Source organism: Pseudotamlana agarivorans (assembly GCF_001642835.1).
Classification (GTDB): Bacteria; Bacteroidota; Bacteroidia; order Flavobacteriales; family Flavobacteriaceae; genus Pseudotamlana; species Pseudotamlana agarivorans.
In genome coordinates this window covers 57,672-100,224 of record NZ_LXEI01000007.1, presented here as the reverse complement: position 1 = coordinate 100,224, position 42,553 = coordinate 57,672, and the positions used below count along the sequence as shown (strand labels likewise).

35 protein-coding genes and 1 pseudogene (1 of these 36 running past the window's edge) are annotated in these 42,553 nt (G+C 33.7%); 15 read left to right on the top strand and 21 right to left on the bottom strand.

The window, feature by feature from the left end; translation table 11 throughout:
* From A6I66_RS09450 to A6I66_RS09440, 3 genes are all read right to left on the bottom strand, one after another.
* A partial coding sequence (locus tag A6I66_RS09450; protein WP_067148331.1) for a PKD domain-containing protein occupies positions 1-6,528 on the bottom strand: 6,528 nt, incomplete at its 3' end.
* A gap of 921 nt (positions 6,529-7,449) precedes the next feature.
* Entirely contained in the window at positions 7,450-7,929 is a 480-nt protein-coding gene (locus A6I66_RS09445) for an Lrp/AsnC family transcriptional regulator (RefSeq protein WP_067148328.1), read from the bottom strand.
* 70 nt (positions 7,930-7,999) lie between these two features.
* Positions 8,000-9,145, bottom strand: a complete 1,146-nt coding sequence (locus A6I66_RS09440; RefSeq protein WP_067148325.1) for a M14 family zinc carboxypeptidase — start codon at positions 9,143-9,145, stop codon at positions 8,000-8,002.
* 290 nt (positions 9,146-9,435) lie between these two features.
* On the opposite strand from A6I66_RS09440, the gene A6I66_RS09435 reads away from it, so the two are divergent.
* Both A6I66_RS09435 and A6I66_RS09430 read left to right on the top strand, forming a co-directional pair.
* Complete coding sequence (locus A6I66_RS09435) at positions 9,436-9,837, top strand: helix-turn-helix domain-containing protein (protein WP_067148323.1); 402 nt, start codon at positions 9,436-9,438, stop codon at positions 9,835-9,837.
* A 35-nt stretch (positions 9,838-9,872) separates the two neighbouring features.
* Positions 9,873-10,241 carry a DNA topoisomerase IV gene (locus tag A6I66_RS09430; RefSeq protein WP_067148320.1) on the top strand — a complete coding sequence of 123 codons (369 nt, stop codon included), beginning with the start codon at positions 9,873-9,875 and terminating at the stop codon, positions 10,239-10,241.
* A gap of 2 nt (positions 10,242-10,243) precedes the next feature.
* On the opposite strand, the gene A6I66_RS09425 is transcribed toward A6I66_RS09430, so the two are convergent.
* Positions 10,244-10,744, bottom strand: coding sequence for a hydrolase (locus A6I66_RS09425; protein ID WP_067148317.1), 501 nt, complete (start codon positions 10,742-10,744; stop codon positions 10,244-10,246).
* A gap of 9 nt (positions 10,745-10,753) precedes the next feature.
* On the bottom strand, positions 10,754-11,515 hold the full coding sequence (locus A6I66_RS09420; RefSeq protein ID WP_067148314.1) for an MBL fold metallo-hydrolase: 762 nt from the start codon (positions 11,513-11,515) through the stop codon (positions 10,754-10,756).
* Between the two features lie 92 nt (positions 11,516-11,607).
* Between A6I66_RS09420 and A6I66_RS09415 the strand changes: the two genes are divergently transcribed.
* A complete protein-coding gene (locus tag A6I66_RS09415; protein ID WP_067148311.1) occupies positions 11,608-13,071 on the top strand; it encodes a nicotinate-nucleotide adenylyltransferase in 1,464 nt (487 codons plus the stop codon).
* A gap of 68 nt (positions 13,072-13,139) precedes the next feature.
* Here A6I66_RS09415 and bcp read toward each other — a convergent pair whose 3' ends face one another.
* On the bottom strand, positions 13,140-13,592 hold the full coding sequence (gene bcp, locus A6I66_RS09410; RefSeq protein ID WP_067148308.1) for a thioredoxin-dependent thiol peroxidase: 453 nt from the start codon (positions 13,590-13,592) through the stop codon (positions 13,140-13,142).
* Between the two features lie 35 nt (positions 13,593-13,627).
* Here bcp and A6I66_RS09405 point away from each other — a divergent pair, with 35 nt between their 5' ends.
* On the top strand, positions 13,628-14,287 hold the full coding sequence (locus tag A6I66_RS09405) for an endonuclease III domain-containing protein (protein ID WP_067148305.1): 660 nt from the start codon (positions 13,628-13,630) through the stop codon (positions 14,285-14,287).
* A 24-nt stretch (positions 14,288-14,311) separates the two neighbouring features.
* Here the strand turns inward: A6I66_RS09405 and A6I66_RS16760 are convergent, their stop codons facing one another.
* Positions 14,312-14,458, bottom strand: a complete 147-nt coding sequence (locus A6I66_RS16760; protein WP_169815722.1) for a hypothetical protein — start codon at positions 14,456-14,458, stop codon at positions 14,312-14,314.
* A gap of 52 nt (positions 14,459-14,510) precedes the next feature.
* Positions 14,511-15,095 (bottom strand): RNA polymerase sigma factor, encoded by a 585-nt coding sequence (locus A6I66_RS09400; RefSeq protein ID WP_067148301.1) that lies wholly within the window; start codon positions 15,093-15,095, stop codon positions 14,511-14,513.
* A 243-nt stretch (positions 15,096-15,338) separates the two neighbouring features.
* Between A6I66_RS09400 and uvrA the strand changes: the two genes are divergently transcribed.
* A complete protein-coding gene (gene uvrA, locus A6I66_RS09395; RefSeq protein WP_067148298.1) occupies positions 15,339-18,122 on the top strand; it encodes an excinuclease ABC subunit UvrA in 2,784 nt (927 codons plus the stop codon).
* 72 nt (positions 18,123-18,194) lie between these two features.
* Here uvrA and A6I66_RS09390 read toward each other — a convergent pair whose 3' ends face one another.
* The 3 genes and pseudogenes from A6I66_RS09390 to A6I66_RS16925 form a co-directional block, all read right to left on the bottom strand.
* Positions 18,195-18,824: a T9SS type A sorting domain-containing protein gene (locus A6I66_RS09390; RefSeq protein WP_067148295.1), complete on the bottom strand. Its 630-nt coding sequence runs from the start codon at positions 18,822-18,824 to the stop codon at positions 18,195-18,197.
* 396 nt (positions 18,825-19,220) lie between these two features.
* Positions 19,221-19,982, bottom strand: a complete 762-nt coding sequence (locus tag A6I66_RS09385) for a hypothetical protein (protein WP_245683451.1) — start codon at positions 19,980-19,982, stop codon at positions 19,221-19,223.
* A gap of 63 nt (positions 19,983-20,045) precedes the next feature.
* Positions 20,046-20,315 (bottom strand): annotated as a pseudogene (locus A6I66_RS16925) (DUF3667 domain-containing protein); the annotation flags it as partial.
* Positions 20,316-20,583: 268 nt separating this feature from the next.
* Between A6I66_RS16925 and A6I66_RS09380 the strand changes: the two are divergent.
* Positions 20,584-21,723 (top strand): hypothetical protein, encoded by a 1,140-nt coding sequence (locus A6I66_RS09380; protein WP_067148289.1) that lies wholly within the window; start codon positions 20,584-20,586, stop codon positions 21,721-21,723.
* A gap of 77 nt (positions 21,724-21,800) precedes the next feature.
* On the opposite strand, the gene A6I66_RS09375 is transcribed toward A6I66_RS09380, so the two are convergent.
* From A6I66_RS09375 to A6I66_RS09360, 4 genes are read right to left on the bottom strand one after another with little or no spacing between them, the layout of a single operon-like run.
* Entirely contained in the window at positions 21,801-23,258 is a 1,458-nt protein-coding gene (locus A6I66_RS09375) for an oligosaccharide flippase family protein (protein ID WP_067148286.1), read from the bottom strand.
* Between the two features lies 1 nt (position 23,259).
* On the bottom strand, positions 23,260-24,540 hold the full coding sequence (locus A6I66_RS09370) for a glycosyltransferase (RefSeq protein WP_067148283.1): 1,281 nt from the start codon (positions 24,538-24,540) through the stop codon (positions 23,260-23,262).
* A gap of 50 nt (positions 24,541-24,590) precedes the next feature.
* A complete protein-coding gene (locus A6I66_RS09365; RefSeq protein ID WP_067148280.1) occupies positions 24,591-27,023 on the bottom strand; it encodes a YfhO family protein in 2,433 nt (810 codons plus the stop codon).
* Between the two features lie 31 nt (positions 27,024-27,054).
* A complete protein-coding gene (locus A6I66_RS09360; protein WP_067148277.1) occupies positions 27,055-27,318 on the bottom strand; it encodes a DUF4834 family protein in 264 nt (87 codons plus the stop codon).
* Between the two features lie 144 nt (positions 27,319-27,462).
* Here A6I66_RS09360 and A6I66_RS09355 point away from each other — a divergent pair, with 144 nt between their 5' ends.
* Positions 27,463-28,467, top strand: a complete 1,005-nt coding sequence (locus tag A6I66_RS09355; protein WP_067148274.1) for a transporter — start codon at positions 27,463-27,465, stop codon at positions 28,465-28,467.
* Positions 28,468-28,502: 35 nt separating this feature from the next.
* Complete coding sequence (locus tag A6I66_RS09350) at positions 28,503-29,624, top strand: GTP cyclohydrolase (protein WP_067148271.1); 1,122 nt, start codon at positions 28,503-28,505, stop codon at positions 29,622-29,624.
* Between the two features lie 60 nt (positions 29,625-29,684).
* Here the strand turns inward: A6I66_RS09350 and A6I66_RS09345 are convergent, their stop codons facing one another.
* The 3 genes from A6I66_RS09345 to A6I66_RS09335 all read right to left on the bottom strand — a co-directional run bounded on the left by A6I66_RS09345 (position 29,685) and on the right by A6I66_RS09335 (position 34,447).
* The gene (locus A6I66_RS09345; protein ID WP_067148268.1) at positions 29,685-30,944 is read right to left on the bottom strand and encodes an aminotransferase class I/II-fold pyridoxal phosphate-dependent enzyme; all 1,260 of its coding nucleotides are present in this window, start codon (positions 30,942-30,944) and stop codon (positions 29,685-29,687) included.
* Between the two features lie 250 nt (positions 30,945-31,194).
* The gene (locus tag A6I66_RS09340; RefSeq protein WP_067148265.1) at positions 31,195-32,232 is read right to left on the bottom strand and encodes a PLP-dependent cysteine synthase family protein; all 1,038 of its coding nucleotides are present in this window, start codon (positions 32,230-32,232) and stop codon (positions 31,195-31,197) included.
* Positions 32,233-32,305: 73 nt separating this feature from the next.
* Positions 32,306-34,447 (bottom strand): S9 family peptidase, encoded by a 2,142-nt coding sequence (locus tag A6I66_RS09335; protein WP_084399606.1) that lies wholly within the window; start codon positions 34,445-34,447, stop codon positions 32,306-32,308.
* A 234-nt stretch (positions 34,448-34,681) separates the two neighbouring features.
* On the opposite strand from A6I66_RS09335, the gene A6I66_RS09330 reads away from it, so the two are divergent.
* Together A6I66_RS09330 and A6I66_RS09325 are read left to right on the top strand one after the other, a co-directional pair.
* Positions 34,682-35,005: a YbaB/EbfC family nucleoid-associated protein gene (locus tag A6I66_RS09330; RefSeq protein ID WP_067148258.1), complete on the top strand. Its 324-nt coding sequence runs from the start codon at positions 34,682-34,684 to the stop codon at positions 35,003-35,005.
* Positions 35,006-35,095: 90 nt separating this feature from the next.
* Positions 35,096-35,425, top strand: a complete 330-nt coding sequence (locus A6I66_RS09325; protein WP_067148253.1) for a YegP family protein — start codon at positions 35,096-35,098, stop codon at positions 35,423-35,425.
* A gap of 35 nt (positions 35,426-35,460) precedes the next feature.
* On the opposite strand, the gene A6I66_RS09320 is transcribed toward A6I66_RS09325, so the two are convergent.
* Positions 35,461-36,486, bottom strand: a complete 1,026-nt coding sequence (locus A6I66_RS09320) for a threonine aldolase family protein (protein WP_067148251.1) — start codon at positions 36,484-36,486, stop codon at positions 35,461-35,463.
* 90 nt (positions 36,487-36,576) lie between these two features.
* Between A6I66_RS09320 and prfB the strand changes: the two genes are divergently transcribed.
* The 4 genes from prfB (at position 36,577) to A6I66_RS09300 (ending at position 41,260) form a co-directional block, all read left to right on the top strand.
* Positions 36,577-37,687 (top strand): peptide chain release factor 2 gene (gene prfB, locus A6I66_RS09315; protein ID WP_157614171.1). Its coding sequence is split into 2 segments (ribosomal slippage): positions 36,577-36,639 and positions 36,641-37,687, totalling 1,110 coding nucleotides; the frame shifts between segments, so codons are not numbered across the junction.
* On the top strand, positions 37,684-38,304 hold the full coding sequence (locus tag A6I66_RS09310) for an HAD family hydrolase (RefSeq protein ID WP_067148249.1): 621 nt from the start codon (positions 37,684-37,686) through the stop codon (positions 38,302-38,304). The genes prfB and A6I66_RS09310 overlap by 4 nt, the downstream gene beginning before the upstream one ends.
* Positions 38,301-38,645 carry an arsenate reductase (glutaredoxin) gene (arsC, locus tag A6I66_RS09305; protein WP_067148246.1) on the top strand — a complete coding sequence of 115 codons (345 nt, stop codon included), beginning with the start codon at positions 38,301-38,303 and terminating at the stop codon, positions 38,643-38,645. The genes A6I66_RS09310 and arsC overlap by 4 nt, the downstream gene beginning before the upstream one ends.
* An 80-nt stretch (positions 38,646-38,725) precedes the next feature.
* On the top strand, positions 38,726-41,260 hold the full coding sequence (locus A6I66_RS09300) for an outer membrane beta-barrel protein (RefSeq protein WP_067148243.1): 2,535 nt from the start codon (positions 38,726-38,728) through the stop codon (positions 41,258-41,260).
* Positions 41,261-41,344: 84 nt separating this feature from the next.
* Here A6I66_RS09300 and A6I66_RS16755 read toward each other — a convergent pair whose 3' ends face one another.
* Together A6I66_RS16755 and A6I66_RS09295 are read right to left on the bottom strand one after the other, a co-directional pair.
* Positions 41,345-41,518 (bottom strand): hypothetical protein, encoded by a 174-nt coding sequence (locus A6I66_RS16755; RefSeq protein ID WP_169815721.1) that lies wholly within the window; start codon positions 41,516-41,518, stop codon positions 41,345-41,347.
* Positions 41,519-41,628: 110 nt separating this feature from the next.
* Entirely contained in the window at positions 41,629-42,264 is a 636-nt protein-coding gene (locus A6I66_RS09295) for a peroxiredoxin (protein WP_067148240.1), read from the bottom strand.
* A 199-nt stretch (positions 42,265-42,463) separates the two neighbouring features.
* Between A6I66_RS09295 and fumC the strand changes: the two genes are divergently transcribed.
* Positions 42,464-42,553, top strand: partial view of a class II fumarate hydratase gene (gene fumC / locus A6I66_RS09290; RefSeq protein WP_067148237.1) — the beginning only. 1,308 nt of this gene lie beyond the right edge of the window; the window shows 90 of its 1,398 coding nt (coding positions 1-90); it begins with the start codon at positions 42,464-42,466; its stop codon lies beyond the right edge, outside the window.

Below are 42,553 nucleotides of genomic sequence, written 5' to 3'. Positions count from 1 at the left end.
TGGAACAATTATAGGACTGTTTTCTCCTGAATGCGTGATTTCTATGGACGCTGATTTCGTGCCGATATTACCATCTGGAGTAAAACTAATGGCTAAAATTTCTGTACTTTGTCCGTTCACAGTTAATGGTAAAGCTTCTGAATGACCAAACAGTATAGCATCTGTTCCTGTAATACTTATTGAACTAATACTTATATCCTCTCCAATATCCCCATTGTTAAAGAGCTCCAAGTTTAATTGACTGGCTGAACCATTTATGGTGCGTGAACCAAAATCCAGGGCTTCCTCGTTAGCTATTAAGGCAGCCGGTAAATCTGGAGTCACTTCAATACTAAGTTCTTGCGAATTTTGTAAGCCTTCAGCATCTTCTATGGTTAGCCTTACTGTATAAATGCCTTCTGAAACGAAAGTATGAACCGGATCGGCCGTTGTTGCGGTGTTTCCATCTCCAAAATCCCAATGATATGTGACTATACCTGAATCATCGGTAGAGTCACTTCCTGTGAAACTCACTTCTAATGGAGCTTCTCCTGATAAGACCGTCGCAGATGCAAGCGCTATTGGCGCTTGGTTGCCTTGGTTGCCTCCACACAAAGTTTCTTCTAAAGCTAAATTTCTATTACCACTAGCACTTAAAACAATACGATCTATAAAATGACCTTCTGATCTTCCTGAAATTTCCATAGTATAAATACCAGGGGAATCAAAATCTACATAAATTGCATGAGGATCATTATCATTAGTATAGGATTGCCAATTCCATGCTAAATTGTTTGAATAAACTTTAAACCAATTATTGCTACCACTACCATTAACAAGAGGCGATTGTCCGCTTCCTTTTGGGTAAATAATGTTACTTCCTTTTTTTGCATAAAACTCACTAGCATCATTAAATCTTAACCAGGTATCATTATTATCTGTATTACTAGATCCTTCACCTATCTTAGACCTCCATTCTAACAAATAAGTTCCAGGTGTATTAATTTTTATAGTAGAACTAATTGTTCCATGTCCTGGGGAAGAAAAATACTCTCCACCTGTCCAATTAATATAACCTGAACCGCTAAAACCAGTTGTATTGTTTTCAACATGCCAGCCAGAAGGCAATGGTAAATTCTCTGCCTCTATAATAACTACTCCATTAGCTTCTACAAAATCGGCTTTACAACTAGAGCCTACATTTAAGTTTAAAGTTTTTGAGCTATTATTATCATAAACAATAGTTAACAAGGCGCTCTTATTGGTTTCAGTACCTAAATGTTGAACAGTAACTTGGTGTTGTGAGTTAGGCTTGAGAATACTATATGATAAATCCCCAGAGACAATATCAAACTCAGAAGCATCCGAACCCGTAATATCAAGTGATTTTATCATAATTCCAATGTTTCCATTTGAAACATCTAACATAAAATTGTTAGCTCCACTTACTGGAATTTCTAAATTAGATTCTGAAATTAATGAACTTGCTACACTAGGGCTTCCTTCTGGTGAATCAACACCATAACATTCCATATTTTTCTGATTACCACCACCTTTTGAAGGAGAACCTCCTGCTGTAAAAATTCCTCTTCCTGAAACAATACCTTGAGTACCATGTCGATGATGATTAAGATCTTCACCTGTTGTCCATGATTGCAAATTCGGGTCATAAATTTCAGTTGTTTTTAACGCGGTAGAACTACTTGGTGTCTCTCCACCAGCAACAACTAATTTATTTTCAAAATTTGCGACAATTGCAGCTGCTCGTCCTGTAGGAATGTTTTGGTCGGATGGTAAAGTACTCCAAGTTTGAGAAGAAAAATCATAAACATCAACTTCAGGAATTACAGGTCCAAAAACACCACCACTTCCACCAGACAAACGTCCTGAAGCTGCATACAATTTTCCATTAATAACTGCAGCATGAAAATGATCTCTTGGTCTTGGAGCATTCTCTAAAACAGTCCATATTCCGGTTGCTGGATCATATTCATCAAACCAATCTACATACCCGCCATCGTGACCTCTGGTGTTTCCTGCAAGGATATAAAACTTGTCGTCATAAACTACGAGACCCGTTGAGCCACGCTTTCTACCTTCTGGTATTTCAGGTCCCTGAATCCACTCTTGATTAGCAGGGTTAAATGCCCATATATAATCTGCTGGTGTTTCTGTTGGAAATACATTTGTTTTGAAGGCACCAATAACCCATATTAACCCTTGATATTCTACTGCTTGAAAGTGATTGAATTCGATTGGAGCAGAATTAGTTAATGAATTCCATGAATTTGTAGTATAATCATAGACATCCAAGGTTTTGGCATTTTCCCTTCCTCCAAACATGTAAAACTTATCTCCAGCTTGAACAAAAGAGCACTCATGACGAGCCGTATATGTTTCATCTTCATTTTTGTCAATCCAAAGTTTAGTAGAATCATCTGTAACGGTCCATGAAAATTGAAGCGTCACATCTTGCGACCCAGGTTTTGAAGCGGTTACAGTAACTAAATGAACACCATCGTTATTTGGTCCACCATTAAGCGCTATCGGATCAATACTACCTATAATATGTCCATTGGTAGGTTCTATATCTATTCCTTCGGGCTGGTTACTTATTTGGTAGGTCACATTTTCATTGGGATCACCACCGCTTGCAAATAAAACTAATGAACTTGTTCCTCCTATTTGAGTATACTGATCAGAAATTGGCTCAAACGTTATTGTTTGCGATTGGTTTCCTGTCACATCAATAGAAAGTTGTGCTGAATCCTGTAAACCATCTGAATCGGTTACTGTAAGCGTGACCGTGTAATTTCCTTCGACCGTATAAGTATGCACTGGATTACTTGAAGTACCTGTGTTTCCATCTCCAAAATCCCAAAAATAAGTCATGCCTAATTTGTCATCGCTGGATTCACTTCCTGTAAACGAAACCTCTAAAGAAGAAGCTCCTGTTAAACTACTCGCACTTGCTACAGCAACAGGTGGTTGATTAGAAATTATAGCACCACTAATAATTTCTATTCCATTGATTAGAGGGTTTTCTACTTCATGTCCAAAAGAGATATTCAACACACCATCATTTACGGTTACAGGATAGGATAACATTCCTGCTACTTGATGCCCGAATGTAGTAATCAAATCTAGATTATCCTCAACTACGACACCTTCTATAAGAATGTCAAAAACCCTATTCCCTACTTTATTTGTTCCTGAATAACTGTTTCCTAAAAACAGATTAACTGTATATTGGCCATTAGAAATAGGTATTGAAAAATCCATTTCAGGCTCTGTATCTGCATCCCATCGTTCACTGTTAAAAAGTCCATTAAAAGTATTCTCATCAATATAGCCGGGGATGGAACTATGTCTATTTGAATAAGGTAAACTACTTGCATATTTAGTTCCTGTATTTACAGAGTAAGATATACCATTATATGCCCCATTTGATGGATTTGATTCCCAGTCTGGTCCACTATCTGTACTAGTAATTGTTGCTGAACTACCTGCGCTAATACGAACTAAAGGACCCAACAGAGGCTCACTTAATGTAGCATTCAAAGGAACAACTAGTGGGCTATTAATTCCGGAATGGGTGATTTCTAAAGTAGCAGATTTAGTTCCCGAATTTTCGTCTGGTGTAAACTTAACCGGAACAAGTATTTCAGAACCAGGCCCTACAGAAAGAGGAAGACTTAACGTACTAGTAAATAAATTTGCATCAACCCCAGAGAAATTAATCCCACTTACTTCAATAGCTCCATTTGCTGGACTTCCTTCATTAGAAATTTCTAAATTTAATTCTACAGCACTACTATTTATAACTAATGACTCAAAATCTAAAGTATCTGGGTTGGGTTGTAAAGTACTAGACTGATCTTCAGTGACATTAATAAAATCCCAAGTAGCAATATATGTTGAATTAGAACTACCTGAAGTTCCTATTATCCCAACAGCCATCCCCTTATTATCGGAAGCACTTAAAAAACTAGCGGCTAGTTGTTGTTCTGAGCCCAATTGTACAATATCTAATCCACTATTTAGAGAATAAAATACTCGAGCAGAATTTGTTTCTGGATTGACATTTATATATAAATCAACTCCAGCTGCCTGTAGGAGTTCTGGTGCATCAAAAGTAGTTGTGTTATTAACTCCGTTAATCTCATTTACAATTTCAAAACCATAAATATTATCACCACTTGTCACCCCTTCCATCAAAGCAACTTTTAAATAATTATCCTGGTCTCCATTTCCAATATACACACCATAAGATTGTCCAGCAATTGGTGCAGCGCCATTAAATGGAGTTGCTACTTTACAATGTACTGTGAATGGGTTTGAGTTTTCATCAACATTAACTCCAAACTGAAATGCATTTTCTTGAGAATTTTGTGATCCCAAAGCATCTCCTGAAGAGACCGCATCAACTGTCGCTTTACCTCCGGCACCACCAAAGGAAAGGTTAACTTCATCATATTGTGAAAGGTAATTAATAGTACCTGTTGGATCTGTCATTAACCCGGTAAACCCTAAACCGAAAAAACCTGTTCCTGGATCATTATTCCAAAAAGGATAAAGAATAGGAAGGTTTGATGCAAGTCCATTCTGAGGATCTATCGAAAAAACATCTTGATTATCAGGAATGCCATCATTGTCATCATCAGTATCCGCTAAATCGGATAAAAAATCTCCATCATTATCGCTAGGGCTACTTCCTGCAGAACAATGATTAGTCCCATTGTTAATTTCATCATCATTTGTAAATCCGTCACCATCATAATCAGCCATCCCGTCGTATTCCGAATCACCTGGCTGAAAACAATCTCCAAAATCTCCAGGTTCAAAAACAGTAACATCGTCTGCCCCATAAGTAACAACCCAAATGGTACCAGGAAATATGCTATTATCACCCATTGCAATAAGATCTAGGGGAATGTTACCAAACCCACTTAAAAAACCATTGTCCTTTGATAATAATGTTGTTCCACTTGCATCTAAACTATATCTGTTGATACTACCGTTAAAAGATGCGGTAAGAATATTACCCTGCATTGCGCCATCAAAATTTGAAGCCGTATATTCACATAAACCATTTGTTGAAGATCCTACTATATCTAATATATTAACCTTAGGACTTGATAGAGCATCTGCTAGATACTCACCTTGACGAACATCTGATGGAAAATCTGCCATGGTAAACTCTGTATTAAAATACCCTCTCACACCACTAATTAATGCAGACCAATCATACGCACCATTTTCAATCCAACTATTACCATCGTATTGAAACTTATAAACCCCAGCTTTATCAGGAAAAGCTCTAATCGGAACAGGATGTCCCCCGTAATACGTATTATTCGGATCATTAATAGTTCCTACATAATGTAATGCATCGCCATGAGTTTTTCCGTTTTCAATATTAAACTTATTGGTAATATAATCTCCAGCGGCCGAATTATAAGTGGCCGTGTTATGTGTACCTTTTAACTGATTATTACTGTCATAAATTAAAGGTGTACCACCCCATCCTCCGTTAGGACCATTATCACCAGTAAAAATCCTCCCGTCTGTTGTAACAACTACATCAAAAGCATTTCTATAACCTGGTGAAAATATTTGTACCGGACCTCCATTTTCAGGAAATGTTTGATTTAAACCGTTATTACCACCAAACGGATCACCTAAATCGATTGTAGCATTGTAAAGTGGATGAGATGCCGAATACGGAAAACTAGGATGTGTATTATCGATATCCAATTTGTCAGGATCGTTCAACGAAGGAAGATCGTAAATAAATGGAGTATTATTAGTTCTTGAATCTAAATAAGGACCTCCATTTGCTGTTTCCATTTGCTCTAATTGCGAAATATTAACTATTAATAAAGCACCAGCTAAATAAAATTCAGTTGAGCCTGCAAAATTATTACTAGGAGCCCCCTGATTCGTATTACCACCTTGCTGAATAAGTAAATATGTAATACCTCCTCTTGTAAACAGATCCAACCCATTTGTTGAATGATTTTCTTCACAACGAGGAAGCCCCCTTACTAAATCTACTTTTTCCCAAGTTGAACCATTCCAACGAAGTCGAGACAAAATTCCTGAATTCGTATCTAAGTTAACATCATTTCCGGCTCCGCCTCCACCACCTATACGAGAGTCTGAAGATGTAACATATAAAATCGGGTTGGTGTTTGTACCGGCTGTTAATAATCCAGTAATCTGGCGTTTTTTTGTAGAATTATTTGTCCCATCATCATTATGATTAGGCGTATTTTCTTTAATTAAGGTGATTTGATTACTATTTAATATAGTATATGTCCCATTACCTGGACCTTCTTCACCCCTACTTACCTCATATTCCCAAATAACACCGTCTTGCTGGGCGACATACAATTTATTGTTTGGGCCAAAATCCAGAGATGTTGGATTGTTAATATTCGCTCCTACTAAACCTGAAGCGCCAAAATTGATTGATTGAGAGAGAGAGACTTGATGACTAATTAACACTAAAAAGCCAACAACAATTGTTTTATAGCAAAATGACATAATGTAAAAATTTTGAATAGATGGTTGTTTTTATGATTAATAAATGTTCTAAAGATTCAAAACCAAATGAAGAAAAGGTTTTCTAAACTAGAAATTCATATGGTTTAACTATTCTGTAAAATTGAAAATAAAATTCAGAAAAAACCTTTAATAACGTTAGCTTACAACTTTATTCGACAAACAACACATCTGACAAAATGGATTCATATGAATTTCAAAATTTTCATATTAAGCCTATTAGTAACTTATATGTGTTGAAAAAATTATAAACAGCCCTTATATGCAAAAATCATCGACGAACGGAAGTCCTGTTCTTAATCAAAAAAAATGCACCATATTAATATCTCAATAAAAAGCTATAATCTCGCCCTATTAAAACGAAGTTAAAAAACTAATAATTGGTATTTTATTATATGCTTCTTAATGAGTAATCCATATTTGATATAACGTTTATTGTATATTTTAGATTAATAATATTTTAAAACTAAAACAACGAGAATTATAACTTGAAGTCGTGTAAAAAGTAATTTCAAGGCATTTATCTATATCCTTAATAAAAAAAGAAACCATAAAGAGGCTATACATTATTTTAAGCTCTTTTTAAATTATAATTGGTGTAATTCATAGATAAAAACCCTAAACAACAGGTGTAAATGGTAGCCAGAAGAATTACCAAATCTATAGCTTGCTTCTAAAGCACTAATGTCGATGTGGTCAAAATTGCATTACAATGCGAACGAGATGTTTAACAGGAACTAAATCATCCGAACTTGGAGGTAAAAGACTTAAATAGTTAAACTTATAAGTCTTAAAAGTATTTTTCTACTCATTCTTATTTCAAGAATTTACTAGAAAATTGACAAAAAAAGGCTGCCTATTCAGACAGCCTTTTTTTCAATAATTTCTTTAAATATTTATTAATTACATTTCATTAAAAATAGAATGCATTAATCGTTTTTTATCGTTGATACTTTCTTCGAGAGAAATCATAGTTTCTGTTCTATAAACACCTTCAATGTCATCTAATAAAAAGATAACTTCTTTAGCGTGCTCGGTACTTCTTGCTCTGATTTTACAGAAAATATTAAATTTTCCAGTTGTAATGTGAGCTACTGTCACATAAGCTATTTCATTAATACGCTCTAAAACAAATTTGGTTTGAGAAGTATTGTTTAAATAAACCCCTACATAAGCTATAAAAGAATAACCTAATTTTTTGTAGTCCAGCATCAATGACGAACCTTTAATAATTCCTGATTCTTCCATCTTTTTAACACGAACATGTACTGTACCTGCTGAAATTAATAGTTTTTTAGCTATGTCTGTAAATGGAATTCTTGTGTTATCTATTAACATGTCAAGAATTTGGTGATCTATTTCGTCTAATTTTATTTTACCCATAATTAACTATTCTTAAATATACAGCAAAATTAATACATTTTCTTTAAAGATAAAGTATAAAAGATGTGATTTATTTCGTTTTTAATAAGACATTTTCATTATTTATTCTAACTAAAACGTTTTCGCTGTCTATTTCTAGCGATTCACCATTCTCATTAAGCACCTCATTACCATGAGCTTCAATTTCTTTATGACCAAAAATTCCTTCAAGATTTTCAATTTTAACTATTTTAGGGATAAATTCTAAATTTTCATTGATTAACCTTTCTTCAAATTGAATTCCAACATCTACAGTCTCACCTTCTATTAAGGCATTCCTTATTATAATATCTAAAAACAGTTTTTCATTTTCAGGAATACTTAAGTAGGAATCATACACCAATCCATCAACGGGGTTTTTAGAGATATAGTCTAAAGACGTTATATAGGACATATAAATAAGCTCTCGTGTCTTCTCTCGTTGATAATCCTCATGAAAATGACCGGCTTCAAACAATATAGTTGGAACATTCTCACTCTGAAAGGTATCACCCACACAATTAATATTAAAAGCATCATCATAAACCCCTACTTGATCAGGAATTTCCTGCTGTAACATCGCATTCATTACAGCAATAACCTCCATAGACACCTTTCTATTAGGGGTTATTGTACAATCCTTGTCCTGCGCAGGAGATAAAAATGATACTGTTGCCGATTTATTCACCTTCCCAGCACTAAAAATAGTACGTTGTCCATGTAAATTATAACAAAAGTGAGGCTTAAAGTCATTGAAAATAGTTCTTAAAACCTGACTCTCTGGTTGAGTCAAATTTTGAGCATCTCTATTTAAATCTACTTCATTTGCATTAATTCGTGTATAAGCCTTGGCACCATCGGGATTTAAAATTGGAATTATATAAAGTGTACAAGCCTCTAAAAGGTGGTTTAAGTCTGATTCGTCTTTTAATAAAGTATTTAATAGATCAAACAATGCTTTTGTAGTTGTCGATTCATTACCGTGCATCTGTGACCATAATAAGATGCGTTTTTTACCATGCCCAGTTTTTATACCATAAATAGGTCTGTCTTGTACAGAGTGACCAATAACTTTTACGCTTGCTGTTTCTGGTAAATTATTTAGTAGGGGCTCTATGTCCTTATTAGTAATATAACGACCATAAAGCGCAGTTTCTTTATTATTTAAAAAGAGTGATTTAATAGCTTGAATATTCATGTTGATTATTTAGGTTACAAATGTAAACAAAAACAATATTACATTTGTAAACACCAAATTAGGTCATTTAGTTTACATCAATAAACCGTTTTTAGTATTTAATTTACAGTGTAATTTAGAAAATTAAACAAACTTATGTTTAATGCATTAAAGTATTGCTTTTCAGTATATTAAACATACTTAGTTAAAGTGTTAATCATATTAAAACATGAGGTTTTCGATAAATATAGTGCAAGATTAAACTGAATTAGTTACATTTGTAACAAGTTTATTTTACTAAACAATTTACAATGGTAAACAACGAGGATTTCATTAAACGACTACAAAAAGTCATGGATTTTTATGGAGAATCAGCTTCCGCTTTCGCTGAAAAAATAGATGTACAGCGCTCTAGTATTTCGCACATCCTTTCCGGAAGAAATAAACCTAGCTTAGATTTTGTTCTAAAAATTTTATCATCCTATCCTGATGTAAATTTGTATTGGCTATTAAATGGCAAAGGAGAATTTCCTTCAACCGAAAAAAAGGCTCCCGAAACAAAACCGTCCCCTAAAGTTCAAAATCCTCAAACAAATTTTAATTTTGACGAAATAGAAGCAAAAACAACAAGCAGTAATTCTGCGGAAGAAAAAACTATAGATCGTATTGTTATATTTTATTCTGACGGAACTTTTAAAAATTACATGAATTAAGGCTTTTCTTTACTAATTTTGCCTAAAATTATTTTATGCGATTCTTACCTCTTTTACTATTGTTTGTTTTATGTAGCTGTTATGAGAAAGCTAGAGATTGCCAATCTTTTCAAACAGGCGAATTTTATAGTGAAGTTACTATTAACGGAGAAGTATTTAAATCTACTTTTTATAGAGATGAAGATATTCAGGTTGAAACCTATGACAGCAAGATAGATTCGTCAAAATTACGTTGGGTTAACGACTGTGAAGTGGTTTTTAAAACCATAAACCCTAAGAATATGGCCGAACGCAAAGACATTCATCTTAAAATATTAACCACTACCGACTCCTCCTACACCTATGAATATTCTTATGTAGGTGAAACTAAAAAGCAAAAAGGAACGGCTTATAAAGTGAAATAGATTTAGTTTAAAGGATACAAGAAATGTTCAACGAGGTTAAATTTCAATTCTTTATCTTCTGTAATTTCATAAGTTAAAAACAATTCTCCCCAAAATTCACCATCTGAAAAATCTGCTATAATCCATTTATGGTTGAGAAGCTTAATGGTGTTTAACATCAGTTTTCTTCCTTCACTAGAAGCATAAGGTATTAACGGATGTTCACCACGAACCTCGTTTAACTTATATAGCTCATCCTTAATAAACGGAATAAGTTCATCAACTTTATAACCCTCATTTTCAAAATAGGTTATGGCGTCTTCGTTTTTATCAAGATTAAAATGTGAAGCTTCCAGAATGTCATTTTGTAAAACAGCTACAGAATCTTTATATTTTTTTAATTCAGTTCTACTCGTAACTAGCTTTTTGTCAATATCCTTAAATATATTTTTAGCGTTAACATACTGAAATAATACCAATAAGCTGGTAAATATGAACAGGTACATGAAAATTTTTTGCTTCATTCTATAATTTTAAATTAAAATTTCTAATTCGTCATAAGCCAAGAATACGTTGTCCGGCAATGATTTTTCAACTTCATCATGAAATCCCAACAAATGACTAATATGGGTTAAATATGCTTTTTCCGGATTCACTCTTTCAATAAAAGCCAAGGCTTCTTCTAAATTGAAATGTGAATGGTGTGGCTGTATCCGCAAGGCATTAACCACTAAAACCTTCACACCTTTAAGCTTTTCTATTTCTTTATCTGAAACCGATTTCATATCGGTTAAATAGGCGAAATCATTAAATCGATAACCAAATACTTCTAAAGAAGCATGTAGTCCTTTAATAGGAATCACCTCTTCTTCATTTAGCTTAAATGCTTTATTTTTTATACGGTTTACATGAAGTGATGGCGCTCCTGGATATTTGTTTTTAGTAGTAAAAATATAATCAAATCGCCTCTTCAATGCTTTAATCACCCGTTTATGTGCATAAATAGAAATATCGCCTTGCTTGAAATAAAAAGGTCGAATATCATCCAAGCCCATCACATGATCTGAATGTTCATGTGTAAAAAGAATGGCATCAATTTTAGAACAACCAGATCGCAGCATTTGATATCTAAAATCTGGACCACAATCAATTACGTAATGAAAGCCGTTCCATTCGATTAAAACTGAAACACGCAAACGTTTATCTTTCGGGTTTGCACTTTTACAAACCGGATGATCACTCCCAATAATAGGGATACCTTGAGAAGTACCTGTACCAAGAAACGTTATTTTCAAAATTTGATAAATTTTAGCCAAAAATAAGGTTATTTTTTTGTTTGCTACACATATTTGATACCTTTGTGAGACACGATACAACTTGTTTTTATATGGAAATTACCATTAAAGGAGATAAAGAGTTTGATGACATTCCTTCATTAAAATCGAAAGCACTTCGCATTAACTTAAACGAAAATATTTACGGTACTTTTGCCGAAATTGGAGCTGGACAAGAAACTTGTCGCCACTTTTTCAGAGCAGGAGGCGCTTCTGGCACAATCGCAAAAGCCATGTCGGCTTACGACAAAGACTTTAGTGATGCAATTTATGGTGCTGAGGATGATGGCAGATATGTTACCGAAGCTCGTTTACGCAAAATGCTTGCTCATGAGATGAGTTTGATGGAAAATAGACTGACTCGCGAGAAAAACCCAAATAAAATATTTTTCACCTATGCCAATACGGTAGCAACAATTGACTTCGCAAAGCAATTTAAAGGTCATGGTTGGGTTGGAATTAAATACCAAGTTGAAGCTGGAGCTGAATACAATGAAATAATTTTACACCTCCGCTTCAAAGAAACTGACGCTAGGTTACAACAAGAAACTTTAGGAATTCTAGGAACAAACCTAATTTATGGTGCATTTTACAAATATAACGAACCAAAAAAATTACTACGTTATCTTTATGATCACTTAGATAAAGATCGTTTGGAAATTGACACGATAAACTTTTCAGGTCCTGTTTTCAGTAATGTTGATAATCGCTTGATGAGTTTACAACTGGTTAAAAATGGCATGACCGATGCGGTTATGTTTGGACCAGATGGCACTAATGTTCTACCTGCAAAAGTATTTTACAAGAAAAACATTTTAGCGCTTCGTGGTAGCTTCAGACCGGTAACTAAAGTGAATATGGCTATGTATGAGAAATCATACGACATGTTCATAAAAGAAAACAAAGTAGACGTTAATAAAACGGTAGTTGTTTTTGAAATCACCTTGTCAAATTTACGTGCTGAAGGTGAAATTGACGAACAAGATTTTATTGATCGCGCTGACTTGTTATGCTCTATAGGACACTCAGTTATGATATCTAATTTTCAGGAATACTTTAAGGTGGTTGAGTACTTCTCCAACTACACAAAAGCCAGAATGGGATTAGCTATGGGGGTTAATAATCTGGTTGACATTTTTGATGAGAAATATTACCGTCACATTAGCGGAGGAATCTTAGAAGCTTTTGGTAAACTTTTCTTTAAAGACCTAAAAGTATACTTATACCCTATGCTTGATCCTGATACAGGAGAGTTAATCACAAGCGAAAATCTAAAAGTTTATCCTAGAATGAAGGAGCTGTATAAATTCTTCAAATACAACGGAAAAGTTATAGACATTACAGATTACGACCCAGAAATTATGAATATTTTCTCACGCGAAATACTTCAAATGATTTCAAGCGGAGATCGTGGTTGGGAAGATATGGTTCCTGAAGGTACTGCCGAATTAATCAAAGATTATCGTTTGTTTGGCTACACCAGAAAACCATTAACTTTGAATAGAAAAAGAAAATAGAAAAAGAAAATAGAAAACTTAAATATTAAAAAAAAGCCTGTAAAATCAATATTTTACAGGCTTTTTTTCTACTCTAAAATTTGGGCTGCGTGATCTTTTGTTTTTACTTTATCGATAACACGCTCTACAACTCCATTTTCATCTATTAAAAAAGTTTTTCTATGAATACCATCATATTCTCTACCCATAAACTTTTTAGGCCCCCATACGCCAAAAGCATTAATAACCGATTTATCCTCATCGGCTAAAAGCGGAAATGGAAAATTATATTTCTTCTTAAAATTTGTTTGTCTTTTTTCAGAATCAGCACTAACCCCCAACAACTCGTAACCTTGATCCTGTAAAACTTTGTAATTATCTCTTAAATTACAAGCCTCATTAGTACAACCTGGTGTACTCGCTTTGGGATAAAAAAATACGATTATTTTTTTTCCTTTATAGTCACTTAGCGAAATCTCACGCCCTTGCTCATCTTTTGATGTAAAATCTGGAACAGTTTCACCTTGCTTTAATGTTTTCATAGTCTTAACTTTGATTTTTAACAAAAATACGATTTATGACGAAACAAGAAAAGGTTGAATTTGTTATAAAAACCTTAAGCGAGCTTTACCCTGAAATACCAATTCCTCTAGACCATAAAGACCCTTATACCCTACTAATAGCTGTATTAATGTCGGCGCAAAGCACGGATGTTCGCGTCAATCAAATTACACCATTGCTATTCGAAAGAGCTGATAATCCTTATGACATGGTAAAACTTTCGGTTGAAGAAATTAGAGAGATTATCAAGCCTGTAGGTTTATCTCCTATGAAAAGTAATGGTATTTTTGGTTTATCTCAAATCCTTATTGACAAACACAATGGTGAAGTTCCAAATAACATGGAAGCACTTGAAGCACTCCCTGCTGTAGGCCATAAAACCGCAAGCGTGGTAATTTCTCAAGCTTTTGGTGTTCCTGCATTTCCCGTGGACACCCACATACACAGGTTAATGTATCGATGGAATTTAAGTAATGGCAAGAATGTAGTTCAAACGGAAAAAGATGCTAAAAGATTATTTCCTAAAGAATTATGGAACGACTTACACCTACAAATCATTTGGTATGGAAGAGAATATTCTCCAGCAAGAGGCTGGAACTTAGATAAAGATATCATCACAAGCACTATTGGAAGACAATCTGTTATAAAGGATTATTTAAAACAAAAAAAGTCCTGATTTTAAAATCAGGACTTTAAATACTTAATTAAGAAGCGCTTCAAACTTCATTTTTTTACAATTAATAACACTTAAAGCCTTAGAATAACTTAGAAGAAAATTAACCGTTTCTTCTTTCGGTTCAAGATCATCCATCTTGTTAATAAATTTTTCAGAGTAAATTTTTGCCATGTCTTACATTTAATTGATTTATAAGATAACGGCCTAAAAATTAATTTATTGCTTAATTAGTTAAAACAATATTATGCTTATCTATGATTTTTCGCAAATTAATTAAAGCATAACGCATACGCCCTAAAGCTGTATTGATGCTCACCCCTGTTTTATCCGATATCTCCTTAAAACTCATATCGTTATAAATACGCAGTAGTAACACTTCTTTTTGGTCCTCAGGAAGCTTATCTACCAAACGTCTCACATCATTTTCAACCTGCTCTTTTATAATCGTTTTTTCAGCATTTAAACTTGTATCACTTAATACTGAAAAAATGCTAAACTCACCAGAATTATCAAATTTTGGCATTCTATTACTTTTTCTAAAGTGATCAATCACCAAATTATGTGAAATACGCATAACCCAAGGCAAAAACTTCCCTTCTTCGTTATAAGCACCCCGTTTTAAGGTTCGTATCACTTTAATAAATGTATCTTGAAATATATCTTCAGCAACATCTCTGTCGAAAACTTTGGAATAAATAAAACTGTAGATTTTTTGTTTGTGCCTCAGAATAAGGACTTCCAAGGCGCCTTCATCACCTTTTATGTAGCTGCTAACCAGGGTAGCGTCTGTAATAAGTTCGTTTTGCATAGTTAATTACTTTAGTTCCGCAAAAGAAAAAACTTCTGTTGCTTGAGGTTAAAATGTTTGGAAAGTAATTTTATGCTATAGGCTTATTATGAGTTATATGATGAATAATTAATCCAAATATAACAACATTCCTTCCTAATATAAAAATATTCTGGCGTTTTTTTAGTATTCTTCGAACTCTATTACACTTTTTAGGTACAATTACTTATAGTATCTTTGCAGGATTATTGCCTTTGTAAGTCTATGAAATCTACCACTAATAACGAGAATCCTAAAGAAAATATTATAATTAAAGGTGCTCAATTGCACAATTTAAAAAATATTGACGTAACCATACCCCGAAACCAACTGGTGGTTATTACAGGTTTATCTGGTTCAGGCAAGTCCAGCTTAGCCTTTGACACGCTGTATGCTGAAGGACAAAGACGTTACGTAGAGAGTTTATCTAGCTACGCTAGGCAATTCCTTGGCCGTTTAAACAAGCCCAAAGTAGAATATATAAAAGGCATCGCGCCAGCCATTGCTATTGAACAAAAAGTCAATTCTACGAACCCTCGCTCAACAGTAGGCACTACCACCGAGATTTTTGACTATCTAAAACTTTTGTTTGCCAGAATTGGCAAGACCTACTCTCCTATTTCTGGATTAGAAGTCAAAAAAGACACTGTTACATATGTTGTAAATTACATAAAAACCTTTCCTGAAGGCGAAAAAATGCTTCTACTAGCCCCAATTCTGCTAGAGGAAGGTCGTAGCATGGAAGACAAGCTAAAAGCACTTAATCAACAAGGATACTCAAGAGTAAAGGTTAATAATGACGTATTTAGAATTGATCAAGTAGAAAACACGTCTCAATCAGACACCTTTTTCTTAGTTGTTGATCGTATTGTTAAAAAAGAAAGTGAAGATTTCTATAATCGTTTGGCTGATGCGATTCAAACAGCATTTTACGAAGGCAAAGGCTCTTGTTTTATAGAAGACCTGAGTGCCAATACACAACATCATTTTAGTAACAAGTTCGAATTGGATGGACTCACATTCTTGGAGCCCAATGTTCACTTGTTCAGCTTTAATAACCCTTATGGCGCTTGCCCGAAATGTGAAGGTTATGGAGACATTATAGGTATCGATGAAGATTTAGTCATTCCAAACACAGGACTATCAGTTTACGAAAACGCCATATTCCCTTGGCGTGGAGAAAGTATGAGCTGGTACAAGGATCAACTTGTAAACCATTCTCATAAATTCGATTTCCCTATTCACAAGCCATATTTTGAACTTACTGAAGATCAGAAACAATTAATTTGGACCGGAAACCAATATTTTGAAGGACTAAACAAGTTCTTCTCCGAACTTGAAGCTAAAGCCTATAAAATTCAGAATCGTGTCATGCTTTCTCGTTACCGAGGAAAAACAAAATGTAAAGCTTGTCAAGGCAGACGATTACGAACTGAAGCTAATTACGTCAAAATTTCTGACGCTACCATTTCTGATCTTGTGGAAATGCCTTTGGATCAACTAGCCTTGTTTTTCAAACAGTTACAATTAAACGAATACGATTTAAAAGTCGCAAAACGACTTCTAACTGAAATAAACAACAGATTAGAATTTCTTTCTAACGTTGGCCTAGACTACCTGACTTTAAACCGAAAATCAAATACCCTTTCTGGAGGTGAAAGTCAGCGTATTAATTTAGCTACCTCCCTAGGTAGTAGCTTAGTTGGTTCCATGTATATATTAGACGAACCAAGTATAGGATTACACCCTAAAGACACTGAAAAACTCATTTCTGTTTTAAAGTCTTTACGAAATTTAGGCAATACCGTTATTGTCGTAGAGCATGATGAAGATATCATGAAAGCTTCTAATAATATCATTGATATTGGTCCCGAAGCAGGAACCTTAGGAGGCGAAGTAGTTGCTCAAGGAGATTTTAAAACCATTTTAAAATCTGAATCACTAACAGCAAAATACCTAAACGGCACTTTAAATATCGAGGTTCCTAAAACCAGACGAACCTCTAAGTATTACATTGATATTTTGGGTGCTAGAGAAAACAACCTAAAAAATATCGATGTACGCTTCCCTTTAGGCATGCTTACTGTAGTTACAGGAGTATCAGGAAGCGGAAAAAGTACATTAGTAAAAAAAATACTGTATCCTGTTGTACAAAAGAAACTCACAGATTTTAGTGATAAAGCAGGACAATTTACAGCCTTAGAAGGCAATTTCAGCAACATAAACCATATTGAATTTGTTGATCAAAATCCGATTGGAAGATCATCAAGATCAAATCCTGTGACCTACATCAAGGCTTATGATGACATCCGAGCACTGTTCTCTAAACAAAAATTAAGCAACATAAGAAACTACCAGCCGAAGCATTTTTCATTTAACGTAGATGGCGGACGCTGTGAAAGTTGCAAAGGCGAAGGTGAAGTAACCATTGAAATGCAGTTTATGGCCGACGTGCATTTAGAATGTGAAACTTGTAAAGGGAAACGATTCAAAAAAGAAATTCTCGAAGTAACATATGGCGGTAAAAATATTGATGATATTTTAAACCTTACTATCGATGATGCCATACAATTTTTTGAAGCTAACGAACAAACTAAAATTAAAAACAAACTTCAACCTCTTCAGGATGTCGGTTTAGGCTATGTGACATTAGGACAAAGCTCTTCTACCCTTTCTGGTGGCGAAGCACAACGTATTAAACTTGCTTCATTTTTAGGAAAGGGCAACAATAAAGAGAAAGCCTTATTCATTTTTGATGAACCCACTACAGGACTTCATTTTCATGATATTCAAAAACTTTTAAAATCATTTAATGCTTTAATTTCCAAGGGTCATTCAATTATAGTTGTAGAACATAACATTGACCTTATTAAATGCGCTGATTTTATAATTGACTTAGGATCTGGTGGTGGAGAAAACGGCGGAAATGTTGTAGCAACAGGAACTCCTGAAGACATTATAAAAATTAAATCTTCTGAAATTGGAAAATATTTGAAAGAAAAACTATAAACAAAATTTTTATCAAACAAAAAAAAGGAGTCCCATAAAGACTCCTTTTGTCCAAAGTGTTTTTTCTTAAACCTATTTTACAAATTTCAACACACCTTGAGCAGTTGACAATATATAAAGACCACTTTTTAAAGACGCTGTGCTAATTTCATTAGAAACAACCCCATTTACAACCTTTCTTCCTGATAAATCATAAATAGCATAATCACCACTTACCGAATTACCAACTAATACAGCATCAAGTTTAGAATTGTAATAAGCTGCTAATTTGTTTTTATTGAAGTCGTTTGTAGATAACGATGGATCTACTTTATAATTAAACAAAAACATATTCTCTTGAGAAGATTCACTAAAATCTGTAGTTTTTGTAGATCTCACCTGAAGAATTGCTGAAGATTGCACAATAGTTGGAGTCACTTGAATAATTGCCTGACCACTTGCCGCTGTAACTGGTTCTACAAATATGTCAGCTGTATCTGCATAGGAGCCACCTTCCAAAATTTTCACCAAAATATCATTTCCAACAGTTTCTTGACCAGTGTAGTCAATAATAAACTCATAAGTAGTCCCAACATTTAGTGTCAAACCGCTTGATAAACCAAAATCCCCCGGCGTCTCTCCATCTATTGAAGATAAAGTAACCGTCTGAGCAAAAGTAAATGTGCTTACCAATAACAAAAGTAATAATGTAGTTTTTTTCATAATCTTAAATATTTAGTTAATTTATAATCACAAATATAAATTTCAACTCAATATTTTATTAAATCCACAACTCGATGTAAACTCATCAAACTAAATATCATAATGAAAAGAACTAGATTTTAACTAGACAAAAACCAAATCTGCCCTTTTTTATTAGAACTACCAAAGACTCAGTTTCAAGACTTAAACAACAAATAATTCTTACAATCAGCAAATTGCACAACAACGCAAAAGAAAAAAACACACATTTTTAATGAGATTACACCAACTACCTAAACAAAACACATAGATTTTGTTATTGACTTATTAATTAAAAAGTAGCGCTATAATGAAACACACCAGAAACACTAAAAATACTAACTCACAACATTATAAAAAGAAGCAAACAACAAGAAGTTAATAAAAAAGAAAAGCAAACCCACTTAAAACAATAACCGTTAAAGGTATTACTGCAAGTAAAAAAACGAGACTTACTACAAAAGTCTTTAATATTGTAACACCCCACCCTTCCTTATAAAAGTTTTTTATAGAAACCATGAGATACACAAAAATGACCAAATTTAAAAGCGAATAACACCAATCTGGAAGCTGTGTTATAAAGCTACCTAAAAGAAACAAACTGAAAAGTATAAAAATAAACGAGAAATAGTAAAAACTAAACACCAAATAACTCGCATACAAACCTTTCTTAAAATAAAGTGATTTTAAAATCAAAGCAAAAATTGGTAACAAAATAAACATGGCATAAGGAATCGCATCATAAAATGCCTCAAGCACCCTACCACCTCGCCTGGTTTCATAAAATCTTAGAGTTTGAGTATAAAATCTTTTCTCAAAAAAACCTGGATCATCACTCATACCCATATGAGTTAATATTATATCTCTTGAAACCCTGTTATTTATTAATGAATCAAGAATTTTATAATTAAAATCCATGCTAAACATACCTTTATGCTCAGCTGCTTCTGGATCTAGAATGGTAGATAGTTTTTTTTCAGAAAAATCAGCTATAACATGATGCCCTTTATCCGCATCCTTATGACTTAATATTGAATCAGCCTTAAAATCACCATTAAAAAACTGTGCATCTAAGGAATCTATTTTCTGTTCAGATAAATCGAAATTAAGAGTGCTTTCTGGTGATTTTGTTTTTTGCAACTCCATATCTAAGTTCTTAACCTGTTCCCTTTGGATAAAAGAAAACAAAAAGAAAAACACAATAGAAACAAATAAATACATCTGTGCAGGATGCAAATACATTAAACGTTTGCCTTCTATAAATTTAACAGCTAAGTAACCCGGCTTAAATAACAGAGGATAAAAACTTTTATAAAATCGAGCATCAAAAGAGAAATAATTATGTATCGTGTTGTAAAATAGAACCTTTACCGTTAATTCATCTTTTGTCTGCTGTCCGCAATAAGGGCAAAATTTGAATTTTTCTTTAAAGGTCTTATCGCAGTTTTTACAGGTCTCCTTCTTTGACTTCATTTATCAATAATCATTTGTATAAAAGTACGGCTTTTCAAAATAATTTATCCCTAGCTGAACAGACTTAAAATACGCTTTATAATATTTGTCTACTTACATTAGTTTAACGGAAAAGATAATTCATGCTACCCTCTTTCAAGATCAACACTCATAAATAGAGTTCCAAAACAAATATTAAACAACTAAATAACAGAAGATTAAACACATCAATAATTTTATGGCACGCTGTTTGTAATTCAATAAGCATGAACGTTTAAAACTTATTATTATGAAAACTTCAAAACACACTCAGAAAGACTTAACAAGGATTAATAGCTTAAGCAATAAAATAATTTTGTTGTTTGCTGGTTTTATGTTTTCGTTCTTTTCGATTCAAGCAATGCCTTCAAACGAAATAAATTCAAACACCTTAGCAACCACCTCAAACTACGGCAACTCATTTATTTTTGTTGAAAGCAACATTGAATTTTCAATTTTCCCTGATGGTCAATTTGATTTCAACATCCTTGGCAACAGCAATAATTTAAATGTATCCATAAACACAGGTAATGTGAACGTGAGTTTTAATTCAGGCTATAATTACAATGGTTATATTCAATACGATGAATACGGTGCTATTATTCAAATTGAAAATATTCCAATCTATTACGACGATTACGGACGCGTGATACAAGCAGGAAACGTAAACATATTTTACAACAACTATGGTCGTATTGCTAGAGTTGGAAGCTTAAACGTTTTTTACAATAGTTACAATCAATTTGCATACACCACTGGTTATATTAACATTTACAATAGAGGCTATATTTTCAGGCCTTGGCATAGATACTACCGTGTACCAAGACCTAATTACTGTGTTGTTTACAACAGACCTTACAGAACGCACTACCGCCCAGTACGCTACCGTTATGTGAGACCATTTATAAATAATTCAAGACCAAGAACAGCTATTGCCACCCGAAGAGGGGCAACAATCTCTAGAAATAGAGCGTACGCAACAGCTTATAGAAGCAGCAAAAACAAAACATCGGTTAACAAGAGTGCGTACAGAAAATCCGCTGCAAATAAAAATTACAGCAATAGAAACACCACTAAATCAACAAGAAACTCGACTAAAAACGTTGCAAGAACACAAACACAAAGAGGTTCACAAAACGCACCGAATAATTATAGAAAGTCGGCTTCTAAAAATATTTCGGTCGCAAAAAATCCAAACAACAAAAACACACGTACATATAATAACAAATCTAGAAAAGGTCAACAAGTTACTACTAAATCAAATAATAACCGTAGCACAAAAAGACCTAAAACAACTAGAGTAAATGATAATAAACAAAGAACTGCGCAAAATTACAGCAGGAGTTCTAATAATAATACAAGATCGACAGCACGAAGAACACGATCTTAAAGATTTTTTTTGGTTGGTTAGTATTGAAATCCCCGCGAATGCTTCTATAAAGCATTGTGGGGGTTTCTTTTTTTTATCTACTTCCCTTTTATATAACGAGTTATAACCAGGGTAATATCTTCAGAAAAATTAAATCTATAAACAACAAATAAATAGACCATACTAACAACTAAAGACTTCAGTCCTATATTTATAAAAGGATGAAAAGGAAATTCCCAAAAATAGAACAGCAAAACACTTATAAAAATTAGTAGAAGAACATTTAAAGAGGCTCTAGAGAATGGAAACAATTTAAATTTTCTATATACAAAATACAACTTAACAGAGTTGTACATAAAAATCGCTAAAAATGTTGCTAAACCAGCCCCATTAATACCAAGCAACGGTATAAAAACCATATTCAACAACACCATTAGAATAACCAAAAACACACCTAACACCAATACAACTCTATAATAATCGCTATTAAATAAGATAGCATTGTTACTCCCTAAAGCAGAGTCATACAATTTTGAAATACTTATTAAAAACACCACAAACAAACCGTTACTAAACTCTTTAGGAATGATATAATATAGTTCGTTGATGTTTAAAACAATTAACAAGAAGATTAAACCTCCAACCACAAGAAGACTAATAGAGCTGCGTTTATATAAATCACTTAATGAACTAAAATCTCTATCATTTAAATATTTCGCAGATAAAGGCATTAATAATTGATGCATAGAACGTTGCGGAACAGCAATAACCGTAGCTATGAAAACAGCAACACTATAATAAGCGACCTCTCGTATATCTACATAATGACCTAACATCACTTTGTCTACATCCAACAATACCGTAGCTACAGAACCAGCTATAATAATCAGAAATGAATACTTTAAAATAGCTCCTAAATTATTCAATTTGCTAAAAGTAATTATAGGAAATTTCACAGAGAAGGCATAGAGTTTCATAACCAACATGCGTAGTACATACACAACCACCAAACCTAACATAAACTGTTCTACATCTATAAATTTATAATGCAATAAAAAAAGCAACACCATAGCTCCTACTCTATGAAACACTTCTTTCATAAAATTACCGACTACAGTTTCCATTTGCACTTTTGCCCAAGCAAAAAACACTTCAAAATAAGCTAAGGCTATCGCTATAAAAAAGGTATGCCATAAATAATCCTTAATAATTTCATTCTTTTTTGAAAGAAGTCCAGCAATAAAATCATAACCAAAATACGTCACAATTAACAGAGGAATAATGATTAAGATAGGCAAGAAAATCATTAAGGTTAGAAAACTGTGTAGAGACACTCTGGTTTTAAACGACGAATAGAATTTAACAAGTGTATTATGCATACCTAAAGACATAATAGGCATAATTACATATGCTAGAGACAGCATATAGCTTACCATACCGTAATATTCGTCGCTTAAAAACTCCGTATATAAAAACAGCGTATTTATAGCGCCTATAAAAAACCCTAAATAGGTAGAGATGATATTTTTGAATGATTGAACAGCAACTACCCCCATCTTAAAGTAAATTAGATAAAGATTGGGTTAATGATTTCCGATGAAATTTTTTCAATCCAATAGGATTCGTTTGTAATTCTCCTTTTTGAAATGCTTTATAACACTCTAGGATAGTTTTCTTTAGAGCACCAAAATCAGAATAACTAAAACAATAACCTGTATTGGTTTCTTTAATAATTTTTTCAACATCCCAATGCTTCGGACCAATGGCTAATATGGGTCTATCTGAAACCATATATTCAAATAATTTCCCTGGAATGATACTTTTTGTGTCTTCAGAATCTATTTCTATTAACAATAAAATTTGAGATTTTTTTTGAAACACAATAGACTCTTTATGCGAAACATAACCTACATTATTTAAATAATTACTTAACCCAAAATCCTCAAGAGAATTCAATACATTTTCACTTACTGAGCCTACTAAATTAAGCTGAAAATCCTTAGCAAAACTTTCATTTTCACTTACTAATTCAGCCAGAGCTTTCCATAAAATTTCTGGATTTCTCTTAGACAATAAAGATCCTATATGCGCTAATGAAAACTTTAAATCCTTTACAAAATCAACATCCGTTTCATTATCATAACCATTTGTGATCACCTCTATAGGTTTGTTCGTAATAGCCTGAAACTCTTTTTTCGTAGCAAAACTGGTTACTACAACTTGATCTGCCGCATTTAAAACCTGTTTTTCCAAAGCCTTATGTTTGTTTTTTGAAGTCTTCGTTAGTTTTAACTGCTTATGATAACCGATCGTGGTCCATGGATCTCTAAAGTCTGCCAGCCACCTTACCCCTAGTTTTTCCTTCAAACGTAATCCAATTAAATGCACACTATGTGGCGGTCCTGTTGTGATCAAAGTTGAAATTTGCTCTTTTTTTATGACATCGGAAAGCTCATCTACAGAAGGTTTCACCCATCCAACCCGAGCATCAGGAATAAAAAAGTTTCCTCTCACAAAAAGCATCAATTTCTCAAGTAATGACTGATTTTCATTCTCTGAAATAATCCCCTTACTAATCGTTTTAGACGATTTTTTAGACAAAAATCCAGCTAATTTATAAGGTTCCCGAATAGAACTGGTATAAATCTTTAAATCATTAGAAACTTCCGCTTTTAAGCTTTCATCTAGAATAGGGTAATTTGCGTTTTCAGGAATATAAACAACAGGTTCTACATTAAATTCAGGCAAATACTTTACAAACTTAAGCCAGCGCTGTACCCCTGGCCCTCCTGCAGGAGGCCAATAATAGGTAACAATAAGCACTTTTTTCACCTGCATTTTAAATTAAGCTTTAATTAAAAAGACTCTAGTTACAAAGTTCAAGAAAACTATTCTTGAGGTTTTCTTCTATACTCATAAAACAATCCGCTTACAATCAAAAACATCAATAATATAGAACTTGCCAACGTGATTTTACTTCCAGTTTTCACGACATCTGGATCAAACTTAAACTCAATCGTATGACTTCCAGCTGGAATTTGCATCCCTCTTAAAATGTAATTAACGCGCATAAACTCTCCAGACTCTCCATCAATAAAAACCTTCCAGCCATTACCGTAATATACCTCAGAAAATACCGCAAAACCTTTGTTACTATTATTTGATTTATACTTTAAGTAATTAGGTTTAACTTCTACCAAATCAATTGTTGATGTTGAATCTGTTTTAAATTTTAAATCTGTGTTTTCTAAAAATTCACTAGCCTCATGCTGCGAATAAACTGCCTGTGATTTTGTGTTTAGTTTATCTAATTTTAAGATTTCTTCGTTAGCAGAATCTACCAAGTTTAAGCTTTCAACAAACCATGCATTACCGTTTACTTCTTCGTTTTCATAAGGAAATGAATTCCCTTTCTCATCTTGAGCAACAATGTATTTCGTATTCAACATACTTAATACATTAATATTATTTTTAGCGATATAAAAATCGAAAACTTCTCGATATCGTCTTAACTCCGCAGCATTATAGCCATTTAATGAATTATGAAAATATGATGGTTTAGAAGGCCCAGAAACCAAATCATATACACGATAATATGATGTATCTTGTAAAATATATTTATCAACTTCTGAAGCTTGAAAAGGCTTACTCATTTCTATACCTGCTACAAAATCATCATTATTTACATAACGCCTATCTACACCAACTAAATCAAACAAAATAAGTGCACAAAATGCGGTTATCAACCATTTTTCTTTTAATTTTTCCTTCAAAAACATCAAAATAACACCAGAAGAAAGCGCTACCAATACCAATGAACGCAAGGAGTCCATTGTAAATACACGTTTTCGATCCGATTTAATGGCATCAATAAAACCCTGCCCATAACTTTCACGATACAACCCATCATTAACACCTACAAAATCAAACAAAGTCGATTTAAACAATAAAAAGACAACACAAAGTCCTCCAGTGATTGCCCCTGAATATTTTAATGCTTTTAATTTTTCTTCTTTTGAAACATGAACATCTAACAATTTTGAAAGTCCAAAAACTCCTAGCGCTGGAATACACAGTTCCAAGATAACCTGAATAGAACTAACCGCTCTGAATTTATTGTAAAGCGGTACATAATCAATAAATATGTCGGTTAAAAACCCTAAGTTTTTACCATAAGAGAGTAATAAAGAAAAAACCGTACCACCAACAAGCCACCATTTTAATCGCCCTTGAACTAGAAACAAAGCCAACACAAACAAAAATAACACGACAGCCCCTACGTAAGCTGGCGCTTCAACAATTGGCTGATCTCCCCAGTACAATGGCGCACGTTTCGATTCTTGCAAAGCTTGAGTAGTTGTAGCGCCAAGTTTTCGATAAGCCTCGTAGGTTGCTGATTCCTTTCCTACATCTTCATGATTGCCTCCCCCAACGAATCGAGGTATAAACAAATTAAAAGTTTCAACCATACCGTAACTAAATTGAGTTATATAATCTCTATCCAATCCATTAGTCACTTCTTTAGGTGAACCATCTGGATTAATGGTTAATTCACTTTTACTTCGTTTACTTTCCTTTACATATTCCTGAGTCGCCAAAATATTGGTAGCGTTAAGCGCTATAGCTAATACTAAGGCGCCTACCAAAATCCCTATCGCCTTAAAATACTCTGGAAGTGTTTGTTTTCTATACGCATCAATCAAATAAGCAATCCCGAGTATAACGATTAAAAACATCAAGTAATAAGTCATTTGAAAATGATTAGCAACCAATTCCAAACCAAGAGCAATTACAGTTAAGAAAAAACCCCAGATATACTTCTTCCGAAAGGTTAAAATAATACCACTTAAAACCAATGGCATATAAGCGATGGCATGCGCCTTACTATTATGACCTACTCCAAGAATTATAATAAGATATGTAGAAAAACCAAAGGCTAAGGCTCCTAAAGCCGCTAATTTAAAATCGACTTTTAACACCAAAAGCAGTACATAAAAGCTTAAAAGATAAAGAAAAAGATAATCTGCTGGTCTTGGTAAAAAGCGAAGGGCTAAGTCCAACTTCTTGATATAATTATGCGGATATCGTGCCCCAAGTTGATAGGTTGGCATGCCTCCAAAAGCACTGTTGGTCCAATAGGTTTCTTGCCCTGTTTCTGCCTTAAAATCCTTTTGTTGTTTACTCATCCCGATAAACTGGACAATATCATTTTGGTAAATAACTTCTCCCTTTAAGACAGGATTAAAATAAGCTAGAGATATTACAACAAACCCTAGAATTACAAATATGTGTGGTAAAAATCTTTTTATTGAAAATGGCATAAACTGGCTTTAATTCTAATGATTGCGAAAATTAATCTATTTCTTCGAAATCAACATAATCACCCACCTGTTTATTTGAAGTTTTTGTTTGAGGCATTTTATCTATAGTCACCTCCCCTTCTCTTTTATCTGTTTCTTTTCTTGGTGCTTTTTGAAATTGTCCAAATTGTCCTCCAAAGCGTTCTTCAGCCTTTTTTGAAGCATATTTTATCAAGTAAGGAGCAAAAATTCTTGATAGTATTTTTAATCCGTAATAAACTAACGCAATTATAAGTATGGTTCTTAATAACCCCATTTTTTAACTTTTGATTGTAATTTATAGCAAAAATACAATTCTATCTCCTGAAAAAAAGCTGAATAATGATAAAAAAACTATAAAATATCTATATTTGAACATCCTTTAATAACTTCATATTTAAGGATTTTTTAACCAAAGCTTATGAACCTACTTAAATCTGCATTGTTTTTTCTGTTATGTTTAGCAACTTCCCAAGGCTATTGTCAATACACTGAAGTTATTAACTCCAATAGACCTGGTGTTTCAAGAAGCGCTTTTTCAGTAGGAACTAATGTGGTGCAATTTGAAGCAGGACCTTATTTTATAAAAGAAAAACGTACTCCTGCCGCAGCTTATGAAGCTTCGGGATTCGGTATTGACTTTGCTGCTAGATACGGTTTATTATGGGAACCACTTGAAATTAGTATTGAAGGCACATACCAAAACGACACACAAACCTATACCTCTACTTACGATTATGAATACAATCGTTCAAATTTCAAATTTTTCACCATTGGTGCCAAGTATTTGGTTTACGATCCCTTAAAAAACAAACCAGAAGAAAAACCTAATCTATATAGCTGGAAAGCCAACAGAACCTTTAAATGGAAATCATTAATTCCTGCTGTTTCTGTTTATTTAGGTGGTAACATTGACGCTGCCGACAATCCGTTTACAGCACCAGGCATTGAAGGTTTCAGCCCTAAAGTAATGATTGCTACGCAAAACAATTTTGCCAATGGTTGGGTTTTTGTCATGAACTTCATTAAGGACAGAATTGGAACCGACCAGTCTGACTTCCAGTATATTTTAACATTAACCCACGCAGTCACTATGAAATGGGTTATATTTGCCGAAACTCAAGGAATACAGAGTGATTTCTATGCCGATAATTTATTTAGATTAGGTGGCGCTTATTTATTGAATAAAGATCTTCAATTGGATAGCGCAATTACATTCAACACCAAAGATACACCTTCTGTTTTTAGCGTTAATTTTGGAGCATCATATCGTTTAGATTTCCATAAAGACAAAAAACCTAAAGTCGATAATACTGTAGATGATGAGGAAAATGGTATACCTAACAACGTAGGGAACACCGACAAAAAGAATGCGACACCTGAACCTATTGAAAAAAGAAAAAAAGAAGACGTCGATTTTGATTAACTCAAAGAAGTTACTCAAAAATCGATTATAGAAGTATGATAAAATTAAAAGAGGTTAAAACTAAAAAGGATCTTAAAGCATTTGTAAAATTTCCTTTCAAACTATATAAGGACTCTAAATATTGGACACCTCCAATTATAAGTCAAGAAATTAAATCATTTAACAAAAAAGAAAACCCCGTTTTCAATGATGCCGAAGCACGTTTGTTTTTGGCATATAAAAATGATGAAATCGTAGGACGCGTTGCTGCTATAGTTAATTGGCTTGAAATTAAAGGTCAAAACCAAAAAAAAATGCGTTTTGGCTGGTTTGATTTTATTGATGACCTTGAAGTGTCTCAAACCTTACTAAATAAAGTTGAAGAGATAGGAAAGTCTTTTAATTTAGAATATACTGAAGGACCTGTAGGGTTTTCAAACCTAGACAAGGTAGGCGTTTTAACCGAAGGATTTGACTCCCTTTCTTGTATGGTTACTTGGTATAACCATCCATACTACATTAAACATTACGAAGCAGCTAACTATAAAGTTGAAAAAACATATTCTGAAAGTATTTTTCCTTTCGAAAATGTAAAACCAGAGTTTTTCTTAAAAGCACAAACCTTAATAAAAAAGAGGTATCAATTAAGCGCTTTAAATTTCACAAAAACATCCGATGTCATGCCGTATGTGGATAAAATGTTTGATTTATTTAACCAAACATACGCCTCACTATCATCATTTGTTGCTATTAACGATATACAAAAGGCTTATTTCAAGAAGAAATTTATCAGTTTTATAAATCCGGAATACATAAAGTTTGTTGTAGATAACAAAAAAGAACTTGTAGCTTTCGCTATTGTTATGCCTTCATTTTCTGAAGCCTTACAAAAGGCAAAAGGCCGACTGTTTCCCTTTGGATTTAAATATATTTTGGATGCTAAAAAAAATAGTAAAACGGCAGATTTCTACTTAATAGGTGTTCATCCCGATTATCAAAATCGAGGTGTTCATGCTATAATCTTTAACGAATATTACAATACATTTAAGGAAAAAGGTATAGAAACCTGCTATAGAACCCCTGAATTAGAGGACAACGAAGCTATCAAAAAAATATGGAAGCATTTTGACCCTGTTGTTATCAAAAGAAGAAAAACATTTAGAAAAGAACTTTCATAAAATAAAAAATCCGATTCAAAATTGAATCGGATTTTTTTATACTATCTATTTATAAATAAACTACTCACCCATGGCTGCCATAACAGCTGCGGATAAACGCTTATATGTTCCGTTTTCTAAACGCTCACGAATAGCATCAAAAGCATCTAATGTTTCTGAAACATCTTCTAATGTATGCGTAGCCGTTGGGATTAATCTTAATAAAATCATACCCTTAGGTATCACTGGATATACTACTATAGAGCAAAATATACCGTAATTTTCACGTAAATCACGTACCAAAGCCATAGCTTCAGGAATACTTCCTTTTAAATAAACAGGAGTTACACAACTTTGTGTCGTACCAATATCAAAACCACGCTCTTTTAAACCAGACTGTAAAGCGTTAACATTCTCCCACAATTTATTTTTCAATTCAGGCATGGTTTTAAGCATTTCTAAACGCTTAAGTGCACCAACTACCAATTGCATTTGCAATGATTTTGCAAACATTTGAGAGCGTAAATTGTATTTTAAATAATCAATAATTTCTTGATCTCCAGCAATAAATGCTCCTGTACTAGCTAAAGATTTTGCGAAAGTTGCAAAATACACATCTATATCCGCTTGAACACCTTGCTCCTCGCCTGCTCCAGCACCAGTAGCTCCTAAAGTTCCAAAACCATGAGCATCATCAACAAATAATCTAAAGTTGAATTTCTTTTTAAGTGCAACAATTTCTTTTAAACGCCCTTGCTCGCCTCGCATACCAAAAACACCTTCAGAAATAACCAAAATTCCACCTCCGGTTTGTTCGGCCATTTTTGTAGCACGCTCCAAGTTTTTCTCTAAACTTTCAACGTCATTGTGCTTATAAGTAAAACGTTTACCCATGTGTAAACGTACACCATCAATAATACAAGCATGTGCATCTACATCATAAACAATAATATCATCTTTTGCAACCAAAGCGTCAATGGTAGACACCATACCTTGATAACCAAAATTTAAAAGATAAGCTGCTTCTTTCTGAACGAATGAAGCCAATTCGTTTTGAAGTTTTTCATGTAAATCGGTATGTCCAGACATCATTCTAGCCCCCATAGGGTAAGCCGAACCGTATTGTGCTGCTGCCTCAGCATCCACTTTTCTTACTTCTGGATGATTAGCTAAACCTAAATAATCATTAATACTCCAAGTGATAACGTCTTTTCCTTGAAATTTCATACGATTTGAAATTTCTCCTTCCAGCTTTGGAAAAACAAAATAGCCTTCAGCTTGAGACGCCCATTTTCCTAATGGTCCCTTATCCTTATAAATTTTATCAAATAAATCTCTCATTTATTATAAATCTTGTTGCAATTAAATTATGGTAAAACTTTAAACTCTAACACTTTTCATCAACATCAAATTAACGTTGAAAATGATATAAAAAAAAGCAAGTTTGGTTTGAAGTCAATTGGCGCAAAATTAAATATTTATTAGCATTGAACATAATTTTTAATGCTCAATTATTTGTTAAATGAAAAAAGAGATCATTTTTTACTTTTAAAGTAAAAGATAATCTCTTTTAACACACTTCCATAGGAAGTTATTTTATGTACTGAATGTTCTCTGCCGCTTCATTAATACTATCAAAGAAACCTTGATCACTCATCCATTTGTCACTATAAACTTTACTCATATATCTTGCACCATGATCTGGAAAAATAATAACTACTTTATCATTTTCACCAAATTCACCATTTTCTTCAAGCTGTTTAATAGCTTGCATCGCAGCACCTGATGTATATCCTACAAGCATACCTTCTGTTCTAGCTAATTCTCTAGCGGTGTGTGCACTTTCCTCATCGGTAACTTTCACAAATTTATCAATCACATCAAAATCTGTTGCTCCAGGAATTAAATTCTTTCCTAAACCTTCAATACGATAAGGATAAATTTCTTTTTCGTCAAACTCTCTGGTTTCATGATATTTTTTAATCACTGAACCAAAAGCATCAACACCTATTACTTTAATATTCGGATTTTGTTCCTTTAAATACTTAGCTGTTCCTGAAATGGTTCCTCCGGTTCCGCTACATGCAACAAGATGGGTGATTTTACCTTCTGTTTGCTTCCAAATTTCTGGACCTGTAGAATAATAGTGTGCATCGATATTCAGTTGATTAAAATACTGATTGATATACACAGAACCTTTCATTTCGCTATGTAGACGTTTTGCAACTTCATAATAAGAACGTGGATCGTCGGCACTAACATGCGCAGGACACACATAAACCTTAGCTCCCATCGTTTTCAGCATGTCAATCTTATCTGGAGAAGACTTTGAGCTCACAGCAAGTACACAATCGTATCCTTTAATGATACTTACCATAGCAATACTGAATCCTGTGTTACCAGAAGTTGTTTCGATAATGGTATCACCTGGAGAAAGGATGCCTTTCTTTTCTGCCTGTTCAATAATATAAAGTGCTATTCTATCTTTGGAAGATTGTCCTGGGTTAAAGGCTTCAACTTTTGCGTAAAAGTCACCTTTAAACTCAGAAGTTATTCGATTAAGTTTGACAAGTGGTGTATTACCTACCAAATCTAATACGTTATTATAAACTTGATTTCTTTGTTCCATAAATGCTTTTTAGAAACTGCTTACTTTATGAAGCAAAACAGCTTGAAACCGTACAAAAGTAAAACTTTTTTTTCTACTGACCATGAATTCCCTCTAAATCTAATAAAAACGCGTACTCTAAAGCAACCTCCTTTAGGCTTTCAAAACGCCCTGAAGCCCCTCCATGACCTGAATCCATATCAGTATGAAGTAATAATTTATTTGAATCCGTTTTCTCGGTTCTCAATTTAGCCACCCACTTAGCAGGTTCCCAATATTGCACCTGAGAATCATGAAGACCTGTGGTTACTAACATATTAGGATATTCTTGAGCTTTTACATTATCATAAGGTGAATAGGATTTCATATAATGATAATATTCTTGCTCGTTAGGATTCCCCCACTCGTCATATTCTCCTGTCGTTAAAGGTATAGTATCGTCTAACATGGTTGTAACTACGTCAACAAAAGGTACTGCCGCTAACACACCGTTATATAATTCTGGATTCATATTAATAACAGCTCCCATGAGCAATCCGCCAGCAGAACCTCCATAAGCATAAAGGTGCTTATTAGACGTGTATTTTTGGTCAATTAAATACTTAGAACAATCAATATAATCGGTAAATGTGTTCATTTTAGTAAGTAACTTACCGTTTTCATACCACTCACGACCTAAATACTCCCCGCCTCTAATATGTGCTATGGCATATATAAAACCACGGTCTAACAAGCTTAAACGTACCGTAGAAAACGAAGGATCTATGGTAGAACCATACGAACCATAAGCGTATTGTAATAAAGGTGCTGATCCGTCAAATTTCACCCCTTTTTTATACACTAATGACATAGGAACTTTTACGCCATCACGCGCTGTTGCCCAAATACGTTTCGATTCGTAATTTTCTTTATTAAACTTTCCACCAAGAACCTCCTGCTCCTTTTTTATCTCACTTTCTTTCGTCTTGAAATTATAGTCAATAACCGAACTTGGTGATGTTAAAGAGTTATAGGAATAACGTAAAATAGGACTTTCAAAATCCGGGTTATTACCTATATACGTGGTATAAGTTTCACTTTCAAAAGGTAAATAATAATCCTCTTTACCATCCCAACTCATAATACGCAATTTATTGAGTCCGTTTTCACGCTCATTAACCACTAAATAGTCATTAAAAATCTCTAAATCTTCAATTAAAACATGGTTTCGGTGAGGAATTACATCTTTCCAAACATCCTTTGAAGTGTCCTTTAAATTCGTTTTAGATATTTTAAAGTTTGTTGCCTTATCAATATTGGATATGATGTAAAAACTATCATCGTAATGAGCAATGGTATACTCCAAATTTTCTGTACGTTCCTGAAAAATAGTAAAATCTTCATCTGGGGTATCAGCATCTAAAAAGCGATATTCTGAAGACAGTGTACTCGATGAACCTATTATAATGTATTTCTTAGATTTTGACTTATAAACAAAGGTGTTGAAGGTTTCATTTTCTTCATAAAACACTTCAATATCTTCTGTACTATCAGTATGGATTTTATGCTTAAATACTTTTTCTGATCGTAAGGTAACGGCATCTTTTCGTGTATAAAAAAGAGTTTTATTATCGTTTGCCCATACCGCACTTCCGGTGGTGTTTTTTATTTCATCGGAATAAATTTCACCGGTCACTAAATTTTTAATTTGAATCGTGTATTGCCTTCTACTTACTAAATCGACTGCGAAAGCTGCCATGGTGTTGTCTGGACTAATCGAGAGTCCGCCAAGACTAAAGTAAGCTTGATCTTTCGCCATCTCATTACAATCGAAAAGAATTTCTTCATCAGCCTCTAATGAGCCTTTTTTTCTAGTGTATATTGGATAATCCTTGCCAGCTTCATATTTTGTGATATACCAATAACCATTCAATTTATAAGGCACCGAAGTATCATCTTCCTTTATTCTCGACTTCATCTCTTCAAATAGCGTTTTCTGAAAGTCTTCAGTATGTGCCATCAATGCTTTGGTATAATCATTTTCTTTATTAAGATAATCGATCACCTCAGGGTTTTCTCTATCATTTAACCAATAATAGTTATCCATTCTATCGTCGTCATGGATACTTAATTTATGAGGAATTTGTTTTGCTACAGGAGCTTGAACTTGAGTTGTTTTTTCTATCATCTTATTATCTTTTTTACAAGAGTGGGCAAAAATAAGGCTTAAGATGAGAATATAAACTTGAATTTTCATTTTATACGATTTACCTTTTAAATTTAAGTGTTTTGGAGACAGAAAATGCATGAATTCGTATTATTCGTTCCTTTTAATAATATGTTTCCATAGCAACTCTAATAATTATAATGAACTTGATAAGCGTTCGGAAGTAAATCATATGGTTTTAAACCTAACCTATTTGGAGGTTTTGTGTTGATTTCAATAAATACTTTACTAATTTTGTGTAAAATTAATAAAAAAAGAAAAACTATGTTTGGAGATATGATGGGTATGATGGGAAAACTTAAAGAAACCCAACAAAAAGTAGAAGATACCAAAAAGCGCTTAGACACTGTATTAGTAGATGAAAATAGTCACGACCTCAAATTAAAAGTAACATTAACGGCCAATCGTACAATAAAGTCTATTGACATCGATGAAAGTTTATTAAATGACAAAGAAGAGTTGGAGGATTATTTAATTCTAACACTAAATAAAGCCATTGCAAAAGCTACACAGGTAAACGAAGCTGAATTAGCAGCCGTTGCTAAAGAAGGCATGCCTAATATTCCAGGAATGGATTTATTTAAGTAAATCGAGAATTTTGAACTTTTTTTAAGCACAGAAATAGTAAAATAAATGAAATTCTCTTATTTTTAGTTTCTAATCTTAAAAATCAAAATTATGTTCGAATTATTTCAAAGTGAAAACAACGACAAATACTATTTTCATTTAAAAGCAAAAAACAGTCAGATTATCTTAGCTAGCCAAGGTTATGCTGATAAAGCTGGTGCAAAAAATGGAATTGAATCTGTAAAAACCAATTGTGCAGACGACACAAAATTTGAACGTAAGACGGCTGCCAACGGAAAATTTCACTTTAATTTAAAAGCTGCTAACGGTCAAATTGTAGGAACAAGCCAAATGTATGCTTCAGAATCTGGAATGGAAAACGGCATTGAGTCTGTAAAAACGAATGCTCCTTCAGCTGAAGTTAAGGAAAAAGAAGCTTAATTCAATAGTTTTAGAAAAATGGATTTCAAGCTAATTTATTTTTCAGCTAGCTTTTTTAATATTTCTATAAATCTATTATGCATGGTATCGCTATAATTTAAATGTGTTACCATGCGTAATTTTTTATTGCCCATACCAATGATATAAATTTGTTGATCATCAAGGTCTTGAACAAATTTTTTATCATCCATATCATCATTCAATTCAAAAATAACAATATTAGTTTCTACGGGTTCGACAGACTTAACTACTGATAATTGTGTTAGAAACTCCCCTATTTCTTTGGCCTTTTTATGGTCTTCTATTAATCGTTCAACATGGTTATCCAAGGCATAAATTCCAGCGGCAGCTAGGTATCCCGCTTGCCTCATGTTGCCTCCAAATATTTTTCGAACCCGTAAGGCATCTTTCATGATTTTAGCGTCACCAACCAGCACGGAACCAACCGGACAGCCCAAACCTTTACTTAAACACACTGATATCGTATCGAAAACTTTACCATACTGAGCTATGGAATCGCTGGTCTCTACAAGGGCGTTCCATAAACGAGCACCATCTAAATGAAAACCAAGACCATTTTCTGCACAAACTTGTCTAATGGCTAGAATCTCTTCAAAATCCCAACAAGCCCCTCCGCCTTTATTGGTTGTATTCTCTATTTCAACCAAACTCGTTTTACTATAGTAATAATCATCAGGGTTAATAGCTTCAATAACCTGCTTCGCCGTAAACATGCCGCGATTACCATCAATCAATTTACAAGAAACCCCGCTATTAAATGAAGCGCCACCAGATTCATAATTATAAATATGCGCGTATTTATCACAAATAACCTGTTCTCCTGGATTAGTATGTAATTTAATAGCTGTTTGGTTCGCCATAGTTCCACTAGGAAAAAACAAAGCAGATTCTTTACCAAACATATCGGCCACCTTTTGCTCTAACATATTTACTGTAGGATCTTCTCGAAATACATCATCACCAACTTCAGCTTGCATCATAGCGGTTAACATATCGTTTGTAGGTTTTGTTACCGTATCACTTCTTAGGTCTATTTTCATCATGAAATTTTAATGTAAAACTATAAAATTATGCTTAGAATGTTTTTCCCTCCTCTATTAAATCCTATTTTTGTTCAAAAGTAAATTGACATGATAACATCCGATCAAATTAAAGATCTTAATACCCGCCTTGACAAACTTAGGCACTATCTTTGACATAGATGCCAAGCTTATAGAAATCCAAAACGAAGAAGAACAGACCTTTGATCCCAACTTTTGGAATGATCCAAAATCTGCTGAAATACTCATGAAATCGCTTCGTGTGAAGAAAAAATGGGTGGAAGATTATAAAAATGTAAAGTCACTTATCGAAGAGCTCGATTTGCTTTATGAATTTTATAAAGAAGGTGAATATACGGCTGAAGAAGTTCAAACGCACTACGATAAAACTGCTACTTTTTTAGAAGACATCGAATTTAAAAATATGCTTTCTGAAGAAGGCGATAGTTTAAGTGCTGTACTTCAAATCACTGCAGGTGCAGGCGGAACAGAAAGCTGTGACTGGGCAAGTATGCTTATGCGCATGTACTTAATGTATGCCGAAAAAAGTGGTTTTAAAGTTAAAGAACTTAACTTTCAGGAAGGTGATGTTGCCGGTATAAAAACCGTAACCCTAGAACTTGAAGGTGATTTTGCTTTCGGTTGGTTAAAAGGTGAAAATGGTGTTCACCGATTGGTGCGTATTTCTCCTTTTGATAGTAACGCCAAACGCCACACCAGCTTTGCTTCCGTATATGTTTACCCTTTAGTTGATGATACTATTGAAATTGAGATTAACCCTGCTGATATCGAGATTACTACTGCGAGATCTAGCGGTGCTGGAGGACAAAACGTTAATAAGGTTGAAACCAAAGTTCAGCTACATCATAAACCAACAGGCATCCAAATACAATGTTCTGAAACCCGTTCGCAGCACGATAACAGATCTCGTGCTATGCAAATGTTGAAATCGCAGCTTTATGAAATTGAACTTCAAAAACAATTAGCCCAACGCGACGATATTGAAGCTGGCAAAATGAAGATTGAATGGGGAAGTCAAATTCGAAATTATGTGATGCATCCTTACAAACTTGTGAAAGATGTGCGTACCGCTCATGAAACGGGAAATGTTGACGCTGTAATGGATGGAAATATTGACGAATTTCTTAAATCATACCTTATGACGATGGGACAAAAAGTAGAAGACGACAATCAATTATGACCAAAATAAATACCATAATATTCGATCTTGGCGGTGTACTTATCGATTGGAATCCTGAATACGTTTTTTTAGAGGTCTTTAATGGCGACCGAGAAAAGATGCGTTGGTTTTTAGAGCATATTTGTACCAGTGACTGGAATGAAAATCAGGATGCCGGCTACCCTCTAGCTCAAGCCACTGAAGACTTGGTTAAACAACATCCCCAATATGAAAAAGAAATTAGACTTTTTTATGGCGATTGGGAGCGCATGCTAGGTGGAGCCATACAAGGCACCGTAGATATCCTAAAAAAACTTATTGATTCTAAACAATATAAAGTGGTTGCTTTAACCAATTGGAGTGCAGAAACATTTCCGATTGCTCAAGAGAAATTTGACTTTTTACAATGGTTTGAAGGCATTTTGGTTTCAGGAGAAGAAAACACCAGAAAACCATTTGAAGACATTTACAAGCTTACGCTAAGCCGCTTTAATATTGAAGCTGAAAAAGCCATTTTCATTGATGACAATTTAAGAAACATTGAAGCAGCCAATAAACTGGGTATACATGGCATTCATTTCACATCAGCAGAAAACCTTGAAGACCAATTAAAAAACTATATTATTCAATTATCATGATTAAAATATATCACAATAATAGATGTAGTAAATCTAGAAGCGGATTACAAATTCTTGAAAACTCAGGAAAGGAATTTGAAATTGTTAAATATTTAGAAAATACACCTTCAGAAAAAGACCTGAAAGAAATCATTAAGCTTTTAGGTATTGAGCCTATAGCTTTAGTTAGAAAAAATGAAGCAATTTGGAAAAGTGATTTTAAAAATAAAGATTTATCCGATGCCGATATTATTAAAGCCATGGTTGAAAATCCTAAGTTAATTGAACGTCCTATAGTTATAAATGGCGATAAAGCTGTTGTAGGAAGACCTCCTGAAGTTATTTCAACAATTATTCAATAGTTTTTTTATTAACATAATATTAACCTTTTCTGGTTAAACCTTCATATAAATTTACAGTCATACTAGACAAACGTTAACTAATGCAAAAATTTATATTACCGCTATTTGCTTTTCTATTACTATCAAATTTGGGATATTCCCAAAAGAAAATAAAAGGCAAAGAACTTACCGTTATAGGAACTATTCTCGATAAAGAAACCAAGCAACCCTTAGAATATGCAACGGTTTCCTTTTTTAGTAAAGCTGAAAATAAAATCGTTGAAGGTGGTATTACCAACGAAAAAGGTGAATTTAGTATTCCCATTTCACAAGGGGTTTACGACATTTCTCTAGAGTACATGTCGTATAAAACCGTTAAGCTTTCTGATAAAGAAATCTCTTCAGATTTAAACTTAGGGTCTATCTCATTAGAAATTAATTTAGAAGCTTTAGATGCTGTTGAGGTTATTGCCGAAACAACAACGGTAGACATCAAACTCGATAAGAAAATTTACAATATCGGAAAAGACCTCACTGCTGCTGGAGGAACCATAAGTGATGCGCTTAACAATGTTCCTTCTGTTTCTGTTGATGTTGAAGGTGCTATAAGTTTAAGAGGAAATGAAAATGTACGCATTCTAATAAATGGAAAACCATCGGCTATGGCTGGTTTTGGTGATACTAATGTTTTAAGCCAACTCCCTGCCGAAGCTATTGAACGCGTTGAAGTTATCACTTCCCCTTCAGCAAGATATGATGCTGAAGGAACTGCAGGTATTTTAAATATTATTTTAAGACAGAAGGAAACACTCGGTTTTAATGGTTCAGTAAATCTTACTGCTGGACACCCTGATAACTTAGGTGCTTCAACAAATTTAAATTACAGAACCGAAAAATTTAACCTTTTTTCAAATTTAGGCTACCGCTATTATGATGCCCCTAGAAACGGTAACAGCTACACGACTTATTTTGATAAAATGGAAGACGGACAAACCGTACCTCCAGAGTTTGAAAATATTAATGAAAATCAGGAAATAACACGTCTAAACCGCAACTTCAATGCTAGTTTAGGAATGGAATACTTCTTAACAAAAAAAACAGCACTAACAGGAAGTATTTTTTATAGGTATGGTGAAGACGCCGACGAATCTTTAAATCTTAGTAAACGATACAATTCTAATATTTTAGAAGAACAAACGCTAAGAAGAGAACAAGATTCAGAAGCTGGAAACAGTTTTCAATTTGCATTAAACTACGTTACAAAGTTTAATGATGAAGGCCACGAATTAACAGCCGATTTTCAATATGAAAATCAAGATGAAGACCAATTTTCTGATATTGATGAAAATTATATCACTACAAACCAAATCAACCCAACGCCTTTTCAGGAAGAAAAAATCAATCAAAATGATAAAGAAAAGGAGTATTTAATTCAGGCTGACTATGTTTTACCAATAGGTGAAGACACGCGCTTTGAAGCGGGCTTTAGAGGTAATTTCAAAAATGAAATCACCGATTATATCTTAAGACAAGAGGATTTGAGTACTGGTGATTTTTTTGTAAATGATACCATCTCCAATATTTTTGATTACACCGAAAATATTGCCGCCGTGTACACACAATATGGAACAAAGTTTGGCGACTTTTCTTTTTTACTAGGACTCCGATTAGAAAACACTCAATTAAAAGGACATATCGATTCCCGTTTAACAGATCAAGAGTTGGAAGACTCATTTGGTTTTCCTGTTGATGTTGATTTTAACAATAACTATTTAGGGCTTTTTCCAACGGTAAATATTATTTACAATTTAGCTAATGAGGATGAAGACGGAGAAGAAAGCATCACTCTTGGTTATAATAGAAGAATAAATAGACCACGAGGATATTACATTAACCCCTTCCCTACACGGTCTAGTCGTACTAATGTATTTCAAGGAAACCCTAATTTAGCCCCTGCATTTGCTAGTGCTTTCGATATTGGATATTTAAAACGATGGGATAAATTAACCTTAACAACATCCATTTATTATCAACACGAAACAGGTTCGTTTGAACGCGTTGAAGAAGAAACAGGTCATCAAACTTCCGACGGTATTGATATCATTAGAACAGTACCTATCAATCTATCCTCTAATGACAGAACGGGTGGCGAAATTGGAATTCTATACAACCCCTATAAATGGTTACGCTTAAACTCTAGCTTTAATTACTTTCACTTCAAAAAAGAAGGTGTATTTAATGACGTGGACTACGGAAACAAAGATAATAGCTGGTTTGCTAGGTTTAGTAGTAAGGTAACGCTTCCTGGAAAAATTGACTGGCAAACAAATATGAATTATAGAGGTCCAAATTCGAATGCACAAAGCACTTCTGAAGGTATATTTTCTATGGATTTAGCTTTCAGTAAAGAAATCAACGATAACGCCACAATATCTTTAAACGTTCGCGACGTTTTTAACTCTAGAAAACGTAGAACGCTTACGGAAACAGATTTTTTTGAAAGAGATTCAGAATTCCAATGGAGACCACGCCAAATCAATGTATCCTTCTTATATAGATTCAATCAACAAAAACAACGCCATGAAAAAAGAGGTGACCGAGGAGATCAATTTGACGATTCAGATTTTGAAGGCTAGAAATGAACTGATTTAAAAAAATACGAGTACAAAAAAAGGAGATTAAATAATTAATCTCCTTTTTTTATATAATAAACTTATGTTTTAAGCTTCGCGTTTTGCTTTCTTTTCTTCCTTCATTTCTTTTAGTTTTTCAATGATTGAACCACCAATCCAATAAGGAACTATAAAAGTTAATAAAAAAATCATTAACCAAAAACCAATAGTTAATATGGTTAAAAATGCTAAAAAGCCTAAATATTGATCAAAATCAAACATAATGTATCGTGTCAGTTATAAAATCTGTCGCAAATATAATGTAAACACTGTAGTTATACAAAATCAAAATAAAATTTATTAACAGAGTTTTTAACCATTACCAAAAGTGCTTAATTGGGTTGAGGTGTCATTCTTAAATAAGGTTTTATTTCCTTATAACCTTTAGGAAATAAACTTCGAATCGATGCGGTGTCAACCGATGGGACGATCACGCAATCCTCCCCTTTTTGCCAATTGGCTGGCGTTGCCACTTTATGATAAGCCGTTAATTGTAACGAATCTATAACACGTAATAACTCATCAAAATTTCTTCCTGTAGAGGCTGGATAGGTAATCATCAATTTTACTTTTTTATCATTTCCTATAACAAATACAGAACGTACTGTTGCGCTACTATCGGCATTTGGATGAATCATATCATATAACTCTGAAACCATACGGTCTTCATCCGCGATTATTGGGAAATTAACTGTAGTATTTTGAGTTTCATTAATATCTTGTATCCAACCTTTATGAGAATCTAGGCCATCGACGCTTAGCGCCACTACTTTTACATCACGTTTATCAAAGGCAGCTTTGTATTTAGCGACGGTTCCTAATTCTGTGGTGCAAACAGGTGTATAATCTGCAGGGTGCGAAAATAATACGCCCCAGCTATCCCCTAGCCATTCATGAAAATTAATTGTTCCTTCTGTCGATTCAGCTGTAAAATTTGGAGCTTTATCTCCTAATCTAATTGTTGCCATAATTTTATTTATTTAGTTAAGTTTATTAAACCACTTTACTTAAGCAGCTCATTTAATGTAAATTACACAAAATATCTTGTTTTAATCAGATGAAAACCGTTATATAATTGTTAAAAAAGTTAATCAAAATTTAGTGTTATCCAGTTCTTAAAAACTAGCAAAAGCCTTAACTTTACCTCTTTAAATTAATACTATTAAGATGAGTTACAGAATCGAAAAAGATACTATGGGTGAGGTACAAGTACCAGCCGATAAACTTTGGGGCGCTCAAACAGAACGCTCTAGAAAC

Coding starts and splice junctions, on each gene's coding strand:
- A6I66_RS09445 (WP_067148328.1), bottom strand. CDS start 7,929: ATGGGTAAAATAAAATTAGACGAAATAGATCACCAAATTCTTGACATG.
- A6I66_RS09440 (WP_067148325.1), bottom strand. CDS start 9,145: ATGAATATTCAAGCTATTAAATCACTCTTTTTAAATAATAAAGAAACT.
- A6I66_RS09435 (WP_067148323.1), top strand. CDS start 9,436: ATGGTAAACAACGAGGATTTCATTAAACGACTACAAAAAGTCATGGAT.
- A6I66_RS09430 (WP_067148320.1), top strand. CDS start 9,873: ATGCGATTCTTACCTCTTTTACTATTGTTTGTTTTATGTAGCTGTTAT.
- A6I66_RS09425 (WP_067148317.1), bottom strand. CDS start 10,744: ATGAAGCAAAAAATTTTCATGTACCTGTTCATATTTACCAGCTTATTG.
- A6I66_RS09415 (WP_067148311.1), top strand. CDS start 11,608: ATGGAAATTACCATTAAAGGAGATAAAGAGTTTGATGACATTCCTTCA.
- bcp (WP_067148308.1), bottom strand. CDS start 13,592: ATGAAAACATTAAAGCAAGGTGAAACTGTTCCAGATTTTACATCAAAA.
- A6I66_RS09405 (WP_067148305.1), top strand. CDS start 13,628: ATGACGAAACAAGAAAAGGTTGAATTTGTTATAAAAACCTTAAGCGAG.
- A6I66_RS16760 (WP_169815722.1), bottom strand. CDS start 14,458: ATGGCAAAAATTTACTCTGAAAAATTTATTAACAAGATGGATGATCTT.
- A6I66_RS09400 (WP_067148301.1), bottom strand. CDS start 15,095: ATGCAAAACGAACTTATTACAGACGCTACCCTGGTTAGCAGCTACATA.
- uvrA (WP_067148298.1), top strand. CDS start 15,339: ATGAAATCTACCACTAATAACGAGAATCCTAAAGAAAATATTATAATT.
- A6I66_RS09390 (WP_067148295.1), bottom strand. CDS start 18,824: ATGAAAAAAACTACATTATTACTTTTGTTATTGGTAAGCACATTTACT.
- A6I66_RS09380 (WP_067148289.1), top strand. CDS start 20,584: ATGAAAACTTCAAAACACACTCAGAAAGACTTAACAAGGATTAATAGC.
- A6I66_RS09375 (WP_067148286.1), bottom strand. CDS start 23,258: ATGGGGGTAGTTGCTGTTCAATCATTCAAAAATATCATCTCTACCTAT.
- A6I66_RS09370 (WP_067148283.1), bottom strand. CDS start 24,540: ATGCAGGTGAAAAAAGTGCTTATTGTTACCTATTATTGGCCTCCTGCA.
- A6I66_RS09365 (WP_067148280.1), bottom strand. CDS start 27,023: ATGCCATTTTCAATAAAAAGATTTTTACCACACATATTTGTAATTCTA.
- A6I66_RS09360 (WP_067148277.1), bottom strand. CDS start 27,318: ATGGGGTTATTAAGAACCATACTTATAATTGCGTTAGTTTATTACGGA.
- A6I66_RS09355 (WP_067148274.1), top strand. CDS start 27,463: ATGAACCTACTTAAATCTGCATTGTTTTTTCTGTTATGTTTAGCAACT.
- A6I66_RS09350 (WP_067148271.1), top strand. CDS start 28,503: ATGATAAAATTAAAAGAGGTTAAAACTAAAAAGGATCTTAAAGCATTT.
- A6I66_RS09345 (WP_067148268.1), bottom strand. CDS start 30,944: ATGAGAGATTTATTTGATAAAATTTATAAGGATAAGGGACCATTAGGA.
- A6I66_RS09340 (WP_067148265.1), bottom strand. CDS start 32,232: ATGGAACAAAGAAATCAAGTTTATAATAACGTATTAGATTTGGTAGGT.
- A6I66_RS09335 (WP_084399606.1), bottom strand. CDS start 34,447: ATGAAAATTCAAGTTTATATTCTCATCTTAAGCCTTATTTTTGCCCAC.
- A6I66_RS09330 (WP_067148258.1), top strand. CDS start 34,682: ATGTTTGGAGATATGATGGGTATGATGGGAAAACTTAAAGAAACCCAA.
- A6I66_RS09325 (WP_067148253.1), top strand. CDS start 35,096: ATGTTCGAATTATTTCAAAGTGAAAACAACGACAAATACTATTTTCAT.
- A6I66_RS09320 (WP_067148251.1), bottom strand. CDS start 36,486: ATGAAAATAGACCTAAGAAGTGATACGGTAACAAAACCTACAAACGAT.
- A6I66_RS09310 (WP_067148249.1), top strand. CDS start 37,684: ATGACCAAAATAAATACCATAATATTCGATCTTGGCGGTGTACTTATC.
- arsC (WP_067148246.1), top strand. CDS start 38,301: ATGATTAAAATATATCACAATAATAGATGTAGTAAATCTAGAAGCGGA.
- A6I66_RS09300 (WP_067148243.1), top strand. CDS start 38,726: ATGCAAAAATTTATATTACCGCTATTTGCTTTTCTATTACTATCAAAT.
- A6I66_RS16755 (WP_169815721.1), bottom strand. CDS start 41,518: ATGTTTGATTTTGATCAATATTTAGGCTTTTTAGCATTTTTAACCATA.
- A6I66_RS09295 (WP_067148240.1), bottom strand. CDS start 42,264: ATGGCAACAATTAGATTAGGAGATAAAGCTCCAAATTTTACAGCTGAA.